Origin of the sequence: Brevundimonas sp., from assembly GCF_032055285.1 — a bacterium.
Taxonomy (GTDB): domain Bacteria; phylum Pseudomonadota; class Alphaproteobacteria; order Caulobacterales; family Caulobacteraceae; genus Brevundimonas.
Genome location: NZ_DAMBRE010000001.1, coordinates 662,225 through 717,543, shown reverse-complemented (window position 1 = coordinate 717,543; position 55,319 = coordinate 662,225). Strand labels below are relative to the sequence as shown.

Genomic DNA, 55,319 nt, shown 5'->3' with positions numbered 1-55,319 from the left:
TAGGCTGTCGGGGTGGGCGGGCAGGGTGGCCAGGGCGTGCAGCAGGCCCGCGCGGTCGCGGCGCTTCTCGCCCATGCCGACGATGCCGCCGCAGCAGGTGTTCATGCCCGCGTCTCGGACGTGTTGCAGGGTCTCCAGCCGGTCCTGATAGGAACGGGTCGTCACCACCTCGGCGTAGTACTCCGGCCCGGTGTCGAGGTTGTGGTTGTAGTAGTCGAGGCCCGCGTCCTTCAGCTGTTTCGCCTGGTCGGCGTTCAGCATGCCCAAGGTGGCGCAGGTCTCCAGACCGAGCGCCTTCACGCCCGAGATCATGGCGGCCAGCTTGGGCGTGTCGCGGTCCTTCAACTCGCGCCAGGCGGCGCCCATGCAGAAGCGGCTGGCCCCGCCCGCCTTGGCCGCCATGGCCTCGGCGATGACGGCGGTAGGCTCCATCAGCTTCTCGGCCTTCAGGCCGGTCTTGAAGCTGGCCGACTGCGAGCAGTAGCCGCAGTTCTCGGCGCAGCCGCCGGTCTTGACCGACAGCAGTTGCGACTTCTGCACCTCGCTGGGGTCGAAGGTCGCCCGGTGCACGGTGGCGGCCTCGAACACCAGCTCCATGAAGGGGCGGGCGAACAGGGCCTCGACCTCCTCCAGCGTCCAGTCGTGACGGGGGATCGAGAAATCGCGGGCGGGTCGGATCGATGCGTCGTCAGCCATGGGCGACGGCTTAGCCGTGCGCGCGGGCGCGGCCAAGCCGGAACTGACGCGTCGCTGTTCTTTGGCTCAGGGTTCGTCCTTATAGATAAGGCCGTCGCGCATGACGAAGGCGACGGTTTTCAGCGCGGTCACGTCGCTCAGCGGATCGCCCGCCACGGCGATGACGTCGGCGCGCTTGCCCGGCTCCAGCGTGCCGATTTCCTCCGCCAGGCCCAGCAGATCGGCGGCGTTGACGGTGGCGGCCTCGATGGCGGTCATCGGCGTCATGCCGTTCCTGACCATCAGCTCGAACTCGTCAGCGTTGCGGCCGTGCTTGGACACGCCCGCATCGGTGCCGAAGGCGATGCGCACCCCGGCGGGCACGGCGCGCTGCAGCGACTGGCCGGTGATCGAGATGCGCCAACGCACCTTGGCCAGGACATCCGGCGGATAGGCGTCGGGATCGGCGGCCAGACGCTCGATATAGCCGTTCACCGTGGACAGGGTCGGCACATAATAGGCGCCGGACCGTTGGAACAGGCGGATCGTCTCGTCGTCGAACATGGTGCCGTGCTCGATGGAATCCGCACCCATGCGCAGCGCCAGATCAATGCCGTCAGCGCCATGGGCGTGAACCGCGACCTTCTTGCCATAGAGGTGGGCCGTGTCGATCAGGGCCTTGGCCTCGTCCTCGAACATCTGCGCCCCGACGCCCGCGCCGACGCGGCTGTTGACCCCGCCAGTGGTGGCGATCTTGATGACGTCGACGCCGCGTCCGACCTGCAGGCGCACGGCTTCGCGACAGCTTGCCACGCCATTGCACACGTTGTCGTGGGCCATGTGGGCGCGGAAGTCGTCGTTGAAGCCGAGCCGCCCGTCCATGTGACCCGAGGTGGTCGAAATACTGGTCCCGGCGTCGAGTATGCGGGGGCCAGGCAGCCTATGCTCGGCGGTCGCGTCGCGCAGGGCCAGGGTCACCCCGCCGTCGTCACCGAGGTTTCTGACGGTGGTGAAGCCCGCCATCAGGGTTTTCCGGGCGTTGTCCGCGCATGGTAGGATTGGGCCGGCAGGCTTTCGGTCACTGATGAGACCAGCCAGGCCTGACCGGCCAGATCCGAGACCAGGTGCACATGGCTGTCGATCAGGCCGGGCAGGACGAAGCGGTCGCGCTGATCCACCACGGTCGCGCCCGGATAGGCGGAGGCGTCGACGAAGCCGTCGCGGATTTCGGCGACCTTGCCGTCGCGCACCACGATGGTCGACGGCCCGCGCGGCGCGCGGCCGGGATGATCCAGCAGACGACCGGCCTGGATGAGGGTCACGGCCCCCGGCGCCGACGCGGGCCCAGCGGGTTGGGCCGAGGCGGGCAGGGCCGCAGTCAGGGCCAGGGCGCAGACGGCGCCGGTCAGCATGGTCTTCATGGTCGAAACTCCCCCTCGATCCAGGGGGAGTTAAGCCGGGCCTTGTCCGCTACGCCAGTCCTTAAACGGACGGTCAGCCGACCGCGCGCAGGTGCGGCGCGCCGGATGCGCCGCGATCCAAGCGGAAGCGGCCGACCTGCTGGTTCAGGCTGACGGCTTCGTTGGCCAGCTGGCGGGCGGCGGCGGTGGCCTCTTCGGTCATGGCCGCGTTCTGCTGGGTGATGTCGTCCATCTCGCCCATGGTGCGGCGGACGCGGGCCAGACCCTCGGCCTGTTCCTGGGCCGAACCGGCGATGCCTCCGGCCAGGCCGTCGATGGCCACCACGCGACCGCCGATGCGCTCCAGCGCCTCGCCGGTGCGTTCGACCAGATCGACGCCGCGCGCCACCTGGGCCGAGGAGGTCGAGATCAGGGCGCGGATTTCGCCGGACGCTTCGGACGAGCGCTGCGCCAGCGCCCGGACTTCCTGGGCCACTACGGCGAAGCCGCGACCGGCGTCGCCGGCGCGCGCGGCCTCGACCCCGGCGTTCAGGGCCAGCAGGTTGGTCTGGAAGGCGATTTCGTCGATCAGGCTGGTGAAGCGAGCAATGCCGGTCGAAGATTCGGCGATGGCGTGGATGGCCGAAACCGCTTCGCCGACCACCTGGCTGCTTTCCTCGACATCGACGCGGGCGGCGGCCAGGGCTTCGGCGGTCTGGCGGGCGTTGTCGGCGGTCGAGGCCACGGCGCGGGCGATGGCGTCGGCCTCGTTGACCGTGCGTTCCAGGTTGGCGGCCTGACGCTCGGTGCGGCTGGCCAGGTCTTCGGAGGCGGTGGCCAGCTGGTTGGAGCCGGCGCTCAGGCTCTCAACACTGTCGGCCACGGCGCGAACGGCGGTGCGCAGGGCGCGGGTGGCGGCGTGGAAGTCGTTCTGCAGGCTGCGGTACTGTTCGGGGAAGACGCCCGGAATGGTGGTCGACAGGTCGTTCTCGGCCAGGTCGTGCAGGGCGGCGCCCAGGGCGCGGACCACCTCGGTCTGACGGGCCTCGGCCTCGTCATGGGCGGCCTGGACCTTGTCGCGCTGCTCCTGCAGCACGTCGAGGTAGATGGAGATGGCCAGATCCATGTCCAGCATGACGCGCTGGGTCAGTTCGGAGACCGCCTCGGCGGTGACGCGGTCGTGCTCGCGCCTGTTGGCCCAGAACTTCCGGGGGCGGGCGGCGATGGCGCGCGTCAGGTGGGCCAGGATGACGCTGTAGCCGCCGATGTACCAGCGCGGCTCCAGGCCGATGCGGGCGTGGACATGGCCGATGGTGCGCACGGACTTGGCGTAGTCCTCGTCGGCGCGGCCGTCGATGATGGCGTCCCAGTGCCGTTCCTGCGCCTTGCTGGCGGCGGCGATGTGGGCTTCTTCGCGGAAGAAGCGGCGGGTCGTCGGCTCGGCCCGCACCCGGTCGTAGAAGGCGGCCAGGGCTGCAGGGGCTTCCCGGCGCAGCAGCGGCCCCATGGCGCGATAACCGCTGGAGGCCTGTCCCAGACCCATGAAGCCCATGCGGAGGCCGATGTTTTCGCCCGCCATGATGTCGTCTCGCTACCTACGCCGGCGCAGGGGAGCGCGCCTGCTTATCCCTTTGAACCTTAGGGGTATTGCGCCTCTTAAGAGGGGGTTGCGTAGAAACACGTAGGTCTGACGGTTCGTGTCGCGGCGAATATCATATAAAGACATCCTTATGGCTTGATTGCCCCGACGCGCCGGGCGCGCTATAGCGACGCCTTGAAAATCCCCGCCGCGAGAACCCCTGCATGACCGACTACATCGTTCGCGACATTTCCCTGGCCGATTTCGGCAACAAGGAAATCGCCATCGCCGAAACCGAAATGCCGGGCCTGATGGCTCTGCGCGAAGAGTTCGGCGCCGCCAAGCCGCTGAAGGGCGCCCGCATCGCCGGCAGCCTGCACATGACCATCCAGACGGCGGTGCTGATCCAGACCCTGGAAGCCCTGGGCGCCGAAGTGCGCTGGGCATCGTGCAACATCTTCTCGACCCAGGACCACGCCGCCGCCGCCATCGCCGCCAACGGCACGCCGGTCTTCGCCACCAAGGGCGAGACCCTGGTGGAATACTGGGACTACGCCCACAAGATCTTCGAATGGGCTGACGGCGGCTATCCGAACCTGATCCTCGACGACGGCGGCGACGCCACCCTGCTGTGCGTGCTTGGCCCGAAGGCCGAGAAGGACATTTCGGTTCTGGCGAACCCGCAGAACGAGGAAGAAGAAGCCCTCTTCTCGGTCATGAAGCGTTACATCGCCGAGAAGCCCGGCTTCTACTCGGCGATCCGCGACGCCATCGGCGGCGTGTCGGAAGAGACGACCACGGGCGTGCACCGCCTGTACCAGATGGCCGAGCGCGGCGAGCTGCCTTTCCCCGCGATCAACGTCAACGACAGCGTCACCAAGTCGAAGTTCGACAACCTGTACGGCTGCCGTGAGAGCCTGGTCGACGCCATCCGTCGCGGCACCGACGTCATGCTGTCGGGCAAGGTCGCCGTGGTTTGCGGCTACGGCGACGTAGGCAAGGGCTCGGCCGCTTCGCTGCGCAACGGTGGCGCCCGCGTCATCGTCACCGAAATCGACCCGATCTGCGCCCTGCAGGCCGCCATGGAAGGCTATGAGGTCCAGACCCTGGAAGACGTCGCCGACAAGGCCGACATCTTCGTCACCACGACCGGCAACAAGGACGTCATCCGCGTCGAGCACATGCGCGCCATGCGCAACAACGCCATCGTCTGCAACATCGGCCACTTCGACTCGGAAATTCAGGTCGCCGGCCTGAAGAACTTCAAGTGGGACGAGATCAAGCCGCAGGTCCACCACGTCGAGTTCCCGGACGGCAAGAAGATCATCCTGCTGTCGGAAGGCCGTCTGGTGAACCTGGGCAACGCCACGGGCCACCCGTCCTTCGTGATGTCGGCATCCTTCACCAACCAGACCCTGGCCCAGATCGAACTGTGGACCAACGCCAAGTCCTACGAGAACTCGGTCTACACCCTGCCCAAGCACCTGGACGAGAAGGTCGCCTTCCTCCACCTGGCCAAGCTGGGCGCCAAGCTGACCCAGTTGACCAAGGAACAGGCCGACTACATCTCGGTCCCGGTCGAAGGTCCGTTCAAGCCGGAACACTACCGCTACTAAGACCTGCTGAAGGTCTGGAAACAGAAACCCCGCGTCGTCGCCGGCGCGGGGTTTTTCATTTCCTCCCCATGCCATGGGGAGGTGGATCGGCGGCGCAGCCGACGAGACGGAGGGGCCGCTTTGTTAAAGCGTAGAAGCCCCTCCACCGCTTCGCGGTCCCCCTCCCCATGCCATGGGGAGGAAAGTCGCTGGCTCAGGCCGCGTCGCGCGGGTCGTAGGCGTCGGTCTCGCGGCCCATCAGGCCGGTTTCGAAATCCATGAAGATGTCGATCAGTTCGTCGACCCCGACCGGCGGCGCCTTGGGCCCGAAACGGAAGCGCCAGAAGCTGACGATGTGCTGCACCGCGCCCAGCTGATCGCCCAGCCGCGCGAACAGGGTCGGGGCTTCCAGCAGGAAGTCGCGGAAGGCGATGGGATTGCCCTCGCGCGTCAGCCCCGCATAGGCGTCGTCGTAGTAGCGCAGGGTGCGGCTGACGTCTTCGCAGGTCTTCATGATGCGCCCGCGCAGGACGCCCCGGCCGCGGTCGATATATTCCTTCGCGGCGCGGTCGCTGGGGCCGACGGGCTTCACCGTCCCGACATCGTCGGCGACGTTGACGATGTCGGCCATCAGGCTGGCGAGGGTCCACTTGTAGTAGAGGAAGCCTTTCCAGCAGAAAACGCCCTCCTGGTACTGTTCGGGCTCCAGCCTCAGCGTGGCGCGCAGGGCCTCCAGCCGGTCGCCGGGCGCGTTGGACAGGATCTTCGACGCCATCCGTGCGGTCGATCCCACCGCGGCCACGCCGCCGCCCATGCTGAGCGTGACCAGGGGCTCGATCTCGGCCTGGACGAAGGCCAGCATCTTCTCGAGGTCGGCCTCGCTGAGCGCGAAATAGCAGGGGGCGGCGTCGACCTCGCCGCGCCGCAGCTGTTCGCGCAGCAGGAAGGGGTCCAGCGACGGCAGCTGATCCATCAGCCGCAGCGTCTTCAGGTCGGGGTGGTCGGCGGCGATGCCGAAGGCCTCCTGCATCGCGCGCTCGAAGCCGATCTGGTTGACGAAGACGAACCGGCCGCCGGTCTTCAGGTCGGTGCTGTCGATCGGCACCACCACCTTGGTCGCCACCTGGCGGCGTCCGGGGAAGGAGTCCGTCTCGTTGCGCCGCAGCCGGTGCTTGATGATCAACGAGGTGTTCAGCGCCGGGGTGCGGAACATGGGACGCTCGGCCCAGTCTTCGGTCTCGCCGTGCTCGTCATAGACCTTGAGCAGGTTCAGCACGCGCGCGGTCGAGGCGCTGCGACGCAGGTGTTCCAGATTTCGGACGGCGCGATCAGTCATGGCGGCGAGCTTGCCTGCAAAACATGACTAACGGCTTAGCTGACAAAGAAAGAGGGCCGCCTCACGAAGAGACGGCCCTGTTCAGTTGGGGAGGAAGAGGGGCCAGTTGGCGCGGAAGAAGGGGATCAGAAGGTGGTCGTCACCGACAGCCACAGACGACGCGGTTCCTGATTGTTGGCGTAGAGGTTGGTGTAGGCGATCGCGCCCGTGTTCACATTGCTGACGTAGGAGCCGTAGGAGACGAAGTCCTTGTCGAACAGGTTGTAGATCGCGCCGTTGATCGTGACGGCGTCATTGACCTTGTACGATCCACCCAGGTGGAAGACCTCATAGGCCTTGTAGTCGCCCCAGGTGGCCTTGGCGCGGCTGTTGGCGCTGTCCTCGCTGCGATAGCGCTCGCTGCGATATTCGCCGCGCAGCCACAGGTTCAGACGGTCCGTGGCGTTCCAGCGCAGGCTGCTGTTGAGGATATGCTTGGGCGTGTCCGACAGGGGCAGGCCGGCGTCGTCGCCGCTTTTGATCTCGGTGTCGGTGTAGGTGTAGTTGCCGGTCACGCTCCAGGCCTCGGCCAGGTTCCAGCGGAACGAGGCCTCGAAGCCCTGGGTCACGGCCTCGTCGATGTTGACCGTCTGCGAGAAGGTCTCGACATTCGGCCAAAAGCCGTAGTCGGCGCAGTTGGGCAGGGCCTGCTGGCCGGCGTCATACTGCGGACGCGTCAGGCCGAACGAGCAGTTGTTCAGCGGCTGACCGCTGGCGATCTTGTCGTCGAAGCTGTTGTGGAACAGCGTCAGGCTGGCGCGGAAATTATCCTGGTTGTCGTAGAAGGCCGCCAGTTCGGTCGAGGTCGAGGTTTCCGGCTGCAGGGTCGGGGTGCCGATGGTCGGACGCGTGCCCTGGCCGGTGAAGCCGGTGATGCCGGGAGCGATCTGGTCCAGACGCGGGGTCTTGAAGCCCTGGCTGACGCCGCCCTTCAGGGTCCACTGAGGCGTGGCGTTCCACACCAGATAGGCGCGCGGGCTGATGTGGTCGCCGAAGATGTTGTGCTCGTCATAGCGGGCGCCCAGGGTCAGGGCCAGGCTGTCGGTGAAGCGCCACTCGTCCTCGGCGAACAGGGCCCATTGCTGGTGCTCGTAGGGGGCGGGGGCCACGCCATCGACCATCTCGGCGTCCCAGTACTGGCCGCCGACGGTGAAGGTGTGGTTCTTCCAGCGCGAGAACAGCTTGGTGTCGAAGACGGTGTTGGTCGCCGTCAGGGTGCGCGGGTCGCCGGCCTTGCCGCCGCCGGGCACGTTGGACGGCAGGATGCGGCCCAGGGTCTCGCGCTCGTTGCGCGACAGGCTGGACTGCACCTCGCCGAAGCTCAGGCGCCAGTTGTGCGACAGCACCAGCTCTTCCTGATTGAACTCCATCTCCGGGCCGTAACCCGAGGTGCCCAGGGTGCCGAGTTGGGCCGCCGAGTTGTCGTACCACTGACGCGTGACATCATAGTCCAGCATCAGGTCGTGGTCAGCATGGGGCGTCAGGGTCAGGCGGCCGCCCAGCGACCAGATCTCGTTCTCGACCGGCGAGGGACCCCGCTTGGACACGCCGACTTCCGTGCCGGCGTCGTTGTCATAGGTCAGATCAGAGGCTTCGCGGGTCTGATAGCGGCCGCGCACGGCCATGCCGAGCAGGTCCTTGACCAGGGGGCCGGTGGCGTAGAAGTCGCCACCGTAGATATTGCCGAAGCTGGAGTCTCCCTGAACGGTGGCGTTGGCGCTGGCCGAACCCGTCCAGACGTCGCCGACCTTGCGGGTGATGATGTTGACCACGCCGCCCATGGCGTCAGAGCCATAGAGGGTCGAGACCGGGCCGCGCACGACCTCGATGCGCTCGATGGCCGACATCGGCGGGATGAAGCTGGTCGTGGTCTCGCCGAAGCCGTTCGGGGTGATGGAGCCGGCGGCGTTCTGGCGGCGGCCGTCGATCAGGATCAGGGTGTAGTCCGACGGCATCCCGCGAATGGAGATGTTCAGGCCGCCGGTCTTGCCCGCCGAGGCGCCGACATCGACGCCCTCGATATTGGCCAGGGCCTCGGCCAGGCTCTGATGGCGTTCGCTTTCCAGCTGCTGGCGCGTCAGGACGCTGATCGAGGCGGGGGCCTGGGTGATGCGTTGCTCGAAGCCCGAGGCGGTGACGACGACGTCAGCTACGGTCGTCGTCGCCTGGCGTTGTTCCTCGGTCAGTTCCTCAGCCGCGGCGGCCTGACCCATGGCGAGAACGGCCAGGGCGGAAGCGGCCATGAGGGTCGAGCGGCGAGAAACGGTGAAGAAAGACATGAACAGCCCCGGTTGATTTGCGAGCGCCTCTCAACAGCAAGGGTGGCTCCGTGACAACGGGGGTGTGCGAATAGGTCGCAATCGCGGGGCGGCTTGCAAACCGTTGCGGACGCTGGCGCGCTTCCGAAGCGGGGCCTAGAAGACGGTCATGGAAATCTTCGACATCCTGATCCTCATCGCTATTGCGGCGGTCACCATCACCCTCGGCTTCGGGGTCTATACCCTCTATCGCGGGGGCGACTTCGCGCGCTCCAACTCGAACAAGCTAATGCGCCTGCGCGTCGTGCTTCAGGCCGTGGCGGTGCTGTTGCTGATGGGCGGGATGTGGTGGAAAGCCACGCACGGCGGCTGAACTCAGGGGGCACAGGCTATGGTCACGCTGAACAAGATCTACACCCGCACCGGCGACGGCGGCCAAACCCGTCTGGCCTCGGGCGCGCCCGTGTCCAAGACCGACCTGCGGGTTGAGGCCTATGGGGCGGTGGATGAACTGAACGCCGTCATCGGCCTGGCCCGTCTGAACAGCGGCCAGAACGACCGTATCGACGCCATGCTGGGCCGCATCCAGAACGAGCTGTTCGACCTCGGCGCCGACCTGGGCACGCCGCTGGACCCGGCCCCGAAATGGGAGGCGCTGCGCATCATCGCCTCGCAGGTCGAACGGATCGAGAGCGAAATCGACTGGATGAACGAGAGCCTGAAACCGCTGGACAGCTTCATCCTGTCGGGGGGCTCGCCGCTGTCGGCGCATCTGCATCTGGCGCGCACCGTCTGCCGTCGCGCCGAGCGCGACGCTGTTCGTCTGCAGGAATCGGGCGAGCAGGTGAACCCGGACGCGGTCCGCTACCTCAACCGCCTGTCGGACCACCTGTTCGTCGCCGCACGCCGCGCCAACGCCAACGGCGCCGCCGATATCCTGTGGAAGCCCGGCGCGACGCGCTGAAGTCAGCGCGGACGCCCGTCGTCGTCACCTGCCGTCATCCTCGGGCTTGACCCGAGGATCGAGCGCAGGGCGGGTTCATGCTTGCTGATGTCGCGCAGGCGGACAATCCGATCCTCGGGTCAAGTCCGAGGATGACGGTGGAAGAGGGCGCCGGGTTTCAGAAGCCTACCGCTGAAGGGCTGCGACGCGCGCGCGTTCGGCCTCGGTCGCAGCGTCGCGGGCGCGCTTCTGGGCGCTCAACTGATCCTCGATGGCGACCAGTTCCTTGTTCTTTTCGGCCGAGGCCTCGGCGCGGGTGACGCCGATGGGGCGGCCGGTGATCTCGGCGATCGAGATCGGCTGGGCGCAGATGCGGCTTTCGATGTCGTACCACTTGCCCTGGGCCTCGCAGCGCTCGCCCGGCTCCATCCAGTAGCGCTGGAACACGAAGACGCCGGCGATCATCAGGCTGAAGATGCCGAAGAAGAGGACGCTGAGGCGGCGGATCGTCAGAAAGCGTTTCATACGGGTCTCATAGTGCAAAATTGGGCCGCGGACACGAACAGAGTTCACGTAGCGTTACGTTGACAGGCCGGTTTCCCCGGTCCAATCCCTCGGGCCATATTTCGATGACCAAGTGGATAGGCTCATGAAGGTACTCGTCCCGGTGAAACGGGTGATCGACAGCAACGTCAAGGCCCGCGTCAAGGCGGACCAGACCGGCGTCGACCTGGCCAACGTCAAGATGAGCATGAACCCCTTCGACGAGATCGCCGTCGAAGAGGCCGTGCGCCTGAAGGAAGGCAAGGAACACCATGCCGCGGGCACGGCGACGGAAATCGTCGTCGTCTCCATCGGCGTGACCCAGGCCCAGGAAACCCTGCGTACGGCCCTGGCCATGGGCGCCGACCGCGGCGTTCTGATCCAGTCGGACGTAGACCTGGAGCCGCTGGCCGTCGCCAAGCTGCTGAAGGCGGTCGTGGACGAAGAGAAGCCGGACCTGGTCCTGCTGGGCAAGCAGTCGATCGACGGCGACAACAACGCCGTGGGTCAGATGCTGGCCGCCCTGCTGGACTGGCCGCAAGCCACCTTCGCCGGCAAGCTGGCGATCGACGGCGGCAAGGCTGTGGTGACGCGTGAAGTCGATGGCGGTCTGCAGACCGTTTCGGCCGCCCTGCCGGCCGTGGTCTCGGTCGACCTGCGCCTGAACACGCCGCGCTATGCGTCGCTGCCCAACATCATGAAGGCCAAGAAGAAGGAGATCGCCATGAAGGCGGTCGCCGACTACGGCGTCGATGTCGCGGATCGCCTCAAGGTCCTGAAGGTGACGGAGCCGCCGAAGCGTTCGGCGGGCGTCAAGGTCGCCGACGCGGCCGAACTGGTTTCCAAGCTCAAAGACGCAGGGGTTCTGTAATGGCCGTTCTCGTCATCGCCGACCACGACGGTTCGGCTGTTCGCGACACCACCCACAAGACCGTGACGGCGGCTCTGGCCCTGTCGTCGGACGTGGACGTTCTGGTCCTCGGCAAGGGCGCTCAGGCCGTGGCTGACGCCGCAGCGAAAATCTCGGGCGTGCGCAAGGTCCTGCTGGCCGAGGGCGACGCCGTCGCTCACGGCCTGGCCGAGGCCGTCGAGGCCACCGTCCTGCCGCTGGCCGGGAACTACGACGCCATCCTGACCCCGGCCAACACCGACGGCAAGAACTTCGCCCCGCGTCTGGCCGCCAAGCTGGACGTCGCCCCGATCTCGGACATCGTCGAGGTCGTCTCGGCCGACACCTTCGTGCGCCCGATCTACGCCGGCAACGCTCTCGAGACCGTCCAGTCGGCCGACGCTAAGAAGGTCATCACCGTGCGCCCGACGGCCTTCGCCGCCGCCGCTGAAGGCGGTTCGGCCTCGGTCGAGACCGTCGCCGCCGGCGACGCGCCCAAGACCGCCTTCGTCTCAGAAGAAATGGTCAAGTCGGACCGCCCCGAACTGGGCGCCGCCAAGATCATCGTCTCGGGCGGCCGCGCCCTGGGTTCGGCCGAGGAGTTCCACGCCGTCATGGAGCCCCTGGCCGACAAGCTGGGCGCCGCCATCGGCGCCTCGCGCGCGGCGGTCGATGCGGGCTACGCCCCCAACGACTATCAGGTCGGTCAGACCGGCAAGGTCGTGGCCCCGGCCCTCTACATCGCCATCGGCATTTCGGGCGCCATCCAACACCTGGCCGGGATGAAGGACTCCAAGGTCATCGTCGCGATCAACAAGGACGCCGACGCCCCGATCTTCCAGATCGCCGACTACGGCCTGGTCGCCGACTACAAGACCGCCGTACCGGAACTGATGGCCGCTCTGGGCTGATTGTTCGGACAGTCACGGACTGGGAAGGGCGCGGCGCCATGAGGCCCGCGCCCTTTTCCGTTCTTGTCGAGCGGGTGACTTGATTCAATTTGATAATTAGCTAATTGTCGTATTGTGAGCCAGGTATTCAAAGCCCTTTCCGATCCCACCCGCCGTCGGGTTCTTCAGCTCCTGCGGCGGGGGCCGATGAGCGCTGGCGAGTTGAGTGACTGTTTCGAGGTCTCCAAGCCGACCATGTCCGCCCACTTCAACGTCTTGCGTGAGGCGGATCTGGTGCATGTGGAGAAGATCGGGAAGTCCGTCGTCTATCACCTGAAGCTCTCTGTCCTGGAGGACGCCCTGCTGGGCTTCGTCCATTCCTTTGGCCTCGACGCAGAGGCCCCAGACCGGGAGATCAAGCGATGAAGAAGGAACTGGTGGGTAGCCTCGCCTGGGGGGGCGGCATCCTGATCCTCGCCATTCTGGCCAGCCTGGCGCGCGCACAGGGCCTGATTGATCACGAGACGACCACACGGATCGTGCTCGGGGCGACCGGCTTGATGATCGTCGCCTTTGGCAACCGGATACCGAAGACCTTCGTTCCTTCAGAGGCCGCCAGAAAGGCCAAACGGGTCGCAGGATGGTCCATGGTCCTCAGCGGCATCATCTATGCTGCGGCCTTTGTCTTCGCGCCCATGCAGGCGGCGATCTGGCTCGGCTGCGGCGCAGTGGCGACGGGGATCGCCGTCACCTTCATCTATTGCGCCCGCCAGCGTGACCGCCGACCTGCTAGCTGCGGATGACCGCCCGCCTCGCCATCAAGCTGACGCCCCGCGCCGCCGCCGACCGCATCGACGGCTGGGACGTGGACCCCGACGGCCGCCCGGTGCTCAAGGTCCGCGTGCGCGCCCAGCCTGTGGAGGGCGAGGCCAACGCCGCCCTGACTGCCTTTCTGGCCAAGGTCCTGGGCGTGCCGAAACGGGCGGTGACCCTGGCGCGCGGCGGTCAGTCGCGCCTGAAGATGATCGAGGTCGAGGGGCTGACCGAGACCGAGGTTCGCGACCGCTTGTCCGGCCTCTGACATTCCCCCTTTACGGCGAGGCTGAAGCCCCTTTGTATACGGTCCCATTGTCTGCCTGCCGCATGCGGGCGCGAGGGGGTCTCGCCCATGTTGCTTAACCGTCTGCGGGGCCCGAGCCTCGCTGTCCTCACCTGCGCGCTCGGCGCCCTCAGCCTGTCGGCCTGCGCCACGACTGGCGACGCCAAGCCCAAGACCGAGACGGCCTCGGCCGCTCCGGCGTCCAAGGACCGCACCATGGCCCCGGGCCTGGACGGCTGGGCCAACACCGACCCCTATCCCTCGACCTATCGCGGCCTGCCGCGCGAGAACCTGGCCCTGGTCGGCGCCACGGTCCTGACCGGCACGGGCCAGAAGATCGACGGCGGCGTGGTCATCGTCACCGACGGCCGCATCGCCGCCGTCGGCGGGGCCAACACCCCGGTCCCGGCGGGCCACAAGGTGGTGGATGCGCGCGGCCGCTACGTCACGCCCGGCGTCATCGACATCCACAGCCACCTCGGCGTCTATCCCTCGCCCGGCGTTCAGGGCATGAGCGACGGCAACGAGGCCACCAATCCGAACACGGCCCAGGTCTGGGCCGAGCACTCGATCTGGCCCCAGGATCCCGGCTTCAACACCGCCCGCGCCGGCGGCGTGACCACGCTCCAGATCCTGCCCGGCTCGGCCAACCTGTTCGGCGGCCGCGGCGTGACGGTGCGCAACGTGCCGTCGGTCACCATGCAGGGCATGAAGTTCCCGGGCGCCCCCTACGGCCTGAAGATGGCCTGCGGCGAGAACCCCAGCCGCGTCTATGGCGGCCGCAACACCTCGCCGGCCACCGGCATGGGCAATGTCGCCGGCTATCGCGCCGCCTTCATCGCCGCGCGCGACTACAAGGACAAGTGGGACAAGTGGCGCGAGACCGGTCAGGGCACGCCCCCGACCCGCAACCTGCAGCTGGAGACCCTGGCCGGCGTTCTGGACGGCTCGATCCTGGTCCAGAACCACTGCTACCGCGCCGATGAGATGGCGGTCATGCTCGATGTAGCCAAGGAGTTCGGCTACAAGGTCACCACCTTCCACCACGCCGTCGAGGCCTACAAGATCGCGCCCCTGCTAGCCCGTGAAGGCGTCTGCGCCGCCATGTGGACCGGTTGGTGGGGCTTCAAGATGGAGGCCCTGGACGGCATCGAGGAAAACGCCGCCCTGACCGACGCGCCGCAAGGCTCGTGCGCCGTCATCCACTCCGACGACGCCGAACTGACCCAGCGCCTCAACCAGGAAGTCGCCGCCGCCCTGTCGGCGGGCCGTCGCGCCGGGATGAACATCTCGGAAGAGCACGCCATCAGCTGGATCACCCTGAACGCCGCCAAGTCCATCGGCATCGACAAGGAGACCGGTTCGCTGGAACCCGGCAAGCGCGCCGACGTGGTGATCTGGAGCGCCGATCCCTTCTCGATCTACGCTCGCGCCGATCAGGTCTTCATCGACGGCGGTCTAGCCTTCGACCGGTCCAACCCCGCCTTCCAGCCCGTATCCGATTTCGAACTGGGTCAGCCCGGCTTCGGCCAGTCCGCCGCCGGCGTCGCCCAGGGAGCTCGCTGAACCATGCGCATCCAAACCCTTCTCGCGGGCGCTGTCGCGGCCCTCGCTCTCGCCGGTCCCGCAGCAGCCCAGGACGTCGCCATCACCGGCGGTCGCATCCTGACCGGCGCCTCGGTGATCGAGAACGGCACGGTCGTCGTGCGCAACGGCCGCGTCGTCTCGGTCGGAACCGGCGCGGCCCCGGCCGGGCTGCGCACCATCGACGCGCGCGGCAAGATCGTGACGCCGGGCTTCGTCGCCGTGGATTCCGGCCTCGGCGGTTCGGAAGTCGGCTCGGTGCGCGGCTCCAACGACCTGTCGAACAACGCCAACACCCTGAGCGCGGCCTTTGACCTGTCCTACGGCCTGGACCCCTGGTCCTTCACCCTGCCGGTCGCCCGCCTCGGCGGCGTCACCCGCGCCGTGGTCACGCCCCAGCACGCGGGTTCGGGCGGCGGCCACAGCCATGACGACAGCGACTTCGCCGGGGCCGGTCACGGCGGCTATCAGTCGCCGGGCCTGTTCGCAGGGCAAGCGGCGGTCATCAAGCTGGGCGGCGCCGACATCCTGGTGAAGCCGCGTGTGGCCATGGTCGCCCCCTTCGGCGAGGCGGGCAAGGGCGTGGCCGGAGGCGCGCGCGGGGCCGAGTTCGTCCTGTTCAAGGAGACCCTGGCCGAGGTCCGCCTCTACGCCCGCAACAAGGCCGCCTATGATCGCGCCGCCCTGCGCGACCTGTCGCTGTCGCGCGCCGACCTCGAGGCCCTGATCCCGGTGGCCAACGGCTCCATGCCGCTGATCGTCAGCGTCAACCGCGCCTCTGACATCCAGCAGGTCCTGCGTCTGGCTAGAGAGGAAGGCGTCAAGGTCATTCTCGACGGCGCCGCCGAGGGCTGGTTGGTCGCTGGTGAGATCGCGGCGGCCAAGGTCCCGGTCCTGCTGCATCCGATCACCAACCTGCCCGGCAATTTCGAGATGCGGGCGGCGCGGATGCAGAACGCGGCGGCGCTGAACGCGGCGGGCGTGGTCATCGCCATCAAGGGCAATGAGGGCTCGACCCACCGCGCCCGCGACATCCGCTACAACGCCGGCAACGCCGTCTCGCACGGCCTGCCCTTCGCGGCGGCCATCCAGGCGATCACGGTCAACCCGGCCCGCATCTTCGGTTTCGACGGCCAGTTCGGCGAGCTGAAGCCGGGCGCGGCGGGCGACGTCGTGGTCTGGTCCGGCGATCCGCTGGAGCCGCTGAGCCAGCCCTCGGCCGTCTTCATCGACGGCGTGGAGCAGCCGCTTCAGGCCCGCAACCTCTTGCTGCGCGATCGCTACCGCAGCGGCGGCGAAGGGGCCATGCCGGTGGCCTATCCGCAGTAGGGCATAGTTTTCCTCCCCACTCTGTGGGGAGGGGGACCGCGAAGCGGTGGAGGGGCTTCTCGCCAAGCTCGACCGAGCCCCTCCGTCTCGTTGGCTGCGCCGGCGATCCACCTCCCCACAAAGTGGGGAGGAGAAAGCGCTCTCTTCTCGCCGCTAGCGCGACACGTCATAAGACGTCCATGCCCAGCACCCTCTACATCGACGCCGACGCCTGCCCCGTGAAGGAGGAGGTCTATCGCGTCGCCCGCCGCTATGGGCTCAAGGTCTTCGTCGTGTCGAACGCCTGGATCAACGTCCCCCGCGAGGCCCTGATCGAACAGGTGGTGGTCGACGCCGGCCCCGACGTGGCCGACGACTGGATCGCCGAGCGGGCGACCACGGGCGACATCGTCGTCACCGCGGACATTCCCCTCGCCGACCGCTGCCTGAAATCCGGCGCCCAGGCGCTGAAGTCCAACGGCCAACCCTTCACCCCCGACTCCATCGGTTCGGCCCTGGCCGGGCGGATGGTGGGCGAGCATCTGCGCTCGATAGGCGTGGCCACCAGCGGCCCTCCGCCCTTTTCGGCCGCCGACCGCTCGCGCTTCCTTCAGGCCCTGGACACGGCGGTCGTCCGTGCACGGAAGATGGCGCCATGAACCGGATTCCCGAGGATGAGCTGGAGTTCCGCTTCTTCCGTTCCGGCGGACCGGGCGGGCAGAACGTCAACAAGGTCGCGACCGCCCTGCAGATGCGGTTCGACGTCAAGAATTCGCCTAGCCTGACCGAGCCGGTCAAGGCGCGGCTGATGAAGCTTGCGGGCAGTCGCCTGACCCTGGACGGGATCATCCAGATCACCGCCGTCCGCTTCCGCACCCAGGAACGCAACCGCGCCGACGCCATCGCGCGGCTGGAGGAGATGGTGGCCGAGGCCTCGATCAAGCCGGTCTATCGCGTGCCGACCCGCCCGACGCGGGCATCCAAGGAGCGACGACTTCAGGCCAAATCCACCCGCTCGACCATCAAGAGCGGACGGGGCAAGCCGTCGCTGGACTGAGGTCAGTCGCCCTGAGCGGGACGATAGAGGAGGGCCGCAATCCGGTCTTCGTCGTCAAAGGCGATGACCCAGTCGGTGGCCTGTTTCTCGAAGACGACGCGGAACAGGTCGGCGCCGTCCTGCTGGCCGCGATGTTCAATCGCCTGGATCGCGCCCAGGGCCCGCACGCGCGGCGCGAACTCAGCGGCGCGGCCGCGGATCTGTTCGGCAAGGCCGGGACTGAACACTGAATAATCGATCTCGTCGGACTGCAGGGAGCCGATGACGGCGCGCAGGGCTTCTTGCGCCCTGACAATATCCGGGGCCTGTTTGGACAAGGGCAGGGGCGGGCCGGTTCGCGTCTGGACCTCGGCGGGCACGGCGTCCGGCTCGCCAAAGCTGTTGGGCAGGGTGGCCGCCGCCGTCTGCGCCGTCACAGGCAGGGCCAGCAGACTCGCGCCCATCACGGCGGCGACGAGGATCGGGGTCTTCATAGGCGGCAGGCTCCGAAGAAACGTCAGGAGACGATCATCGGCCAGAGTGTCAGGACCAAGGCGGCGACCGAGGCACAGACGGCGACGGTGACGGCGGCGACCACCCAGGGCCGGGTTCCGGCCTTCTCGATCACCAACGTCTGAGATTGCGGCGGGTTCTGCGCCAGATGCGACAGAGCCTTCAGCGTGGCGAGCGCCTCCTCGATCGTCTCCTTGATCTGGGCCTGCGGACCCAGTTCGCGCTTGATCCAGCGCTCGACCACGGGCTTGGCGGCCTCCCACAGGTCGTGGTCGGGGTTGAGGCGGCGGGCGACGCCCTCGACCGAAACCATGGTCTTTTGCAGCAGCACCAGTTCGGGTCGCATATGCATGTCGAACAGGGCGGTGATTTCGAACAGCTGGCCCAGAAGCCGGCCCATCGACACCTGGCTGGCCTGACGGCCGATGACCGGCTCGCCGACCGCACGCAGGGCCTGGGCGAAGGTGTCGACCGAGTGGTGCGGCGGCACGTAGCCAGCCTCGAAATGGACGCGGCTGATGCGGTCGTAGTCGCGGCTGATGAAGCCCCACAGGATCTCGGCCAGGTAGCGCCGCTCGGCCGGACCCAGGCGACCGACGATGCCGAAGTCGATGGCGGTGACCTGGGCCGGAGCATCTGCGAACAGATTGCCCTCGTGCAGGTCGGCGTGGAAGACGCCGTGGTCCAGGGCCTGGACCAGGAAGCCGCGCACCACCTTGTCGGCTAGGGCGTCCTTGTCGAGGCCGGGCAGGGTCTCCAGAGCCGGGTCGGTCATCGGCAGGCCGTCGGCCCATTCCAGCGTCAGCACCCGCTTGCCGACCCCGTCCCAGACGATGGCGGGGGCCGACATATAGCCGTCCTTGGCCATGACCTCGGCCAGCTCGGAGGCGGCGGCGGCTTCCAGCCGCATGTCCAGCTCCAGCGACAGGGCGCGGGCGATGATCTCGACGAAGGCCTGGGGCTCCAGCCGCCGGGCGGGTTCGACGAACTTCTGCACCAGCTTGGCGCCCAGACGCATGGAATCCAGACCGCGCGCCACGCGGCGTTCGACGCCGGGGCGCAGCACCTTGACCGCCACCTTGCGGCCGTCGGCCAGATATGCGGGATGGGCCTGGGCCAGAGAGGCGGCGGCGACAGGGGCGCCCAGATCGCGGAACAGGCTCTCGACCGGGCGGCCCAGCGAGCGCTCGATCTCGGCGCGGGCCTCGTCCAGCGGGAAGGGCGGCAGCTTGTCCTTCAGCCGACCCAGATCCTGAGCGAACTGGATGCCGAAGATGTCGGCGCGGGTGGCCAGCACCTGACCCAGCTTGATGGCCACGGGGCCGAGGTGCTCGAAGGCTTGCCCCACGCGCTGACCGGGACGACCGGCGCGATGCTTGCGGCTGGCCGTCATCTGCACCAGCCGCGCGAAGGGGCGGGTCCAGGCGGGCAGAAGCGGATTGACCTCGCGCGGGATCAGGGCGTCATGGCGCGCCAGCACCCAGCCCCAGCCGATCAGGCGGAGCGTCGCGCCCAGCGGATCGCGGACCGGTTCCGGCGTCGGCGGGGGCGGCGGGGTCTTGACGGACAGCCGGCTCAGATCGCCCACCCGTGGTGGATGGCCGCGATCCCGCCCGACAGGTTGGTGACGCTGACGCGGCTGAAACCGGCGTCCTCGATCATGCGCTTGAAGGTCGACTGGTCGGGGAAGCGACGGATGCTCTCGACCAGATACTGATAGCTGTCGCGGTCCTTGGCGACCCATTCGCCGATGCGCGGAATGGCGTGGAAGGACCAGGCGTCATAGGCCTTGCGCAGGGCGCCGGTCGTGGGGTGCGAGAACTCCAGGCAGATGAAACGGCCGCCCGGCTTCAACGCCCGGCGCGCCTCCTTCAACGCCCCCGCCACGTCCGAGACGTTGCGGATGCCGAAGCTGATCGAATAGGCGTCCAGGCAGGCGTCGGGGAAGGGCAGGTTCATGGCGTCGCCGACGCCCCAGGCCATCTCGGGCTCGCCGCCCTTGGCCACGCCGTTCAGGATCATCTCGGCGTTGTAGTCCATGACGATGACGGTGGCGTCCTCGCCCCCGCGACGCTGCTGGGCCGCGCGCGCCATCCTGGAATAGCGCCGCGCCATGTCGCCCGTGCCGCCGGCCATGTCGAGAATGACCTCGCCCGGACGCGCGTTCAGCTTGGCCGCCGTGGCGTCCTTCCAGAGGCGGTGCACGCCTGCGCTCATCAGGTCGTTCATCAGGTCGTAGTTGGACGCGACGGAGTTGAAGACCCCGCGCACCATCTGAACCTTTTCCTTCGCGTCCACGTCGCGGAAGCCAAAGGAGGAGGTCTTGCCGGAGGAGGGGGAGGGATCGGCCTGGGTCATGACAGGGGGTGTAACGCCTCATGTGCGCGGCGTCATCCGGGGAAGCGTCGCAGACACGGCTTGTCGCCTCCTCGGGGCCGCGATACGCCTGAACAAAATCAAGGAGACGCCCATGACCGCCCTCGACGTCAACGCCGTGCTTCAGGGCCTGCCCGACTGGCGCCGCGCCGACGACCCGCGCCCGGCCATCGCCCGCTCGCTGCGCTTCAAGGATTTCAACGCTGCCTTCGGCTTCATGACCCGCGTCGCCCTGCTGGCGGACAAGGCGGACCACCACCCCGAATGGTCGAACGTCTACAACCGGGTCGAGGTGTTGCTGACCACCCACGACGCGGGCGGGGTGACCGAGCGGGACGTCGCCATGGCCCGCTTCATCGACGAGGCCGTCAAAGGTCAGGTCGAATGAGCGGCCGGGTTGCCGACAAGGCCGCCCTCATCACCGGGGCGGCGGGTGGGCTGGGCCAGGCCATGGCGCGGATGCTGGTCAAGGAAGGCGCCAGGGTCGCCGTCTCCGACCGCGACCTGAATGGCGCCAAGGCTCTGGCCGACAGCATCAACGCCGAGCATCCCGGTTCGGCCTTCGCCTATGAGCATGACGTGACGCGCGAGGACGACTGGGGCCGCGTGGTCGCCGCCGCCGCCGAGGACATGGGCGGCCTGTCCATACTGGTGAACAACGCGGGCATCGGCGGCAGCTTGCTGTGGGCCGAGCAGGACACGCTGGAGAACTGGCGGCTGGTTCAGGCGGTCAACCTGGAATCCGTCATGCTGGGCTGCAAGCACGCCATGCCGCACCTGCGGGCCTCAGGCGCGGGCTCCATCGTCAACATCTCGTCTATCGCGGGGCTGGCGGCGGCGCCGGGCATGGGGGCCTACAACGCCACCAAGGCGGCGGTCTGGCTCTACACCAAGACGGTGGCGCTGGAGGCGGCCAAGGCGGGCTGGAACGTGCGCGCCAACTCGGTCCATCCGGTCTTCATCAAGACGCCGATCCTCGACCCCTTCGTCGCCATGGCCGGCGGCGACGAGACGACGGCGCACGAAAAACTGGCGCGCGGCATCCCCTTGAAGCGCATCGGCGAGCCGGACGACGTGGCGTATTGCGTCCTCTACCTGGCCTCGGACGAGTCCAAGTTCGTGACGGGGGCTGAGTTCAAGATCGACGGGGGGATGACGGCGCAGTGACCTAAACCCCGCTCATCCCCGCGGAGGCGGGGACCCAGCAAGAGCTTCACGCGCTGAGGCTTGAATAGGTTTCGTGGCTATCGGCGACCGAAACGCTTGTAGCCAAAGCACTGGGTCCCCGCCTCCGCGGGGATGAGCGGATCAGTATGGCCCCAACGAAAAACGCCCCGGCCTTTCGACCGGGGCGTTGTCATCTTCAGGCCTGACCGTCGCGGATGCGCTTCAGGTCCGGCGCCAGGGCCTCGTCGGTCAGGATGGCGATGGCCTCCTCGACGGTGACGATGGTCTGGGCCTGGCTGCCCAGGCGGCGGATGGCGACCTTGCCTTCCTCGGCCTCCTTGCGGCCGACGACGGCGATGGCGGGCACCTTGCCGACCGAGTGTTCGCGGATCTTGTAGTTGATCTTCTCGTTGCGCAGATCGATCTCGGTGCGCAGGCCCGCGGCGCGGAACTTGGCGACGACTTCTTCGGCATAGCCGTCGGCGTCCGAGGTGATGGTGGCCACCACGGCCTGGGTCGGCGCCAGCCACAGGGGGAAGGCCCCGGCGTAGTTCTCGATCATGATGCCGATGAAGCGCTCGAACGAGCCCAGGATCGCGCGGTGCAGCATGACCGGGCGGTGCTTCTGGCCGTCCTCGGCGATGTAGGTCGCGTCCAGACGGTCCGGCAGGACATAGTCCAGCTGGATCGTGCCGCAGGTCCATTCGCGGCCGATGGCGTCCTTGACGATGAAGTCCAGCTTGGGCGCGTAGAAGGCGCCGTCGCCCTCGGCGATGACCGGTTCGACCCCCGCGGCGCGGGCCGCCTCGGCCATCTGGGCCTCGGCCTTGTCCCAGAACTCATCCGATCCGGCGCGGACGTCGGGACGGGTGGCCAGGTTGATGTAGGCCGTCTCCATGCCGAGGTCGGCGTGGACGCTCTTGGCCAGCTTGATGAACTCGGCCGTCTCATCGACGATCTGGTCCTCGCGGCAGAAGATGTGGGCGTCGTCCTGGGTGAAGCCGCGCACGCGCATCAGGCCGTGCAGCGAACCCGACGGCTCATAGCGGTGGCAGGCGCCGAACTCGGCCATGCGCAGCGGCAGTTCACGATAGGAGCGCTGGCCCTGATCGAAGATCTGCACGTGGCCGGGGCAGTTCATCGGCTTGAGCGAAAGGGTCTCGCCCTCCACCGTCTCGCAGACGAACATGTTGGGACGGTACTTCTCCCAGTGGCCCGAGGCTTCCCAGAACTTGCGATCCAGAACCTGCGGCGTCTTGACCTCGACATAGCCGGCGGCGTCCAGACGGCGGCGCATATAGGCCTCCAGCACGCGCCACAGGACCCAGCCCTTGGGGTGCCAGAAGACCATGCCGCGGCCCTCTTCCTGCATGTGGAAGAGTTCCATGGCGCGGCCCAGCTTGCGGTGGTCGCGCTTCTCGGCTTCCTCGATGCGCAGCAGATAGGCGTCCAGGTCGGCCTGGGTCGCCCAGGCCGTGCCGTAGATGCGCTGCAGCTGGGCGCGACTGGAATCCCCGCGCCAGTAGGCGCCGGCCAGCTTGGTCAGCTTGAAGGCCTTGCCAACGAATTTCGTCGTCGGGAAGTGTGGTCCCCGGCACAGGTCGGCCCATTCGCCCTGCTTGTAGACGGTGATGGTTTCCGTGCCCGGCAGGTCGCGGATCAGTTCGGCCTTGTAGGTCTCTCCGATCTTTTCAAAGTGGGCGATGGCCTCGTCGCGGTCCCAGACCTGGCGTTCCAGCGGGGCGCCCCGGTCGATGATCTCGCCCATCTTCTTTTCGATCTTGGCGAAGTCGTCGGTCGAGAAGGGCTCGTCGCGGGCGAAGTCGTAATAGAAGCCGTCCTCGATGGCCGGGCCGATCGTGACCTGGGTGCCGGGGAAGAGCTCCTGCACCGCCTGGGCCAGGACGTGGGCGGCGTCGTGACGGATGGTCTCCAGCGCCTCGGGATCGTCGCGCATCAGAAGGCGGAAGTCGCCGTCGCCCTCGATGACGCGGTCCAGGTCGCGCTGCTCGCCGTTCCAGACGACCAGGGCCGCCTTCTTGGCCAGCGAGGGCGAGATGGCGGCGGCCACGTCGCGGCCCGTCGAGCCGGCCGGATACTGACGCACGGCGCCGTCGGGGAATTTCAGTTCGATCATGACGGTCGTTCTTTTTCGGTCTTGGCGGGCGGCACGGGATCATAGCCCGAACCGCCGAAGGGATGGCATTTACAGAGACGGCGCACGGTGAGCCATCCCCCCCGAACCGGACCGTGCTGGATCAGGGCGTCGCGCCCATAGTCCGAACAGGTCGGCAGAAACCGGCACGACTGGCCGAAGAAGGGGGACAGCGTGACCTTGTAGCCCCGATGGGCCGCGCGGACGCTGCGTTCGTAGAGAGACATCTGTCCCTTCGCCGGGGGCTCTGTTTCGGGTTCGCGCCGCTTATCCCTCTTCATCGCAGGGGGATCAACCGGACGAAGCCTTCAGGCCGCGCCGGCGAGGCGAGTTCGCGTATCGCTGTGGTGTTTCGCCAACGCCTGATTGACGGCGTCGAGCGTGGCTTCCAGCGCCACCATGGTCGAGGCGTAGCGCGCCGGATAGTCGGCGACCTGTTTGAGAACCCGCAGCCCTTCGAAGCGGCCCGCGGGGCCTTCGCCGCCGGATTTCAGCATGGCCAGCATGGCGTCGCGGGCTTCCGCGATCTCCGACGCCGAGGCGCCGAGGATGCTCTCGCCGACCACGCCCGCCGCCGCCTGACCCAGGGCGCAGGCCTTCACCGTCTGGGCGAAGTCGCTGATGCGGCCCTCGTGGTCCAGCGTCACGTCGACGATGGCCTTGGACCCGCACAGCTTGGCGACGCGCTCGGCGCTGCCTTGCGGCTCAGCCAGCCGCCCGCTGTGCGGCAGGTTGGCAGCCAGCGACAGGATACGCGCGCTGTAGAGGTCGTCGATCATGGGCGGAAGATAGGGCTTTCGGACCAGAGAGAGAAGAGCACAACGCCTCTCCCTCCCCTTCATGGGGAGGGTGGTCGCGAAGCGACCGGGTGGGGAGGGCGTGGCGAAATGGGACGCAGGGGCTGTCTTGCCTTGCCGCCCCCACCCGACTTCGGCCTGACGGCCTCAGCCACCCTCCCCCAAGTGGGAGGGAGAGGTGTGCGCTTGTCTTTATCCGCCCTGAACCGAGGACCAGGTGCGGGCCGATCCGGCAGCTTCAGGCGCCGCGACGGGCGCGGCGGCAGACGCCGCCGTCGCCCGCTCCGCCAGCCAGCGCAGGTTGGCGTCAGCCACTTCGGGCGGCAGGTCGCGGCGCAGGATCTGTTCAGCCTCGGCGGTCTTGCCCTGCAGGCCTAGCGACAGAGCCAGGTTTTGACGCACCTTCAGGGTGGCCGTCGGCTGGGCGGCGGCGCGGCGTAGCAGGATTTCAGCCGAGGGCGCGTCGCCTTCGCCCATGCGGGCGATGGCGGCGTTGGTCAGGACGTCGGGATTATCGGGCGACAGGCGCAGGGCCTCGGTCCAGGCCGATTTGGCGTCGTCGGGGCGGCGCACCTGCTGATAAGCCACGCCCAGCAGCGACAGGGGGCGCCAGTCGCGCGGGGCGGCGGCGCGGGCCTGTTCCAGCGCCGCGATGCCGTAGAAGGCCTGACCCCGCGCGATATGGGCGCGGCCAACCTCCAGCATGGCGTCCAGATTGGCGGGCTGGACGGTGAGGACGCCCTGTGCGGTCTCGGCGGCCTGATCGAACTGGCCCAGTTCGCGCAAGGCCTGCGCCATCTTGACCCCGGCGACCGGGTCCATCGGATTGATCTGCTGCTCCTGGGCCCAGAAGACCGAGCGGTTGAGGGCGTCGGCGCGGTCATAGCTGGCGCGCGTCGCCGCGTCGGCGGGCTGACGGGCGACCGCTGCGGGCGGGGGCGTTTGCGCCGTGGCGGCGCCCGACAGGCCCATAAGTGCCAGCGTCATGGTTGCGGCGGCGGCGGCGGTGCGCGACATGGAGAGGGTCCGGACGGTTTCCTGCGGCCCCAGCGTCGCCCCTCCGGGTCAAGGTTTGGTTAATCGGCCTTTAAGGGCTGGAAAGGCTCGTCCCATGTCCGTGGTTCACTCCGACCTGCTGATCGTCGCTTCCGACACCGCGCGCCCGGTGCGCGTGGTCATTCAGGGGCAGGCTCTGACCGGCAAGGCGGCCGTCTGGGCCGAGGCGAATAGCTTCACCGGCAAGGCGGGCCAGCTGCTGATAGTCCCCGGCGACGACGGCGCCGCGTCTGAGGCCCTGTTCGGCGCGGGCGAGGTCTTCGAGCCGATGAGTGCGCGGTCGCTGCCGACGCGCCTGCCCGCCGGCGACTGGCGCCTCGACGGCGTGGACGGCGAGGCGGCGTCCCAGGCCGCTTTGGCCTTCGCCCTCGGCGGCTATCTATTCGACCGCTACAAGGCCCGGCCCGAACGCGGCCGCGCTCGCCTGGTCGCCCCGGCGGGTCTCGACCTGACCGAGACGCTGAACATCGCCGCCGCCGCCGCCCTGGCCCGCGAGATGGTCGACACCCCCGCCGCCGACATGGGGCCGCTGCAGATCGAGACCATCGCGCGCGAGATCGCCCAATCGGCGGGCGCAAGCCTGACCGTCACCACCGGCGACGCCCTGCTGGAGGAAAACTATCCCGCCGTCCACGCCGTCGGCCGCGCCGCCGCCCCGCACCGCGCCCCGCGCGTGCTGGAGATCGGCTGGAAGCTGGATCAGACCGACCTGCCGCTGGTGGCCCTGGTCGGCAAGGGGGTGGTGTTCGACACCGGCGGTCTGGACCTCAAACCCGCCGCCGGGATGCGCAATATGAAGAAGGACATGGGCGGCTCGGCCCATGCTCTGGCGCTCGGCCGTCTGATCATGCAGGCCGACCTGCCCGTGCGTCTGGTGGTGCTGGTCGCCGCCGTCGAGAACGCGGTCTCCGCCGACGCCTTCCGCCCCGGCGACATTCTGAGCAGCCGCAAGGGTCTGACCATCGAGATCGGCAACACCGACGCCGAAGGCCGCCTGATCCTGGCCGACGTCCTGACCCGGGCGGGCGAACACAATCCCGACCTGACCTTGGACTTCGCCACTCTGACGGGAGCGGCGCGCATGGCGCTGGGCCCCGAGCTGCCGCCCCTCTACACCGACGACGAGGCCCTGGCCGAGGGCGTCCTCAGCGCGGGGCGGGCGGTCGGCGATCCCCTGTGGCGCATGCCCTTGTGGGCCGGCTATCGCGCCTCGCTGGACAGCGAGATCGCTGATGTCCGCAATGATTCCGCCGCCTGGGCCCAGGCCGGGTCGGTGACGGCGGCGCTCTTCCTGCAGAAATTCGCGCCGACGACCGGTTCGTGGGCCCATATGGACATCTTCGCCTGGAACCCGCGCGCCCAGCCGGGGCGCCCGGAAGGCGGCGAAGCCCAGGCCCTGCGCGCCTGCTACCGCTACCTGCGCGACCGATTCTCCAAATAGCAAAGGCTGTTAACGCCCGATTTGGCTTCGGCGTTTACATATGACGGTTCACCCGCGTGAACCGACGCCGAGGCCCTGTTTGTCCGACCTTCTGGCCCTTCTCCCGCCCGGCCCGCCTCTGATCCTTCGGGACGGAGAGCGGATCGTGCTGGCCGAACAGGCGCTGGAAGGCTTGATGCCGGCCGAGGCCTATGTGCGGCCCGAGGCCATGCATTGCCGTGTCCCCGTTGCGGACATCCTGTCGGACGCGGATCAGCGTATCGACCAGTTGCTGCACGGCGAGGCCTTCGACATCCTGCACCATCAGGGTGACCGCGCCTGGGGCCGCGCGCGCCGCGACGGCGTCGTCGGCTGGATCGCGCTGGACGTCTTGTCGCCCGGCGCGCCCCTGGCCACGCGCCGCGTTTCCTCCGTTTCCGCCGCCCTGCCGCTGAACGCCCTGGTCGGCGAGGCCGCTGACGGCGTCAGCGAGGCCGATCTTCAACCCGTCGGCGACTTCGAGCGCGAGCCGGTGGCCGTGGCCGAGCGCCTGCTGGGCCGTCCGCACGCCCTGGGCGCCCGTTCCTCGTTCGAGACCGATTGCTCGGGCCTGGTGCAGCAGGCGCTTCTGGCCTGCGGCCTGCCCGGCCCGCGTCGTTCCGACGCCCAGGCCGACCTCGGTCGTCCCATCGCGCGTGCAGAGGCCCAGCGCGGAGATCTGGTCGTCTGGATGGCCCCGAACCGCGACCACGACTGGACCGGCCACTCGGCCATCATGGTCGACGCCGATCAGGTCATCCACGCGACCGGCGTGCGCGGCGGCGTGGTCGTCGAAGCTCTGGCCGAGGTCGAGGCCCGCCTGGCCGGCGAAGGTTTCGCTACGGCCGTCTTCCGCCGGATCTAAGTCTCAATAGATATCCCGCTCATCCCCGCCTCCGCGGGGATGAGCGGACATGAGGGGGCCAAACGCAGAAAAGGCGGCCCGAAGACCGCCTTTCCCAATCATTCGACTGTTGTCGCCCTTAGGCGGCGGGCATCGCAGGAGTCGCCGCCGGAGCGGCTGGAGCCGCGCCTTCCGCCGCCGGAGCCGCAGCGCCTTCGGCCGGAGCGGCCGCCGCGTCAGCCGCCGGAGCCGCCGCTGCCGCGCCCGGTTGGCGGGCCGGGTCCGAGGCCGGGATGGCGAAGCCGCCCGAGCCCTGGGTGCGCAGCCAGGCGATCAGGTTGATGCGGGTCTTTTCGTCGCGGATGCCGGCGAAGGACATCTTGGTGCCCGGGACATAGCGGCCCGGGGCGGTCAGGAAGTGGTCGATCTCGTCATAGCCCCAGGTCGGGGCCTCGGCCTTGTGCTTGGACATGGCGTCCGAATAGGCGAAGCCGGCGCGGTGCATGACCGGGCCGCCGAGGACGCCGTTCAGGTTGGGGCCGATGCCGTCGGCGCCGCCCGCGTTGGCGGTGTGGCAGGCCTGGCAGCGCGCGAAGGCGGCTTCACCGGCGGCCAGGTCGGCGGTCGGCAGGACCGTGCCCCAGTCGATCGGCAGGGCGGCGGGCTCGGCGCCCGCGGATTCTTCCGGCGCGTCCACAAAGTAGCCCATCTTTTCAGGCTGCTTGGTGTGATACACCATGCCCGAAACCTGCTGGACCACCAGGATCACAAAGGCGGTGCCCAGGCACGCGCCCATAATCTTGTTCCACTTCAGATCGCCGCTCATGCGCGTCGTCGCTTCCCGTCTCTAATGAGCCCCCCAACCGCGAAGCGGCCTCAGGCATATTCTTGCGTCGGCGTCTCTGACACGCTAGCGCGACCTTCGCAACCGGCCCGGGCGCTTCCGGGCGCCTCAGGACGTCGTCAAGTCGATGAATCCGCTGATAATGATACCCGCTCGCATGGCGGCGACCCGTTTGCCGAACAAGCCCCTGGCCGACATCGGCGGCAAGCCCATGATCGTGCGGGCCTGGGAACAGGCGGCCCTGTCTGGTTTCCGCGTGGCCGTGGCGGCGGGCGATCCCGAGATTGTCGAGGTCGTCGAGGCGGCGGGCGGCCTGGCGGTCCTGACCGATCCTGACCTGCCCAGCGGTTCGGACCGCATCCGCGCGGCGGTCGAGGCGGTCGATCCCGACGGTGCGCACGATCTGGTCATCAATATCCAGGGCGACATGCCCTTCGCCTCGCCCGACCTGGCCCGCGCCTGCGCCGATCTTCTGGCGCGCGAATCAGCCTGCGACATCGCCACTCTGGTGGCGACCGAGGCCGAGGCTTCGGACCGGAGCAATCCCGATGTGGTCAAGGCGGTCCTGGCCTTGCCGGAAGGCGAGGCCAGCGGTCGCGCCCTCTACTTCACCCGCTCGACGCTTTTCGGCGACGGGCCGATCTGGCGTCACGTCGGCATCTACGGCTATCGCCGCGAGGCCCTGATGCGATTCTGCGCCGCCCCGCCGTCGCCGCTGGAGAAACGCGAAAAGCTGGAGCAGCTGCGCGCCCTGGAAATGGGCCTGCAGATCTGGGCCTCGGTGATCGACGAGGCGCCCCTTTCGGTGGACAATCCGGCGGACCTGGAAGCGGCGAGAAAGCTGGCCTGACGCCTTCTCCTCCCCATGCAATGGGGAGGTGGATCGGCGGCGTAGCCGACGAGACGGAGGGGCCGCTTGATGCAGCGCGTGACCAAGCCCCTCCACCGCTTCGCGCTCCCCCTCCCCACGCGTGGGGAGGAAAGGCAGGTTGCGACTACGCCGCCTCGTTCGCCCAGGTCTCCAGCAGCCGCCGCGCGATGGCGAAGGGCGGCGGCGCGTGGATCGACCCGTGCGTCCCGGCCAGCACCGCCCGCGCCTCGCCTCGCGTCAGCCAGGCCACGGCCTCTAGCTCGGTCTGGTCCGGCGCGGCGTTGTCGTGGGTGACCTCGGCGATCAGGCCGATCATAAGCTGGGCCGGGAAGGGCCAGGGCTGGCTGGAGTGATAGGCGACGGCCGAGACGGTCAGCCCCGCCTCCTCCATCACCTCGCGGGCGCAGGCCTCTTCGATGGATTCGCCGGGTTCCATGAAGCCGGCCAGGGCCGACATCCGGCCCTCGGGCCAGGCGGCCTGACGTCCCAGCAGGCAGCGCGGTTCTGATCCGCCCTTATGGACCGGCAGCATGATGACGACGGGATCGACGCGCGGGAAATGCTCGACCCCGCAGGCCGGGCAGATCCGTCGCCAGCCGCCCGAGGCCTGATCCGTCGCCTTGCCGCAGGCGGCGCAGAAGCCGTGACGGCGGCGCCAGTCGAACAGGCTCTTGGCCGTCCCGGCGATGGCCACGTCGGCTTCCGGCAGGGCGGCGGCCGCCGCGCGCATCTCGATAAACTGGCCCAGCCCGCCGGCGGGGCCGGTGGTGGGATCGATGGAGCTTTCGAACTCCACCGCGAAGACCGGCGCCCCCTTCCACAGGCCCAGGAAGACGTCGCGGTCCGGAACCAGGTCGCGGCCGTGGCCCAGCGCCAGCCAGACCAGCCGCTGTCCGCCCTCATGATTCTCGACCAGAGGCCGTCCCTCCCACAGCACCATGGCCAGGGCCTCGGGGTTGGCCTCCTGCTCGCCCAGCCAGGCGGCGTCGTTGCGAAGGTCGCCCGAACGGTCGAGCGGATTGCCGGAGAAGACGTGGGTGTGGGGCATGATGTTTCCATACCCCCGACAAGACGACGCGGGGAGGGGTCTTGATTCCCGCGCCTTCAGCCGTCATATCCCTCCTCGGAGATCGCGGGCGAAGGCTTCGCCAATCTGGTCAGGGCCGGAAGGCAGCAGCCACAACGAATTCACCTTCGGGTCGCGGTCTCTACCTCCTTTCCCTGTTAAGAGCGCTATCGTCGATCACGCGGTGATCGACTGCTTGAGCGCGTTTTTAGCGCCGTGACACTGTTTTGCGATTGAGGCGACGGCGTCGCGCAAGCTTCACGGAACCGGAATCGCTCTGGCTCGCTGAAAGGACTTCACCTTTCAGGAGCAGACGAATGAGCGTTCTCGGGTCCATCCTCGGCGGCATCTTCAAGAAGAAGAAGGAAGAGGCGGCCCCCGCCGCCCCGGCGGCGCCCGCGCCGACCGCAGCCCCCGCCGCGCCTCAGACTGCGCCCGCGGCCCCTATGGCGGCGGCCCCGGCGCCCGAGGTCGATGTCGCCGGCATTCTCGACTTCATGAACGACCAGCGGGCGCAGAAGCTGAACTGGCGCACCTCCATCGTCGACCTGATGAAGCTGGTCGGGCTGGAATCCTCGCTGGCCGAGCGCAAGGAACTGGCCGACGAGCTGGGCTACACCGGCGACAAGTCCGACAGCGCCAGCATGAACATCTGGCTGCACAAGCAGGTGATCCAGAAGATCAAGGACAACGGCGGCCGTCTGCCCACCGATCTGTAAAACACCCCCTTTGCCGTCATCCTCGGGCGCCCGCAGGGCGACCCGGGGACCCAGGCGTGGGCATTTGCTCGGGCGATGACCAGTCGGGAGCCGCCGTCTCGGTTCCCGGATTCCGCCGCTTCGCGTCGGCCCCGAGAATGACGGTGCATATTGGCCAAGCGGAGGATGCGCTGGCGGCTTACTCGCGGTAAGACAGCCGCATGAGCGACGTCGATCCGAGTCTTGATGGCCCTCCGTGGGAGGAGGACGTTCCCGAGCGGGACGAGAACACCGACGACATGTTCGGCGCGCCCGCGGCTGCGCCTGAACCCGTCGCCGCGCGGGTCGCCGCGTCGATGCCTGCTCCGACCAGGGCCGAGCCCTTCGCCGACGAGCCCGCCGACGACGGCGCCTATCAGGTTCTGGCGCGTAAATACCGCCCGCGCGCCTTCGAGGATCTGATCGGTCAGGAAGCCATGGTCAGGACCCTGACCAACGCCTTCGCCACGGGCCGCATCGCCCACGCCTTCATGCTGACCGGGGTGCGGGGCGTCGGCAAGACGACGACCGCTCGCCTGCTGGCCCGCGCCCTGAACAACGAAACCGACGTCATCGACAAGCCGTCGCTGGCCCTGTCGGCGCACGGGCGTCACGACGCCGCCATCATGGCCGGCCAGCACATGGACGTCATGGAGATGGACGCCGCCTCGCATACCGGCGTCAACGACATCCGCGACATCCTGGAAAGCGTCCGCTACGCGCCCGTCGAGGCCCGCTACAAGGTCTATGTGCTGGACGAGGTCCACATGCTGTCGACGCAGGCGTTCAACGCCCTGCTGAAGACGCTGGAGGAGCCGCCGCCCCACGCCAAATTCATCTTCGCCACCACCGAGATCCGCAAGGTCCCGGTGACCATCCTGTCGCGCTGCCAGCGCTTTGACCTGCGCCGCGTCGAGCCCGAGGTTCTGGTCGGCCACCTGGGCCGCATCGCCGACCGCGAAGGCATGAAGATCGAGCAGGAGGCTCTGGCGCTGATTTCCCGCGCGGCCGAGGGCTCGGTGCGCGACGGCCTCAGCCTGCTGGATCAGGCCCTGGTCCAGGCCGAGAGCGGCGCGACGGTGCAGACCGCCACTGTGCGCGACATGCTGGGTCTGGCTGACCGCACCCAGACCATCGCCCTGTTCGAATCCATCATGGCCGGACGCACCGCCGAGGCGCTGGAAAACTTCCGCACCCTCTACGGCTACGGCGCCGATCCGGTGCAGGTGACCAACGACCTGCTGGAGCATTGCCATGCGGCCTCGGTCGCCAAGATGCTGGGCCCCAACGCCACCCGCCTGCCCAATGATCAGGCGCAGAAGCTGACAGCCCTGGGCGCGGCCATCTCGGCCGGGACTCTGTCGCGCACCTGGCAGATGCTGCTGAAGGCTCTGGACGAGGTGCGGCGCGCGCCCAATCCGGCGGACGCCGTGGAAATGGCCATCGTCCGTCTGGCCTACGCCGCCGACCTGCCGGGTCCGGAAGAGGCGCTGAAGGCCATCCAGTCGGGCGGGACCCTGCCGGGCGGCGGCGGCGCGGGCGGTCCTCGTGGCGGCGGCGGCGGAGGCGGCGGCGCCTCGGCCATGTTGGCGGCGCGGCCCGTGGCCCAGCCGGCTTTTCCCGATCCCCAGACCTTCGAGGCCGTGGTCGCCCTGATCGGCGACAAGCGTGAGATCACGCTGCAGATGGACGTCGAGCGGTATGTGAAGCCGGTGTCGTTCAAGCCCGGCGCCATCGTCTATGAACCGGCGGCGGGTTCGCCCGTCGATCTGGCGCGGCGCCTGGCCTCGCGGCTCAAGGAATGGACCGGCCGCACCTGGCTGATCGCCGCCAACGGCCAGGGCGGCGGCGAGACCCTGATCGAGATCGAGAAAAAGGCCCGCTCCGCTCGCCGTGCGGCGGTCGAGGCGGACCCCTTCGTGGTGTCCATCATGCAGGCCTTCCCCGGCGCCGAGATCAAGGAGATCAAGACCCTGGCGCCCGCGGTCGAAATGCCCGCCATCCCCGAGGACGACGAAGAAGACTAGGCGTCATCCCGGAAGCCCGAAGGGCTATCCGGGACCGCCCAAGGCGTCGCGCTTCTTGCGGTCCCGGATCGGCGCTGCGCGCCGTCCGGGATGACGGGTGCGGCTTTACAGGATCTGTGCGGCTTCCTCGAAGTCGAGTCGCGGCGAGCGCGGGAACAGGTTCTCGTCCGTGCCGTAGCCCAGGTTCATGATGAAGTTCGGCTCGACATTGCTGTCAGGGAAGAACTCGGCCTTCACGCCGGCGGCGTCGAAGCCCGACATGGGGCCGACGTCCAGACCCAGGGCGCGCGCGGCGATGGTCAGGTAGCCGCCCTGCAGGGAGGCGTTGCGGAAGGCGGCTTCACGACGACCGGCCTCGTCCAGGAACCAGTCGCGGGCGCCCGGCGCATGCGGGAACAGCCTGGGCAGGGTGTCGTGGAAGTCGATGTCCTGGGCGATGATCAGGTTGACCGGCGCGGCCAGGGTCTTGGCGCGGTTGCCCTCGGCCATGTGGACCGACAGGCGCGCCTTGGCCTCGGGCGAGGTGACGAAGACGAAGCGGGCCGGGGTCATGTTGACCGCCGTCGGGCCGAACTTGGTCAGGTCGTAGAGCTTGCGGATGATGTCTTCGGACACAGGGCGGTCGCTCCAGCCGTTGCGCGTGCGCGCCTCGGTGAACAGCTGAGCCAGAACGGCGTCGGAAACCGGAAGGTCGCGGGCGGAAAGGGCGTCGAAGGCCATGGGAAAAGCTCCTGAACAGGATTGGTAACTTCAGTTGTGGCGAATATGGCCTGCGCCGCGTCGGCGTCAAGAGGATTGGCTACAAAATCTGTTGCTGATGTAGATCAATGTTCGACCACAGGGTCTGGAGCCCGGCTGCGGATCGCCCTATCTAGGGGGCATGAAAGACCTCAACGCCCTGATGCAACAGGCCCAGGCCATGCAGCAAAAGCTGCAGGACGCCCAGGCCAGGATGGCCGAAACCACCGCCGAGGGCACCTCGGGCGGCGGCCTTGTCTCCATCGCCCTGAAGGGCCCCGGCGAGATCACCGCCGTAAAGATCGACGACAGCCTGATGACCCCCGGCGAGGGCGAGATCCTGGCCGACCTGATCGTCGCCGCCCACGCCGACGCCAAGCGCAAGCTGGACGAGGTAAACAGCGCCCTGATGCGCGAGGCCGCAGGCCCCATGGCCGGGATGAACATCCCGGGAATGCCGAACCTCTTCTGATGGCCGCCTCCGCCGGGCCGGAAATCGAACGGCTCATCAGCCTGCTGGCCAAGCTGCCGGGCATGGGCCCGCGCTCGGCCCGGCGCGCGGCCCTGGCCCTGTTGAAGCGGCGCGAGCAACTGCTGGTGCCGCTGGCCGCGTCCCTGGCCGAGACGGCCGACAAGGTCGTCAACTGCTCGGTCTGCGGCTCGCCCGACACGCGCGACCCCTGCTCGGTCTGCTCGGACCAGAGCCGCGACAACGCCCTGATCTGCGTGGTCGAGGAGGCCGGCGCCCTGTGGGCCATGGAGCGCTCGGGCGCCTTTCGCGGCAAGTATCACGTCCTGGGCGGGCTTCTGTCCGCGCTGGACGGCGTCGGCCCCGAACAGCTGCGTATCGCCGAACTGATCGGCAGAGCGAAAGGCGGCGAGGCGCGAGAGGTTGTTCTGGCCCTGCCCGCCACCGTCGACGGCCAGACCACGGCCCACTATCTGGCCGAGCGCCTGTCGGCGGCGGGCGTCGAGGTCACCAGCCTGGCGCGCGGCGTCCCCGTCGGCGGCGAACTGGACTGGCTGGACGACGGCACCATCGTTCAGGCCTTGCGGGCGCGACGGCCAGCGTAACTTTTCCCTCTCCCGGCGGGAGAGGGCTTGAGCCTCGGAGAGCCGAAGGCGATCCGCCAGGCGAAAGGGTGAGCGCCCGCCCCGTCAGTCGGCGCAAGCCGTCTCGCGGCGGCCTTCGACCGACTTCACCCGCCAGCCCTCACCCTTTCGCGCAAGAATGATCGCTGACGCTCTCGTGCGCTCAAGCCCTCTCCCATCGGGAGAGGGTAACTTCCAACCGCCCGCGACTCCGGCTAGGAACGGAGCATGAACACGCTCGAACTCATCCTGCTGGTCGTCGCCGTGGCTGCTGTCGCCGGCTTCTTCTGGGCCTTCATGGGCTGGCAGAAGGCGAAAGGCGCGCTGGACGCCGCCGACGCCCGGCTGGAGCTGATGGAGGAGAGCCGCGACTCCATGGCCGAGTTCCTCAAGGCCCAGGCCTCGCAGTCGGCCGAGGCCGTGGCGAGCAAGCTGGTGGCCCGCGCCACCGAGACCTTCCAGGCCCAGGATCGCGTCGCTCGCGAGCGGATGGAGGCCCAGCTCAAGCCCGTGTCCGAAACCCTGGCCAAGTTCCAGGAGCACGTCGCCGCCCTGGAGAAGACCCGCGCCGAGGACACCGGCGGCCTGAAGGAGCAACTGGCCGCCCTGATGACCGCCTCGACCGCCACCCGTGACGAGGCGCGCCGCCTGACCGAGGCCCTGAAGGGCAATACCGGCCGTCGCGGCCGCTGGGGCGAGCAGACCTGCCGCAATGTGCTGGAAGCCGCCGGCATGGCCGGACGCTTCGACTTCGAGGAGCAGAACTCCTCGGCCAATGACGAAGGCCGCCAGCAGCGTCCGGACTTCATCGTCAAACTGCCGGGCGGCGGCATGTTCGTCATCGACGCCAAGGTCTCCCTGGCCTTCGCCGACGAGGCCGACGGCGACGATGAAGCCCAGGCCCAGGCCATGTCCCTACGCACCGCCGCCAGCATGAAGACCCACGTCCGCCAGCTGTCGTCCAAGGCCTATCAGGATCAGTTCAAGCCCAGCCCCGACTTCGTCGCCATGTTCGTGCCCGGCGACGCCTTCCTGGCCGCCGCCCTCGATCACGAGCCCGACCTGATGACCCAGGCCATGGCCTCGCGCGTGGTCATCGTCACGCCCACCACCCTGTTCGCCCTGTGCAAGGCGGTCGCCTATGGCTGGCGCGCCGAGGAGCAGGCGCGCAACGCCGAGGACGTCGCGAAGCTGGGCAAGGAGCTCTACAAGCGCCTGTCGGTCATGGGCGGCCACGCCGCCTCGGTCGGCAAGGCGCTGGACGCGGCGGTGGGGCGCTACAACCAGTTCGTCGGCTCGCTGGAGAGCCAGGTCATGGTCTCGGCGCGCCGCTTCGAGGATCTCAAGGTCGACCACGAGGGCAAGGACCTGCCTGAACTGCCGCCCGTCGAACAGTCGCCCCGCGCCCTCAGCCGCCCGGAGCTGCTGAACGCCCCGGCGGAGTAGGCGCCTCCGACAACCTTGCTTGACGACGCGGAGCGACGGTGTAAAACGTCCTTGTCAACAGGGGAGGGTCGTCGTGGCCGGCAAGCGTAAACTCTATATTCAGTCGGCGATCGCCCTGGGCCTGTTCCTGGCCGCCACATTCGTCACCGGGGGCGTCATCGGCTACCTGAGCGAGGGGGACAAGGACCTGCTGGCCAGCCCGGTCGCTCTGGCCGTGGTCGTCGCCTTCGCCGCCGTCTCCATGCTGATCGCCATGTGGATCAGCCTGAAGTGGATGAGCTCCATCGATGAGGCGGCGCAGGAGGCCCACAAGTGGTCCTGGTTCTGGGGCGGCTCCAGCGGCATGGCCGTCGGCGGCGTCTTCGTCATCCTGGCCGCCATGCCTCAGGCGGCGGCCCTCAAGATACCCGCCTGGTACGCGGACCGCACCGATCCGGCCGCCTATGCCGCCACCGGCGCCTTCGCCATGCTGACCCTGATGCTGATCGGCTACGCCATCGCCTGGGGCTGGTGGTGGTGGGCGCGGCGTTGAGGGCGGCGGCATGAACAACCGTCTCAAGGTCTTGCGGGCCGAGCGCGACTGGAGCCAGGCCCACCTGGCGACCGAACTCGGCGTCTCGCGCCAGACCGTCAATGCGCTGGAGACGGGGCGCTACGACCCCTCCCTGCCGCTGGCCTTCAAGATCGCGCGCCTGTTTCAGTTGCCGATCGAATCCATCTTCTCGGACGAGGAATAGTTCCGCCATGCCTATCGCCCGACTGTCTGACGGCATGCGATCAGCCCTGACGGTCGGGGCGGCGCTGTCCGCCCTGCTGCTGGCGCCTTCGGCGATGGCGCAGGCCTCGTCCGCCGCCCCGGCCGCCGTCGTCGCCGCGCCCGCCGGTTCGGGTCCGGGCCTGTGGGTGGTCAAGGACGAGGATTCCACCCTCTACCTGTTCGGCACGGTCCACGTGCTGAAGCCCGACACGCCCTGGGGCACGGCGCGGGTCGATCAAGCCTTCGCCAGCGCCGACGAATACTGGTTCGAGATCGCCGACCTGAGCGACCAGTCGGGCGTCATGCCGATCATTCAGGCCAAGGGGATCTCGCCCGACCGCCCCCTGTCCAGCCTGCTGACGGCGGATGAGATGGCCGACCTCGACGCGGCCGCCCGCACCGTCGGCGCGACCGCCGCGCGGTTGGACCCCCTGCGCCCCTGGCTGGCCAGCCTGCAACTGGCCCTCGCCTCGATCCAGAAGGCCGGATACGTGGCGGCCAACGGCGGGGATCAGATCCTGCACGCCCGCGCCGCCGCCACCGGCAAGCCGATCAAGGGCTTCGAGACCGCGCCCCAGCAGATTGGTTTCGTCGCCGACATGTCCGAGGAGGCCCAACTGGCCATGCTGCGCTCGGGCCTCAAGGAGTTCGATCAGGCCGACGCCATGCTCGGCCGCATGGTGACCGCCTGGTCCACCGGCGATGTCGAGGAACTGGACACCCTGATCGGACAGGAGATGAAGGCGGAATCGCCCGAGATGTACGCCGTCATGCTGACAAACCGGAACGCGAACTGGGTCGACCAGATCCAGACCCTTCTGGCGGGTTCGGGTACGGCCTTCATCTCGGTCGGCGCCGGTCACCTGGCGGGCGCCGACAGCCTGCAGGTCATGCTGGAACAGCGTGGCATCCGGGTCGAACGGCTCCGCGACTGACCGGGGGCGCGGCGCTCGTTTTTCCCCAGCCCGGCCCCGCGCCGGGCTTTTTCTTTTCAACCCCGCCCTCTATGGTCCCGCCAAGCGCGGTCGTAGTTCAGAGGTAGAACGTCAGCTTCCCAAGCTGAATGTCGCGGGTTCGATTCCCGCCGGCCGCTCCAGTCTCGATAGTCTCACCGCGTCACCTGCCCGTTTGGATGCGCCAAGCCGGGTATTGCTCCTTCAGCAGCATGGCGGGCCAGGCGCCGACGTAGGTGTAGCCCATGCGTCGTTCGCGCTCGATGGAGGCCAGATCCGCATGGGCGACGGAATCGCGGCCCATGAAGATCGGCGCATTGGTCTGCAGATCATAGAAGCGCGCCCACAGGGGATCGGCGCCGGGAGCTGGCGCCAGCCGCCGATCCGGCTGGCCCTCGGCATTGGTATAGGTCTCCAGCCGCGTGTCGCGGATCGCAGATCGCTCAAACCAGACGCGGGCGCCCTCGATCGCGGCGACGACTTCAGCCGAGGGAGCATCGATGGACATCAGGAAACGGACGATGCCGACGCTTTCGCTGCCGGATAGGGAGGGCGGCTCGAACTTGCGCGCCCAGGCGGGGGCGAGGGTGACGGCGTCATGCTGGGCGCACCAGGCGGTCAGGCGGCCGTCCTGGCGCACCTGGCTTCTCACAATGGCGTCGACGCCGCGCGCTACGGCCTCTGCGGCCTGGGCGCGCTGGGCGAGATCAACGAAGGCATAGGGTTCACGGCCGGCGGCCACGTCCTGCAACAGGTTGAGCACGCGAACCATGGCGTCGTCGTTGAAGGTGACGTGGTCGTGATAGCCGCCCCGCAACGGGAAATACTGGGGCCAGCCGCCGTTCGGATACTGGGCGGCCAGGACGTAGTTCAAACCCCGTTGGAAGGCGACGACATAGGCGGGCTCGCCGGTGGCCGTGATCATCCGGGCCAGGAAGGCCAGGGGCAGGGTGGTGGCCTGGTTGTCGAAGGTGTTGGCCAGACCGGGGTCGGCGTCGGGGCGGGCGGGGAGGTTCAGCGGCGTGTTCTTGGGCCAGCCGCCTTCGCGCGACTGATGGGTCAGGACATTGTCGGCCAGACGGCGCGCGGCGGGGCTGGCGTACCAGTCCGCGGGTCGGGTCAGGGCGGCGGCGTTCCAGGCGACCGGTGCGTCCGCCGCCAGCGCGGGCGGGGCGGCGGTGCAGGTCAGGGCCAGGATGGCAGCGGCGACGAACCAGGGACGAGCGATCAAGGCGACGACTCCTTGGGCGGCTTTCAGCCCGGATCGCGGGCAAAAGGAAGCGCCGTGTCTCCACGGCGCTTCAAGGGCGACAGCTCATCCGGGAGGAGGCTCTGTCGATCGGAAATCAGAAGGTGAAGCGGGCGCCGACGAAGTACTGGCGACCGGTGCTGGCGTAGTTCTGAACGACGGGATCGTTCTGATAGGCCCAGCGGCTGTCCGTCTGATTGGTCAGGTTCAGCGCCTCCACCGTGATGGTCACGTTGTCGGTCAGCTTGTAGGTGGCTGAGGCGTCGACGTTCAGGGTCTCGTCGCTACCGATGAAGTCGTTGATCAGCGGCGAGTCGCAGTTGCCCGGATCGCACCCGCCCGAAGCCAGGGGATAGGTGGTCTGATAGGCGGCGCGATAGGCCGCCGAGACGCGGGCGCTGAACTTCGGGTCCTCGTAGAAGATCGTGGCGTTGAAGGATTCCGGCGAAGCGCCGAGGAAGGGCGCGGTGCCGGTCAGGCCGCGCGCCGGGTCCAGGATGTACTCCATCTCGGAGTTGATCTTGGTGTAGTTCAGCTGGACGCCCGTATATTCCAGCAGGCCCGGCAGGAAGGTGAAGTTCTGCTGATAGGCGATCTCGAAGCCGTCCAGGGTGCCGCCGGGCGCGTCGTTGTACTGGCGGATCTGGAAGGGGCGGTCCTCGTCCAGATAGGCGCGGCGGCTGGCCGAGCCTTCATCGACCAGTCCGTCCCAGGTGGCGCGCAGATTGGCGATGGCCGCTTCGTCGAACAGTTCGCTGAGCCTGGCTTCGCGCAGGACCACCTGCGGGAAGCTTTCGATCTCCTTCCAGAAGTAGGCGAAGGACAGCAGGGAGTCGCGGGCGAAGTACCATTCGACGTTGAAGTCGAGGTTGGTGGCGCGGAAGGGCTTCAGCTTGGTGTTGCCCAGGGTGATGGCGGCGTTGCTGCCGTCGAACTCGGCGGGCGCCGTGCCGATGCCGACGGGGACGTTGAAGGCCGTGACCCCGGGATGCAGGGCCGTCATCTGGGGACGGGCCATGACCTTGGCGGCGGCGAAGCGGACAATCAGCTTGTCTGTCGGCTCCCAGGCCAGGTTCAGCGAGGGCAGCCAGTCTTCATACTCGTTGGCGTTCTCGACCGGACGGCCGCTGGGGGAACGACCGCGCGCGTCGACCTCGGTCTTGGCGTAGCGCAGGCCGGTGTTGCCGCGCAGGTCGCCCATGAAGATCGGGAAGCGGAAGTCGACCTGGCCGTAGAGGCCGCTGGACTTCTCATCGACCCAGAAGGTGTTGACGCCGCCGTTGCGCAGGTCCGACAGGCGCCAGTCGCCCCATTCGTTGATGCAGTTGCAGTCAAAGCCGAAGCGGTTCTGGAAGGCCGTCAGATTGGGCACGAAGAACTGGCTCGGCATGCCGTCGGGCACGTTCAGGCCCTGACCCCAGCTGACGATCTGACCCATCTGGCCGACGGTGGTGGCCTCTGCCAGGCCCGAGCGAACGCCCTCCAGCAGGCTGGGGTTCATGGTGTCGCCGATCAGGCGCTCATAGCGGGTGTAGAAGAAGTCGAACTCGCGCATGCCGCCGCCGAAGCGGAAGGTGATGTCGTCGTTATAGTCCCAGGCGAAGTCGACCTTGGCGGTGCGATAGCCGTTCTCGGTGACCGTCTTGTAGTGACGCAGGGCCGAGTAGCCCTTGACGAAGTCCCAGTTGGTCGGATCGGCGACGTCGAAGCCGAAGTCCATGAACGGCATGTCGCCGCCGCCGCGCTCGTCGTAGATGAAGTAGTCGTTGCCGGCGACGCCCTGACCGGAGTCCAGGCGGATGAAGTCGGCCAGCAGGCCGGTGTTCTCATTGGTGGACTTGGAGTCGCCGATCAGCGCCGACATGCGGAAGCGGTCGGTGAACTCGTGTTCCAGGTTGATGGAGTTCTGGCGGAACTCGGTGGTGTATCCGCCCTGATCGACAGCGGAGCGCATGTCGACATTGGCCAGCTTCAGATAGGCGGCGTTGTCGCCGTTCTCGCTGAGGGCGGCGTCCAGAACGCGGACCGACGGCCGGCCGATGAAGGCGCCGCGCATGGCCATGTAGTTGGCGTGCGGCACATAGCCGACCGAGCCGGGCTGGTTGTAGTAGTCGTAGACCTCGAGGTTGTTCGGGTTGAAGCTGCCGGTCCCGGCCAGCAGGTTGTTGACGTTGGCGCCCGGCGCGGTCGTGAAGATCGGGGTGCTGCCATAGAGGCTCTGACCGCAGTCGATGGCGTCGCGGAACTCATTGGCTTCCTGCGTGGTGCAGGTGGCGTAGATGCCGCGCCGGTTGCGATAGCTGTTGTTGGAGGCGCTGGTCGTCGGCAGGGTCTGATAGCTCAGCGACGTCAGGGTGCGGTTGCCGTTGGTGTTGTTCCGGTTCAGGCCGACCGCACCGATCTGGTAGTTGGTCGAGACCTGGGTCATCTCCGAATAGAGGTTGTCGAAGCTGATGGTGGTGCGGTCCGTCGGCCGCCACTGGCCCGACAGGGTCAGACCCAGGCGCTCCTGCTCGACCTCGCGGTGGTTCAGGGTGGACAGGGCCGGGATGCGGACCAGCGAGCCCCTGGTGTTGCCGCCGTTCAGCAGGGCGTAGGCGGCGGGGTTCGAGCCGATCAGGTAGGACAGGGCTTCGGGGTTGGTCACGCGCGGCAGGGCCGTGGCGGGATTGGTGCCGGTCGGCAGAGCAAAGCCCTGATGGTCGCCGGCAGAGCCCGTGCCCACATTGTTGAAGGTCGCGCCGCGATACAGGTAGTCGCTGGAGCCGACGCCGCGCGTGTAGCTGTCGATCGACTGGTCGCGCTTGTTGTAGGCGACCGAGCCCAGCAGGCCGAAGTCGCCGATCTTGCTGCTCCAGCGGTCGGAGGCGAGCAGGGCGACGCGCGGATTATGGGTCTCGCCGTTCTCGTAATAGGCGTCCTGCAGGGTCATCGCCAGGCGGCGGTCGCTGAAGTTGAAGGGGCGGCCCGAGATCAGGTCGACCGTGGCGCCCAGCGAGCCTTCGTCCGTCATGGCGTCGGCTGATTTCTGCACCTTCAACGAGTTGAACAACTCGGAGGCGAAGGTGTTGAAGGCGAAGCCGCGGTCGCGCCGCAGGGCGCCGTCGGCGTTGCTCGCGCCCGAGGTCGACAGGGTTTCAAGGCCGTTCAGGCGCACGCGGGTGAAGTCGCCGCCCAGACCGCGCACCGAGATGCTGTTGCCCTCGCCGTTCTCGCGGTCAATCGACACCCCGGGAATGCGCTGCAGGGATTCCGCCAGGTTGGCGTCGGGGAAGTCGGCGATGTCCTCGGCGTTGATGACGTCGACGATGGTGTTCGAGCGCCGCTTCTCGTTCAGGGCGCTGGCCAAGGAGGCGCGCAGACCGGTGACCACGACCTCGTCCACGGTGGTGGTCTGGTCGTTTGATTGCTCCTGCGCGACGGCGGGAGCGGCGGCCAGCATGGCGGCCAGACAGAGCGCGATCGGCGATGCTGCCGCACGCAACTGTAGCGTCGAGTTGTTCGTCATGGGGTCCCTCCTCCTCGATCGCAGGACCTCTTGGCGGGTTCCGTCGATCATCCAGCCGCCGGGCGATCACCCGGCTTCGTCAAAAAGTATTATAATATTTTTAGGCCAACAAGCGTTTTCTGATACCGGTGTCATGTCATTGATGATCATGTGTGAATCGCAAGCGCAAGGGGGAGAGGGCGTGTTTGTGAAGAATCGCAGAACAATGTTCGCGTGGATGGCGACGGCGGCGACGGCGGGGCTGATCGCGCCGCGCTCCCTTGCTCAGGCGGGGGACGATTCCGGGCAGGTGATCCCGACGCCCGCGCGCAATCCTTATCCGTATGAGGGCGTCAGCGGGCCGGGTGTGGCGGCGACCCCGGCCGAGGCGCGCGGCGGCTGGATGTCGGGCCTGGTCGGGGTGCGTTATCGCGGGGCGCGGCCGATGGCCTATCCGACCCTCCCGTGGGGCGAGGCCGCGACCGGTTCGGCGGTGGACAAGGGGCTGTTGCCGTCGATCCATCCCCTGATGGAGCTGCATCTGCGCGACACCCAGATCTGCGTCGGCGGCGACGGCGCCTACTACATGACCGGCTCGACAGGCGACAACATCTGGGCCTTCAACGACGGCATCGAGCTGTGGCGATCCACCGATCTGGTCGACTGGACCTACCTCGGTCTGGTCTGGAGCCTGGACCGCGAAGGCGGCTGGGCCAGGGACTGGCGGATGCGCCGCGGTGTGCCATTTCGCGCCATCTGGGCGCCGGAGGTCCACTATGTCGCCGGCAACTACTTCCTCTGCTTCAGCGTCAGCCGGGCGGGCTTGGGCATCCTGCGCAGCACGACGGGCAAGCCGGAGGGGCCGTATGAATACGCCTTCTCGCCCGAGGCCCATCTGCGTCGCGGCATCGACGCCACCCTGTTCCAGGACGACGACGGGGCCGTCTATCTGACCTATGGCTCGGGCGACGAGATCGTGCGGCTGAAGGACGACCTGTCCGGCTATGCCGAGGACTGGATACGCACCACCTTCGCCGACACCCAGTGCATCGTGGCGCGCGACCGCGCCCGCTGCCTGAAGGGCGAGAACACCCTGGGCTACGAGGGCGCGACCCTCTTCAAGAAGGACGGCCTCTATTATCTGGGCGCGGTCGGCAATGTGGAGGGGCGGTATTCCTTTGTCTTCGCCGTGTCCGAGAACCTGCACGGCCCCTATCGGATGAAGCACGAGGCCGCGCCCTGCGCCGGGGGCGGCAATGTCTTCAAGGACCGTGAGGGGCGCTGGTGGTCCACCTTCTTCGGCAACGACGAACAGAGCCACTTCCGCGAGAAGCCGGGTCTGATCCGTGTCGACTTCGACGGCGATGGGCGGATCGTCGTTGCTGAGGATCAGCCCTTCGCCAGACCCCTGCCGCCGCTGGAGGCCCTGTCATGATTGATCGCCGCCGACTGATGCTGACCGTCGCTGCGGTCGGGGCTCTGCCCGTACCCGCTTTTGGGAGTGCGACCGCCTTTCCCGGCGCCCTGGGCTGGGCCGCTTCGACGCCGGGCGGGCGGGGCGGACGGATCATCCGGGTCACCACCCTGGCGGGCGAGGGGGCAGGCTCGCTGCGCGCCGCGCTGGAGGCCGAGGGGCCGCGCATCGTGGTGTTCGAGGTCGGCGGGGTCATCGACCTGAAACGCCGCGATATCCGGGTGGCGAACCCCTTCCTGACCATAGCCGGTCAGACCGCCCCCGAGCCGGGGATCACCCTGATCCGGGGCGGGATCAGCCTGCGCACCCATGACGTCATCGTGCGGCACTTGCGCATTCGGCCCGGCGCGGACGGGGCGGCGGCGAAAAGCGGCTGGGAGGTGGACGGCCTGACCACCTCGGGCGCGCATGACGTGATCGTGGACCAATGCTCGCTCAGCTGGGCGACAGACGAGAACCTGTCGGCGTCCGGCCCGCGCTTCGACGGCGGGGCTGCGGCGGAACAGTGGCGAGAGCATACCTCGCGCCGCATCACCTTCAGCCGCAACATCGTGTCCGAAGGCCTGTCGAACGCCAGCCACGCCAAGGGCGAGCATTCCAAGGGCACCCTGATCCACGACAACGCCACCCAGGTGCTGATCGTCGGCAACCTGTACGCTCACGATTACGAGCGGAACCAGCTGTTCAAGGGCGGCGTCCACGCCGTCAGCGCCAACAACCTGATCTACAACCCCGGCAACCGCTGCATGCACTATGCCCTGAACGCCTCGGAGTGGGGCGCACATCCGTGGGAGGTCGGCCAGCTGTCGATCGTCGGCAACGTGACGCGCGGCGGGCCGTCGACACGCGCCGACCTACCCTTCCTGATCGTGGAGGGGCAGGGGGATCTGGACCTCTACGCCCACGATAATCCGGCCCGTCATGCTGACGGACGAGCGATGCAGGAGATCGGGATCATCTCCGACCGCGAGCCGCAGATCAGGCGGCTGGGCGCCTCGCCACACTGGCCTGCCGGGTTCCGGGCGCGGCCTTCGGATCAGGTCGAGGCCTGGGTCTTAGCCGAGGCCGGGGCGCGGCCCTGGGCGCGCGACGCCGTGGACCGGCGCATTCTGGAGGAGGTGCGGAGCGGGACCGGCCGCATCATCGACGACGAGCGCGAGGTCGGCGGCTATCCGGTCATGGTCGAGACGCGTCGCCCCTTCGTCGAGGTCGACTGGGACCTGGCGAGCCTGACCCGCAAGGACGGCGCGCCAAGCTGAAAAAGGGCGGAGCGCCTCGGCTCCGCCCCTCTTGTGGCTTACAGGCGCATCACAGGGCGCGGAACTTGAAGTTCTTGAACCGCGCCTCGCCTTCGCCGGCGGCGTAGATGCCGGGGCGCAGCATCATGAAGCCGCCGCGGACGTTCTGGTTGTAGCCGGACACCTCCATGCCGCGGTCGAAACGCTTCCAGTTCACCTCGTCGGCCGAGGTGTCGAAATAGACGTTCTGATAGGCGTTGGTCAGGCGCATGAACATGCGACGACCGTGCGGATTGGCGGGGCGTCCGCGCTCGATGCCGTACTGGTGGGTGACATAGCGCGTCGGATCGAAGCCCAGCCCGGCGTACAGGGCGCGGTCATAGAACAGGATCAGACCGGCCACCGCGCCGGGGTCGATCTCGATCTCGCACTCGATCTGATAGGCCTGTTCGCCCTGGACGAAGGTCAGCGGCGAGCAATCGACCGGCGCCTTGCCCTTGGCCTTCATGTGCAGGACGCCGTTCTCGCGGCGCAGGCGATCCTTCTCGTTCGGCTGCGGGTCGTAGAAGCTCCACTGGGTGCCGAACTTGTCGGTGGTGAAGTCGTCCGACAGGGCCATGCCGTGCGGCACGGCCTGACCGCCGCGCGGCATGGCGATAGGCTTGGACAGGTCGCCGCCCTTGGCGCGGAACCAGCCGTCGTCGGTCCACTCGATCGGGTCCAGCAGGGTCTGGCGGCCCAGGCTCCAGTAGGCGTTTTCATAGCCATGATAGACCATCCACCAGTCGCCGTCGGTGGGGCCTTCGACCAGGGTGGCGTGACCGCGCGACCACCATTTCTCGGCGCCCGAGCGAGTGCGCACGATCGGGTTGTGGGGGCATTCCTCCCACGGGCCGTGAATCGACTTGGAGCGGGCGGCGATGACCATGTGGCCGGTCGGCGGACCCGCCGTACCGCCGATGGCGGTGATCATGTAGAAGTAGTCGCCGTGCTTCAGCAGCTTGGGCCCTTCCTGGGCGTGGCCTTCCACGATCCAGTCCTCGGGATAGCGCCAGGCGTCATAGACCTGTTCCAGCGGGCCGTCGGTGGCCAGGCCGTCGTCGGTCAGCCGCACCCGGTCGCCGCCGTTCAGGAACAGGTAGCGCTTGCCGTCCTCGCCGACGATGTGGCCGGGGTCGATGTTGGCCGGGATCTTCAGATCGATCGGCTCGCTCCACGGCCCCTCGATCTTGTCCGCCCAGATGACGTAGTTGGAGCGGTAGTTGGGGAAGCGCGCCGGGATGTAGCAGTAGAAGCGACCTTCGTGCTTGATCAGTTCGGGCGCCCAGACCGAGCCGATATTGGTGGTCAGGGCCGCCGTGATCGGCCGCCAGTTCACCAGGTCGCGCGAGTGCCAGATGTGGATGCCCGGCACCGACTCGAACGACGAGAAGGTCATGTAGTAGTCGTCGCCGTCCTTGAGGATCGACGGGTCCGGGTGGTCGCCCGACATGATGGGGTTGAGGAAGGTGCCGTCGCCGAGGTCGGCCATGCGCTGGCCTTCGATCCCCTTGCGCCACTTCATCCCGGCCCATTCGCGGCCCAGGGGCGCGGCTTCTTCGTTGGTCTGGGCGAAGACGGCGCCGACCGGCAAGGCCGATGCGGCGACGCCGCCCAACAGGCCGCTCAGGGCGGCGCGGCGATTGATGGGTCTCATGGGCGTGTCCTCTTTTCTTTATGCGTGACGCGAACCGAACGGGGGTCAAGGTGCGAAGGGAAGGCGGCGAAGGTGACGAGAAGGCGCGGTTTCAAGAAGGCCTCGCACCGCGCACATGGGCGATGAGCCGGGCCATGTTGTTGATGTAGGCGCCGGTCGAAATCCCCATCGGCCCGCTGGTCTCGGTGAAGGGCGAGGTGTCCCAGGCGTCGCCGACCTGACCGCGATCGACGAAGCCGGGCGGCGCCTCGGCCGGGCCGTCGCCGCGATAGGCATGGCTGGTCGTGCGCAGTTCCACCGGCCAATACCCCTCTGCATTCAGCCCCTCGACCAGCAATGTAACCGGTGTCATTCCCGGGCGCGAGGCCGTGACATTGAGGTCGGAGCCGCCTTGCGGGCGCGTGATGACATAGTCGGGCAGCAGGCTGGGGCCGCGCCCCATCAGGGCGGAATGGCGCACGGCCTCGTCCGGCGTCAGGGCGGCGACCTGCTCGACGTGGCGGCGCAGGCGGGCCAGGTCGATATGTTTCTCGCCGCGCTGACCGGTCATGTCGTAGTCGACATAATATTCGCCGTTCTGGGCGTTGGAGCCGCGCCGATGCACGGCCATGAAGCGGTTTGTCCCAGGCTCTACAAAGCGGAAATGGTTGCGGCCCTCGTGATGGGCGGCGGCGGGGGCCTCGATCCGCGCCAGCCAGTCCAGCGCCTCGTCCAGACGGGCCAGGAAGCTGCGGTCGCCGGTCAGACGATAGAAGTCCAGCATCCGCTCGACGGCGATGGCGGTGACGTGGGGCGAGACGGCGGCGGGCTCATAGGTCCTGCCCCAGGCGGGCTTGAAGTCGGGCGTGTATTGCAGCGCCCAGCCCGGCGTCGGCGCGGGCTGCTGCAGGTCGCGGTAGCAGGCCATGGCGCGGCGGATCGGTTGCTCCACATCCGGGCGGTTCCATTGCTGCAGGATCAGCAGGAGGAAGTCGATGTTCTCGTCCATCACCTCGTCATTGAGGGTGATCAGGCCGGTGTAGTCGGGGTGGCCGTGGTTGTTGAACGCGCCCGCGCGGGGCCATCTCTGGGGCCAGCCGCCGCTCGGCAATTGGCTGTCCAGGACGAAGGCGATGGTCCGGTCCACGGCGGCGCGGAGGCGCGGCAGATCCGTGGTCAGGGCCAGCCGCAGCAGGAAGCGCCCGCACCCGACCGTCGCGTGATCATCGAAGGTGGCGTTGCCGTAGTAGTGCTGGAATTCCTCCAGCCGCCAGCCGTTCCTGCCGATGGTTTCGTACCAGCGGCGCAGCGAGGCCTCGCCGTCGAAGTCGATGACATAGTTCCAGCCGCCGCTGGGATGCTGGCCCTTGATCAGGGCGTCGCCCGCCGCGACGGCGGCGTTCAGATATTGGGCCTCGCCGGTGGCGCGCCAGGCGTCGAGAAAGATCTGGCCCATCTCCGGCGTGCCGGGCGCCTGGGTCCAGATCATGCTGGGCCAGGCCTCCATCTCGCCCCAGCGGCGCGAGAAATCGGGCAGGTAGGACCAGACATAGCCGCCGTTGGCCGCCGCCTTGTCGGTCATGAAACGGGTGGCCCGGCGCATGGCGTCCCGCGCCGCCTCGACCTCCTTCGCCGCAGCAGCAGGGGCGGCGGTCAGCAGGGGCGTCGCCGCGGCGGCGGCCAGACAGGCGCGTCGGGTCAGCATCCCTGAAAACTCTCCTTCCCCCGGTCCTGCCGCTCTGGCGTCGGCGCGGGTCGCCTGAGCGACCGCTGGACTCGTCAATCAATATAATAATACTTTTTAGATCGTGCCTAGGGGGAGGAAGACATGGTCCGGTTCTGGATCGCGGGGCTGATCGTCGCAGCATCGGTCGCTGGGGCGTCGCGCGCCCAGACGCAGCCGGACTTCGTCGCTCTGACGCCGACCATCGACTTCTCGCATGCGGGCTATCGCGGCGGGGGCGTGACCGCGCCGGTGATGTCGGCCCTGATCCGCGTCGAGCCGGGAGAGGGCGACGACACCGACCGCATCCTGGCCGCTCTTGATCGCGCGGCGCAGGCCAAGCCGGACGCCGAGGGGCGACGCGGCGCGGTGCTGCTGGCTCCGGGCGAGTATCAGGTCGAGGGCCAGATCCGGCTCGAGGTCGGCGGGGTGGTCCTGCGCGGCGCGGGCCCGCAGGCGACGACCATTGTGGCGACCGGCGTGGATCGGCGACCCCTGATCGCGGTCGGCGCGCGCGGGGCTGCGCCCGACGCTCCGGCCGGCGTCGATGTTCGGGTCATGGGCGAGGCGCCGGTCGGGGCCTTGCGCCTGACTTTGGAGGCGACCGAGGGCCTGGGCGTCGGCGACGCGGTGACCATCCGCCGTCCCAGCACCGCCGAATGGATCGCCGCCCTCGGCATGGACGCCTTCGTCGGCTGGCGCCCCGAAACCCGACTGAACTGGAAGCCAGGCTCGCGCGACGTGGTGTGGGAGCGCCGCGTCGTCGCGGTGGAGGGGCGGACGATCCTTCTGGACGCGCCTCTGACCATGGCGCTGGCGACCGGCGACGGCGCCACGGTGCGGCGCGGTCCCTCGGTGTCGCGCATCCGCGAGGTCGGGGTAGAGAACCTGACCCTCATCTCGCGTCACGACCCGGCGCGGCCCGCTGACGAGGACCACAGCTGGACCGGGATCGCCGTCGATCGGGCCGAGGACGTCTGGCTGCGGAACCTCGCCTTTGAAGGCTTCGTCGGTTCGGCCATCGATCTGGGGCCGGATGGCCGCCGGGTCACGGCGCAGGATCTGGACGCCCGCCGCCCGGTGTCCGAGATCGGCGGTCTGCGCCGCCGCACCTTCTACACGGCGGGCCAGCAGACCCTGTTCCAGCGCTGCGCCAGCAACGACGGGATCCATGATTTCTCGGTCGGCCATGCCGCCGCCGGACCCAACGTCTTCCTCGACTGCACAGCGACGGACGCGCGCGGCGACAGCGGGACGCAGGAAAGCTGGGCCACCGGCGCCCTGTTCGACGGGGTCAAGGTGCGCGGCGGCGGCCTGACCCTGACCCATCGCGGACGGGACGGGCAGGGCGTCGGCTGGTCAGCCGCCAACTCGGTTCTGTGGAACTGCGAGGCGACGGTCGTCGAGGTGCGCAATCCGCCGGGCGCCGCCAATGTCGCCGTCGGCTGTCGCGGCGAGCGTTCCGGCGACGGGGTGCTGGAAGACGCGCGCGTCATGCCCGGCCGCGACTTCCACCGCGCTCAGCCGCAGGAGCCCGCCAGCCTTTATCGGATGCAACTGGAGCGGCGACTGGGCGCGCGCGGGCTGGCGGCGCTGGACCCCGCCGCCTATCCGGTCGAGGCGAGCGCTCCGCGTTTGACCGAGGCCGAGGTCGCGGCCTGGCGAACGGCGACGGCGCGGCCCGTCGCCAGTCACCCGCTGACGGTCGCGGACGGGCGTTTCGTCATCGACGGCCAGCCCGCCTGGCGTCGCCGCATCGGCTTCGCCTTCTTCCAGGCCCAGATGATCCCGGCGCTGGCCGAGGCGTCCGGCCCCTTCATCACCCGCTTCGCGCCGGGGCTGGAGGGGCGGGGTCTGACCGATGATCTGGACGCCTTCGCCGCCGGGCTGAAGACCGGCGACGTGGTGCAGCACAACTACGGCCTCTGGTACGACCGCCGCCGCGTCGACCACGACTTCTACGGCTCGCCGGATCAGCGTGACGGCGAGGTCTGGGGACCGTTCATGGAACTGCCCTGGGCGCGCAGCGGGCAGGGGCGGGCCTGGGACGGCCTCAGCAAGTTCGACCTGGAACGCTTCAATCCCTGGTTCTTCGACCGCATCGCCCGCTTCGCCGATCTGGCCGAGCAAGAGGGCGTGGTCCTGTATCACAAGCTCTATCTGCAGCACTGGCTGCTGGAGAGCCGGTCCCACTACGTCGACTTCCCCTGGCGGCCGGTCAACGCCCTGCAGGCGACGGGGATGCCCAACGAGGTCCCGGCGGCCGAGATCTTCTGGGACGTGTCCGACCCGGTGCGGCGCGACCTGCATCGCCGCTATATCCGCCATACGCTGGAGACGCTGAAGGGGCGGCCCAATGTCGTGGTCGGGCTGGATCCCGAATACACCGGCCCTCTGTCCTTCGTGCGGTTCTGGCTGGACGAGATCGCCGCCTGGGAGGCCGAGAGCGGCGCCGATGTGCGCGTGGCGCTGGAGGTCCCCAAGGACCAGATGGACGCCATTCTGGATGATCCGGCACGGTCGCGGCTCGTGGATGCGGTGGGCTTCCACCACTGGGTCTATCGCCCCGACGGCTCGCTGTTCGCGGTGCGCGGCGGGCTGGACAAGGCCTCCAGAGAACAGGTGGACGCTATCGCCCGGCCGCAGGATCTGGCCGACGGATCGGACGCGGGCGAGGTGCGGCGGGCCCTGTGGCGCTCGACCCCGGCCATGCGCTACCGGGCCTATCGTGAATACCGTGATCGTCGCGCCGATCTGGTGGTGCTCAATGAAGACGATGTCTTCCCCGGGTTGAGCCGCGCCGTCGAGGCGGCTGTCGGGGCCGAGGCGCGAGGCTCGCTGCGACCTGACGCGAGCCTGATGACGCCGACGGGCGCAGCCTGGGCGTCGTCGGCACCGGACGGAACCGTTCTGATCTACAGCCTCGACGGGGCGGCCGTGGCGCTGAACCGCCCTGTGGCCGGACGGGCGGTGAGGTGGATCGCCGAAGGGATGGTGGTCGAGGCTGTCGCGCAGGTGGAGGAAGCTCAACTGGCGCCGCCGCCGGCTCTGGCGGGACGACCGCTGGCCCTGTGGATCGCGCCGCTGCCTTGACGGCGGCCACGCTTGCCGCGACCAGTGGCGTCATGGCCGCAGAAGACCGCAATCCCACCATCGACGACATCGCCCGCCGCGCGGGGGTGTCGGCCATGACGGTGTCGCGCGTCATCAACGGCGGGGCGCGGGTCAGCGCGGCGACGCGCGAGCGGGTCCAGGCGGTGATCGACGCGGCGGGCTATGTGCCCGATCCTGCGGCGCGGATTCTGGCGCGGGCCGGAGCGGGGCGCATCGGCCTGCTCTACGCCAACCCCAGCAACGCCTATCTGGCCGAGGTCCTATCCGGGGCCTTGGCCGGGGCGCGGGCGGCGGGCCTGTTGCTGATGATCGAGCCGTCGCAGGCAGGCGATCCGGCGCAGGAGGCCGAGGCGGTGCGACGACTGGCGGCGGGCGGGGCCCAGGGCCTGATCGTGCCGCCGCCGCTAGGCGAATCCGCCGCGACGCTGGACGCCGTGCGGGCGGCGGGCCTCAAGGCGGTGTTGCTGGCCGCGCCGCCTGCCGAGGGCATGTCGGGCACCCTGCGGGTGGACGACGTCAGCGCCGCCGCCGAGATGACGCGAAGGCTGATCGACCTCGGCCATCGCCGCATCGGTCTGATCGAGGGCCGCGCCGATCAGAGCGCCAGCGCCGACCGGCGCCGGGGCGCGCAGGCCGCGGTCGACGCCGCGCGGGGAACCGAACTGCTGATCGAGGTCGGCGATTTCACCTACCGCTCGGGCTTTGAGGCAGGGCGGCGGCTGCTGGCGGCGCATCCGCGCCCGACCGCCCTGTTCGCCGGCAACGACGACATGGCCGCCGGCGCCCTTGCGGCTGTCCATGCGGCGGGGCTGCAGACGCCCGGAGACGTTTCGGTGGCCGGCTTTGACGACACCTATCTGGCCGCCAGCGTGTGGCCCGCCCTGACCACCATCCGCCAGCCGGTCGCCGAGATGGCCCGCCGCGCGGCCCTGCGTCTGGCGGGCAAGGAGGATCTCGATACGGAATTCGTCGAACATCGACTGATTGAAAGGGAAAGCACCGCGCCACCCCGTTGACACCGATTTCCAAGTAGAGAATGTTAGCGCTAACGCGACGGCAGATCGTGTGGGAGACGCGCCTTGGATATGACCGACATTCTGCCGCGCGACTGGCGCGCGGCTGTCCTGCTGGGCCGGATCGAGACCGCCGACGGGCCGACGCCCGTGCTGCTGCGGGACGGTCGGCTGATCGACATTTCCGCCTTCGCGCCTACCACGGCGATGGCTCTGGCGCGGCCCGATCTGGCCGCTGCCGAGGGGCGTGATCTGGGCGCGGTCGAGGATATGAAAATTGCGACGGCCTGGGGCGACGAGGGCCTGGCCCTGCTGTCGCCGCTGGACCTGCAATGCATCAAGGCCTCGGGCGTGACCTTCGCCGTCTCGGCGCTGGAGCGGGTGATCGAGGAGCGGGCGCGCGGCGACGCCGCCGCCGCCAACGCCATCCGGCAGGGCCTGCTGGACCGCATCGGCGGCGAGCTGAAGGACCTGAAGCCGGGCTCGGTTCAGGCTGAGGCGGTCAAGGCGCAACTGATCGCCGACGGCCTGTGGTCGCAGTATCTGGAGGTCGCCATCGGTCCCTATGCCGAGATCTTCACCAAGGCGCCGGTCCTGGCCTCGGTCGGCGCGGGCGCGTCGGTCGGGGTGCGGGCCGATTCCGACTGGAACAACCCCGAACCCGAGGTGGTGATCGTTTGCGATCCGGCGGGGCGCCCGGTCGGCGCGAGCCTGGGCAACGACGTCAACCTGCGCGACATCGAGGGCCGTTCGGCGCTTCTGTTGGGCAAGGCCAAGGACAACAACGCCTCGGCGGCGGTCGGCCCCTTCATTCGCCTGTTCGACGCGGGCTTCAGCATGGACGACGTGCGCGCCGCCACGGTGCGGCTGGAGGTCGAGGGGGCGGACGGCTTCGTCATGACGGGCGAAAGCTCGATGCGCCTGATCAGCCGCGATCCCGAGGACCTGGCGGCCCAGACCCTGAGCGCCCACCAATACCCGGACGGCTTCGCCCTCTATCTCGGCACCATGTTCGCCCCGGTCGAGGATCGCGGTGCGGCGGGCAAGGGCTTTACGCACAAGATCGGCGATCGGGTGCGGGTCTCGTCCGAGCGGCTCGGGGTGCTGGAGAACATCGTCGCGACCTGCGATCAAGCGCCGCCCTGGAGCCTGGGCGTCGGCGGCCTGATGCGCAATCTGGCCGGGCGCGGCCTGCTGGGCGGCGCGGCGTGAGCGGCGCCGTCTATCCTTCGCTGAAGGGCCGTCTGGTCGTCGTCACTGGCGGCGGCTCGGGCATAGGCGCGGGCCTGGTCGAGGCCTTCGCCCTTCAGGGCGCGCGGGTGGTCTTCTTCGACATCGCCGAGGCGGACTCCAGGGCGCTGGAGGCGTCGCTGGCCGATTTGAACCCCGCGCCGGTATTTGAAGTCTGCGACCTGACCCGGATCGAGGCCCTGCAGGCGGCCCTGGCCGGGATCATCGCCCGGCACGGCCCCATCGACGTCCTGATCAACAACGCCGCCAGCGACGACCGCCACGCCCTGGCCGAGGTCACGCCCGCCTATTGGGACGAGCGGATCGCGGTGAACCTGCGCCATCTCTATTTCGCGGCCCAGTCGGCAGCGCCGGCCATGCGCGCGCAGGGGCGGGGGGTGATCCTGAACCTGGGGTCGATCAGCTGGCATCTGGGCCTGCCCGACCTGTCGATCTACGAAACCGCCAAGGCGGGCATCGAGGGCATGACGCGGGCGCTGGCGCGTGAACTGGGCGCGGACGGAGTACGGGTGGCCTGCATCGTTCCGGGCAATGTCAAAACCCCGCGTCAGATGAAATGGTACACACCCGAAGGCGAGGCCGAGATCGTCGCCGCCCAGTGCCTGAAGGGCCGTATCGAGCCGCGCGACGTGGCGGCCCTGGCTCTGTTCCTGGCCTCTGACGACGCCCGCTACATCACCGGGCATGAGTATTTCGTGGACGCGGGCTGGCGCTGACGCAAATCTGATTCATCACCGCCCGCGATCAATGACGGGCGGTCAACAACACGGACCTGGGGAGGGACGAGAATGGCGGGACCGACGGGGGCTTCTGGCCCGGATATCGCGGGGAATGACCGGGTCAACATGGCCTTCATCGCCCTGATCGTGGCGGTGGCCACCATCGGCGGCTTCATGTTCGGCTATGATTCCGGGGTCATCAACGGCACCCAGGACGGGCTGGAGGCGGCCTTCAATCTGTCGGCCCTGGGCACCGGCTTCAACGTCGGCGCCATCCTGCTGGGCTGCGCCTTCGGCGCCTTCG

The 55,319-nt window shown here is 68.3% G+C and carries 53 protein-coding genes, 1 tRNA gene and 1 other RNA gene (2 of these 55 running past the window's edge); 34 read left to right on the top strand and 21 right to left on the bottom strand.

The genetic code is table 11. From position 1 onward, the window contains the following. From bioB to RTY13_RS03590, 4 genes are all read right to left on the bottom strand, one after another. On the bottom strand, positions 1–696 hold the 5' portion of the coding sequence (gene bioB / locus RTY13_RS03605; RefSeq protein WP_312781190.1) for a biotin synthase BioB. 321 nt of this gene lie to the left of the window's left edge; 696 of the gene's 1,017 nt are visible here — the first part of the coding sequence; the start codon lies at positions 694–696; the stop codon falls past the left edge of the window. Between the two features lie 66 nt (positions 697–762). Beyond that, positions 763–1,698 carry an amidohydrolase family protein gene (locus tag RTY13_RS03600; RefSeq protein ID WP_312781189.1) on the bottom strand — a complete coding sequence of 312 codons (936 nt, stop codon included), beginning with the start codon at positions 1,696–1,698 and terminating at the stop codon, positions 763–765. Continuing rightward, on the bottom strand, positions 1,698–2,096 hold the full coding sequence (locus tag RTY13_RS03595; RefSeq protein WP_312781188.1) for a hypothetical protein: 399 nt from the start codon (positions 2,094–2,096) through the stop codon (positions 1,698–1,700). Before RTY13_RS03595 ends, RTY13_RS03600 begins: the two co-directional genes overlap by 1 nt. Positions 2,097–2,169: 73 nt before the next feature. Further along, positions 2,170–3,654, bottom strand: a complete 1,485-nt coding sequence (locus tag RTY13_RS03590; protein ID WP_312781186.1) for a globin-coupled sensor protein — start codon at positions 3,652–3,654, stop codon at positions 2,170–2,172. Between the two features lie 224 nt (positions 3,655–3,878). On the opposite strand from RTY13_RS03590, the gene ahcY reads away from it, so the two are divergent. Continuing rightward, positions 3,879–5,270, top strand: coding sequence for an adenosylhomocysteinase (gene ahcY / locus RTY13_RS03585; RefSeq protein WP_312781185.1), 1,392 nt, complete (start codon positions 3,879–3,881; stop codon positions 5,268–5,270). Positions 5,271–5,463: 193 nt separating this feature from the next. On the opposite strand, the gene RTY13_RS03580 is transcribed toward ahcY, so the two are convergent. Both RTY13_RS03580 and RTY13_RS03575 read right to left on the bottom strand, forming a co-directional pair. Further along, positions 5,464–6,585 carry a hypothetical protein gene (locus RTY13_RS03580; protein WP_312781184.1) on the bottom strand — a complete coding sequence of 374 codons (1,122 nt, stop codon included), beginning with the start codon at positions 6,583–6,585 and terminating at the stop codon, positions 5,464–5,466. Positions 6,586–6,710: 125 nt separating this feature from the next. Further along, on the bottom strand, positions 6,711–8,903 hold the full coding sequence (locus tag RTY13_RS03575; RefSeq protein WP_312781183.1) for a TonB-dependent receptor domain-containing protein: 2,193 nt from the start codon (positions 8,901–8,903) through the stop codon (positions 6,711–6,713). Positions 8,904–9,051: 148 nt separating this feature from the next. Here RTY13_RS03575 and RTY13_RS03570 point away from each other — a divergent pair, with 148 nt between their 5' ends. Together RTY13_RS03570 and RTY13_RS03565 are read left to right on the top strand one after the other, a co-directional pair. Then, positions 9,052–9,255: a twin transmembrane helix small protein gene (locus tag RTY13_RS03570; protein ID WP_312781181.1), complete on the top strand. Its 204-nt coding sequence runs from the start codon at positions 9,052–9,054 to the stop codon at positions 9,253–9,255. 18 nt (positions 9,256–9,273) lie between these two features. Then, complete coding sequence (locus RTY13_RS03565; protein ID WP_312781179.1) at positions 9,274–9,846, top strand: cob(I)yrinic acid a,c-diamide adenosyltransferase; 573 nt, start codon at positions 9,274–9,276, stop codon at positions 9,844–9,846. Between the two features lie 165 nt (positions 9,847–10,011). Here RTY13_RS03565 and RTY13_RS03560 read toward each other — a convergent pair whose 3' ends face one another. Next, the gene (locus tag RTY13_RS03560) at positions 10,012–10,350 is read right to left on the bottom strand and encodes a hypothetical protein (RefSeq protein ID WP_312781178.1); all 339 of its coding nucleotides are present in this window, start codon (positions 10,348–10,350) and stop codon (positions 10,012–10,014) included. Positions 10,351–10,474: 124 nt separating this feature from the next. On the opposite strand from RTY13_RS03560, the gene RTY13_RS03555 reads away from it, so the two are divergent. The 9 genes from RTY13_RS03555 (at position 10,475) to arfB (ending at position 17,195) form a co-directional block, all read left to right on the top strand. After that, positions 10,475–11,239: an electron transfer flavoprotein subunit beta/FixA family protein gene (locus tag RTY13_RS03555; RefSeq protein WP_312781177.1), complete on the top strand. Its 765-nt coding sequence runs from the start codon at positions 10,475–10,477 to the stop codon at positions 11,237–11,239. Next, a complete protein-coding gene (locus RTY13_RS03550) occupies positions 11,239–12,168 on the top strand; it encodes an electron transfer flavoprotein subunit alpha/FixB family protein (protein WP_312781176.1) in 930 nt (309 codons plus the stop codon). Before RTY13_RS03555 ends, RTY13_RS03550 begins: the two co-directional genes overlap by 1 nt. A 114-nt stretch (positions 12,169–12,282) precedes the next feature. After that, positions 12,283–12,573 (top strand): autorepressor SdpR family transcription factor, encoded by a 291-nt coding sequence (locus RTY13_RS03545; RefSeq protein WP_312781175.1) that lies wholly within the window; start codon positions 12,283–12,285, stop codon positions 12,571–12,573. Then, a complete protein-coding gene (locus tag RTY13_RS03540) occupies positions 12,570–12,950 on the top strand; it encodes an ammonium transporter (protein ID WP_312781174.1) in 381 nt (126 codons plus the stop codon). The genes RTY13_RS03545 and RTY13_RS03540 overlap by 4 nt, the downstream gene beginning before the upstream one ends. Further along, positions 12,947–13,228 (top strand): DUF167 domain-containing protein, encoded by a 282-nt coding sequence (locus RTY13_RS03535; protein ID WP_312781173.1) that lies wholly within the window; start codon positions 12,947–12,949, stop codon positions 13,226–13,228. The genes RTY13_RS03540 and RTY13_RS03535 overlap by 4 nt, the downstream gene beginning before the upstream one ends. Before the next feature lie 87 nt (positions 13,229–13,315). Further along, positions 13,316–14,812: an amidohydrolase gene (locus RTY13_RS03530; RefSeq protein WP_312781172.1), complete on the top strand. Its 1,497-nt coding sequence runs from the start codon at positions 13,316–13,318 to the stop codon at positions 14,810–14,812. A gap of 3 nt (positions 14,813–14,815) precedes the next feature. Beyond that, positions 14,816–16,159: an amidohydrolase family protein gene (locus RTY13_RS03525; RefSeq protein WP_312781171.1), complete on the top strand. Its 1,344-nt coding sequence runs from the start codon at positions 14,816–14,818 to the stop codon at positions 16,157–16,159. 179 nt (positions 16,160–16,338) lie between these two features. Then, positions 16,339–16,797, top strand: coding sequence for a YaiI/YqxD family protein (locus tag RTY13_RS03520; RefSeq protein ID WP_312781170.1), 459 nt, complete (start codon positions 16,339–16,341; stop codon positions 16,795–16,797). Beyond that, positions 16,794–17,195, top strand: coding sequence for an alternative ribosome rescue aminoacyl-tRNA hydrolase ArfB (gene arfB, locus RTY13_RS03515; protein ID WP_312781169.1), 402 nt, complete (start codon positions 16,794–16,796; stop codon positions 17,193–17,195). The genes RTY13_RS03520 and arfB overlap by 4 nt, the downstream gene beginning before the upstream one ends. A gap of 2 nt (positions 17,196–17,197) precedes the next feature. On the opposite strand, the gene RTY13_RS03510 is transcribed toward arfB, so the two are convergent. The 3 genes from RTY13_RS03510 to RTY13_RS03500 are packed head-to-tail and all read right to left on the bottom strand — an operon-like array spanning position 17,198 to position 20,045. Further along, positions 17,198–17,668 (bottom strand): hypothetical protein, encoded by a 471-nt coding sequence (locus RTY13_RS03510; RefSeq protein WP_312781168.1) that lies wholly within the window; start codon positions 17,666–17,668, stop codon positions 17,198–17,200. Between the two features lie 23 nt (positions 17,669–17,691). After that, positions 17,692–19,275: a 2-polyprenylphenol 6-hydroxylase gene (gene ubiB / locus RTY13_RS03505; protein ID WP_312781166.1), complete on the bottom strand. Its 1,584-nt coding sequence runs from the start codon at positions 19,273–19,275 to the stop codon at positions 17,692–17,694. Continuing rightward, a complete protein-coding gene (locus RTY13_RS03500) occupies positions 19,263–20,045 on the bottom strand; it encodes a class I SAM-dependent methyltransferase (protein WP_312781165.1) in 783 nt (260 codons plus the stop codon). The genes ubiB and RTY13_RS03500 overlap by 13 nt, the downstream gene beginning before the upstream one ends. 112 nt (positions 20,046–20,157) lie before the next feature. Here RTY13_RS03500 and RTY13_RS03495 point away from each other — a divergent pair, with 112 nt between their 5' ends. Next, positions 20,158–20,451 (top strand): 4a-hydroxytetrahydrobiopterin dehydratase, encoded by a 294-nt coding sequence (locus RTY13_RS03495; RefSeq protein ID WP_312781164.1) that lies wholly within the window; start codon positions 20,158–20,160, stop codon positions 20,449–20,451. Beyond that, entirely contained in the window at positions 20,448–21,230 is a 783-nt protein-coding gene (locus RTY13_RS03490) for an SDR family oxidoreductase (protein WP_312781162.1), read from the top strand. The genes RTY13_RS03495 and RTY13_RS03490 overlap by 4 nt, the downstream gene beginning before the upstream one ends. 196 nt (positions 21,231–21,426) lie before the next feature. Here the strand turns inward: RTY13_RS03490 and thrS are convergent, their stop codons facing one another. The 4 genes from thrS to RTY13_RS03470 form a co-directional block, all read right to left on the bottom strand. Continuing rightward, complete coding sequence (thrS, locus tag RTY13_RS03485) at positions 21,427–23,367, bottom strand: threonine--tRNA ligase (RefSeq protein WP_312781160.1); 1,941 nt, start codon at positions 23,365–23,367, stop codon at positions 21,427–21,429. Further along, positions 23,364–23,612 carry a membrane protein insertion efficiency factor YidD gene (yidD, locus tag RTY13_RS03480; RefSeq protein ID WP_312781158.1) on the bottom strand — a complete coding sequence of 83 codons (249 nt, stop codon included), beginning with the start codon at positions 23,610–23,612 and terminating at the stop codon, positions 23,364–23,366. The genes thrS and yidD overlap by 4 nt, the downstream gene beginning before the upstream one ends. Before the next feature lie 81 nt (positions 23,613–23,693). Further along, a complete protein-coding gene (locus RTY13_RS03475) occupies positions 23,694–24,164 on the bottom strand; it encodes an iron-sulfur cluster assembly scaffold protein (protein ID WP_312781156.1) in 471 nt (156 codons plus the stop codon). Positions 24,165–24,374: 210 nt separating this feature from the next. Next, positions 24,375–25,199, bottom strand: a complete 825-nt coding sequence (locus tag RTY13_RS03470) for a tetratricopeptide repeat protein (protein ID WP_312781154.1) — start codon at positions 25,197–25,199, stop codon at positions 24,375–24,377. A gap of 94 nt (positions 25,200–25,293) precedes the next feature. Between RTY13_RS03470 and RTY13_RS03465 the strand changes: the two genes are divergently transcribed. Next, complete coding sequence (locus tag RTY13_RS03465) at positions 25,294–26,679, top strand: leucyl aminopeptidase family protein (protein WP_312781152.1); 1,386 nt, start codon at positions 25,294–25,296, stop codon at positions 26,677–26,679. Between the two features lie 79 nt (positions 26,680–26,758). Then, entirely contained in the window at positions 26,759–27,562 is an 804-nt protein-coding gene (locus RTY13_RS03460) for a C40 family peptidase (protein ID WP_312781150.1), read from the top strand. Between the two features lie 118 nt (positions 27,563–27,680). Here RTY13_RS03460 and RTY13_RS03455 read toward each other — a convergent pair whose 3' ends face one another. Then, complete coding sequence (locus RTY13_RS03455) at positions 27,681–28,367, bottom strand: cytochrome c family protein (RefSeq protein WP_312781149.1); 687 nt, start codon at positions 28,365–28,367, stop codon at positions 27,681–27,683. A 145-nt stretch (positions 28,368–28,512) separates the two neighbouring features. On the opposite strand from RTY13_RS03455, the gene RTY13_RS03450 reads away from it, so the two are divergent. Next, positions 28,513–29,235: a 3-deoxy-manno-octulosonate cytidylyltransferase gene (locus RTY13_RS03450; protein WP_312781148.1), complete on the top strand. Its 723-nt coding sequence runs from the start codon at positions 28,513–28,515 to the stop codon at positions 29,233–29,235. Positions 29,236–29,380: 145 nt separating this feature from the next. On the opposite strand, the gene nudC is transcribed toward RTY13_RS03450, so the two are convergent. After that, positions 29,381–30,304, bottom strand: a complete 924-nt coding sequence (nudC, locus tag RTY13_RS03445; RefSeq protein WP_312781147.1) for an NAD(+) diphosphatase — start codon at positions 30,302–30,304, stop codon at positions 29,381–29,383. A gap of 73 nt (positions 30,305–30,377) precedes the next feature. Between nudC and ffs the strand changes: the two genes are divergently transcribed. The 3 genes from ffs to RTY13_RS03430 all read left to right on the top strand — a co-directional run bounded on the left by ffs (position 30,378) and on the right by RTY13_RS03430 (position 33,086). Continuing rightward, positions 30,378–30,473, top strand: an RNA gene (gene ffs / locus RTY13_RS03440) — signal recognition particle sRNA small type. A gap of 166 nt (positions 30,474–30,639) precedes the next feature. Then, complete coding sequence (locus RTY13_RS03435; RefSeq protein WP_312781146.1) at positions 30,640–31,041, top strand: DUF3597 domain-containing protein; 402 nt, start codon at positions 30,640–30,642, stop codon at positions 31,039–31,041. A gap of 200 nt (positions 31,042–31,241) precedes the next feature. After that, complete coding sequence (locus RTY13_RS03430; protein WP_312781145.1) at positions 31,242–33,086, top strand: DNA polymerase III subunit gamma/tau; 1,845 nt, start codon at positions 31,242–31,244, stop codon at positions 33,084–33,086. 105 nt (positions 33,087–33,191) lie between these two features. On the opposite strand, the gene RTY13_RS03425 is transcribed toward RTY13_RS03430, so the two are convergent. Continuing rightward, positions 33,192–33,806, bottom strand: coding sequence for a malonic semialdehyde reductase (locus RTY13_RS03425; RefSeq protein ID WP_312781144.1), 615 nt, complete (start codon positions 33,804–33,806; stop codon positions 33,192–33,194). A 160-nt stretch (positions 33,807–33,966) separates the two neighbouring features. Between RTY13_RS03425 and RTY13_RS03420 the strand changes: the two genes are divergently transcribed. The 7 genes from RTY13_RS03420 to RTY13_RS03390 all read left to right on the top strand — a co-directional run bounded on the left by RTY13_RS03420 (position 33,967) and on the right by RTY13_RS03390 (position 38,215). Next, positions 33,967–34,296 (top strand): YbaB/EbfC family nucleoid-associated protein, encoded by a 330-nt coding sequence (locus RTY13_RS03420; RefSeq protein WP_312781142.1) that lies wholly within the window; start codon positions 33,967–33,969, stop codon positions 34,294–34,296. Continuing rightward, positions 34,296–34,898, top strand: a complete 603-nt coding sequence (recR, locus tag RTY13_RS03415) for a recombination mediator RecR (protein WP_296172525.1) — start codon at positions 34,296–34,298, stop codon at positions 34,896–34,898. Before RTY13_RS03420 ends, recR begins: the two co-directional genes overlap by 1 nt. A gap of 246 nt (positions 34,899–35,144) precedes the next feature. Then, a complete protein-coding gene (locus RTY13_RS03410) occupies positions 35,145–36,362 on the top strand; it encodes a DNA recombination protein RmuC (protein WP_312781138.1) in 1,218 nt (405 codons plus the stop codon). Positions 36,363–36,435: 73 nt separating this feature from the next. After that, on the top strand, positions 36,436–36,894 hold the full coding sequence (locus RTY13_RS03405) for a hypothetical protein (RefSeq protein WP_312781136.1): 459 nt from the start codon (positions 36,436–36,438) through the stop codon (positions 36,892–36,894). Between the two features lie 10 nt (positions 36,895–36,904). After that, positions 36,905–37,099, top strand: a complete 195-nt coding sequence (locus RTY13_RS03400; RefSeq protein ID WP_105562535.1) for a helix-turn-helix transcriptional regulator — start codon at positions 36,905–36,907, stop codon at positions 37,097–37,099. Positions 37,100–37,106: 7 nt separating this feature from the next. Next, on the top strand, positions 37,107–38,054 hold the full coding sequence (locus tag RTY13_RS03395; protein WP_312781134.1) for a TraB/GumN family protein: 948 nt from the start codon (positions 37,107–37,109) through the stop codon (positions 38,052–38,054). A gap of 86 nt (positions 38,055–38,140) precedes the next feature. Further along, a tRNA-Gly gene (locus tag RTY13_RS03390) sits at positions 38,141–38,215 on the top strand. 20 nt (positions 38,216–38,235) lie between these two features. Here RTY13_RS03390 and pelA read toward each other — a convergent pair. Beyond that, on the bottom strand, positions 38,236–39,303 hold the full coding sequence (pelA, locus tag RTY13_RS03385) for a pectate lyase (protein WP_312781132.1): 1,068 nt from the start codon (positions 39,301–39,303) through the stop codon (positions 38,236–38,238). A 115-nt stretch (positions 39,304–39,418) separates the two neighbouring features. After that, a complete protein-coding gene (locus RTY13_RS03380) occupies positions 39,419–42,829 on the bottom strand; it encodes a TonB-dependent receptor (protein WP_312781131.1) in 3,411 nt (1,136 codons plus the stop codon). 205 nt (positions 42,830–43,034) lie between these two features. On the opposite strand from RTY13_RS03380, the gene RTY13_RS03375 reads away from it, so the two are divergent. Together RTY13_RS03375 and RTY13_RS03370 are read left to right on the top strand one after the other, a co-directional pair. Beyond that, positions 43,035–44,243, top strand: a complete 1,209-nt coding sequence (locus RTY13_RS03375) for a family 43 glycosylhydrolase (RefSeq protein WP_312781130.1) — start codon at positions 43,035–43,037, stop codon at positions 44,241–44,243. Next, positions 44,240–45,541, top strand: a complete 1,302-nt coding sequence (locus RTY13_RS03370; RefSeq protein ID WP_312781129.1) for a pectate lyase — start codon at positions 44,240–44,242, stop codon at positions 45,539–45,541. Before RTY13_RS03375 ends, RTY13_RS03370 begins: the two co-directional genes overlap by 4 nt. Positions 45,542–45,590: 49 nt before the next feature. On the opposite strand, the gene RTY13_RS03365 is transcribed toward RTY13_RS03370, so the two are convergent. Together RTY13_RS03365 and RTY13_RS03360 are read right to left on the bottom strand one after the other, a co-directional pair. Further along, positions 45,591–47,216, bottom strand: coding sequence for a family 43 glycosylhydrolase (locus RTY13_RS03365; RefSeq protein ID WP_312781127.1), 1,626 nt, complete (start codon positions 47,214–47,216; stop codon positions 45,591–45,593). A gap of 91 nt (positions 47,217–47,307) precedes the next feature. Continuing rightward, complete coding sequence (locus RTY13_RS03360) at positions 47,308–48,900, bottom strand: pectate lyase (RefSeq protein WP_312781125.1); 1,593 nt, start codon at positions 48,898–48,900, stop codon at positions 47,308–47,310. 123 nt (positions 48,901–49,023) lie between these two features. On the opposite strand from RTY13_RS03360, the gene RTY13_RS03355 reads away from it, so the two are divergent. The 5 genes from RTY13_RS03355 to RTY13_RS03335 form a co-directional block, all read left to right on the top strand. Continuing rightward, positions 49,024–52,011, top strand: a complete 2,988-nt coding sequence (locus RTY13_RS03355) for a DUF6298 domain-containing protein (RefSeq protein WP_312781123.1) — start codon at positions 49,024–49,026, stop codon at positions 52,009–52,011. Positions 52,012–52,043: 32 nt separating this feature from the next. After that, a complete protein-coding gene (locus tag RTY13_RS03350) occupies positions 52,044–53,048 on the top strand; it encodes a LacI family DNA-binding transcriptional regulator (RefSeq protein ID WP_312781121.1) in 1,005 nt (334 codons plus the stop codon). Positions 53,049–53,117: 69 nt separating this feature from the next. Continuing rightward, entirely contained in the window at positions 53,118–54,257 is a 1,140-nt protein-coding gene (locus tag RTY13_RS03345) for a fumarylacetoacetate hydrolase family protein (protein WP_409450273.1), read from the top strand. Beyond that, entirely contained in the window at positions 54,254–55,012 is a 759-nt protein-coding gene (locus tag RTY13_RS03340) for an SDR family oxidoreductase (protein ID WP_312781118.1), read from the top strand. Before RTY13_RS03345 ends, RTY13_RS03340 begins: the two co-directional genes overlap by 4 nt. A 72-nt stretch (positions 55,013–55,084) precedes the next feature. After that, on the top strand, positions 55,085–55,319 hold the beginning of the coding sequence (locus tag RTY13_RS03335) for a sugar porter family MFS transporter (protein ID WP_312781116.1). Its footprint extends 1,196 nt past the window's final position; only the first 235 of its 1,431 coding nucleotides appear in the window; the start codon lies at positions 55,085–55,087; its stop codon lies off the right edge, out of view.

What these genes read in the sequence shown, in the direction of transcription:
- RTY13_RS03495 (WP_312781164.1), top strand. Translation starts at nt 20,158, where the DNA reads ATGACCGCCCTCGACGTCAACGCCGTGCTTCAGGGCCTGCCCGACTGG.
- recR (WP_296172525.1), top strand. Translation starts at nt 34,296, where the DNA reads ATGGCCGCCTCCGCCGGGCCGGAAATCGAACGGCTCATCAGCCTGCTG.
- RTY13_RS03375 (WP_312781130.1), top strand. Translation starts at nt 43,035, where the DNA reads ATGTTCGCGTGGATGGCGACGGCGGCGACGGCGGGGCTGATCGCGCCG.
- RTY13_RS03410 (WP_312781138.1), top strand. Translation starts at nt 35,145, where the DNA reads ATGAACACGCTCGAACTCATCCTGCTGGTCGTCGCCGTGGCTGCTGTC.
- RTY13_RS03370 (WP_312781129.1), top strand. Translation starts at nt 44,240, where the DNA reads ATGATTGATCGCCGCCGACTGATGCTGACCGTCGCTGCGGTCGGGGCT.
- RTY13_RS03455 (WP_312781149.1), bottom strand. Translation starts at nt 28,367, where the DNA reads ATGAGCGGCGATCTGAAGTGGAACAAGATTATGGGCGCGTGCCTGGGC.
- RTY13_RS03470 (WP_312781154.1), bottom strand. Translation starts at nt 25,199, where the DNA reads ATGTCGCGCACCGCCGCCGCCGCCGCAACCATGACGCTGGCACTTATG.
- RTY13_RS03555 (WP_312781177.1), top strand. Translation starts at nt 10,475, where the DNA reads ATGAAGGTACTCGTCCCGGTGAAACGGGTGATCGACAGCAACGTCAAG.
- RTY13_RS03425 (WP_312781144.1), bottom strand. Translation starts at nt 33,806, where the DNA reads ATGGCCTTCGACGCCCTTTCCGCCCGCGACCTTCCGGTTTCCGACGCC.
- arfB (WP_312781169.1), top strand. Translation starts at nt 16,794, where the DNA reads ATGAACCGGATTCCCGAGGATGAGCTGGAGTTCCGCTTCTTCCGTTCC.
- RTY13_RS03475 (WP_312781156.1), bottom strand. Translation starts at nt 24,164, where the DNA reads ATGATCGACGACCTCTACAGCGCGCGTATCCTGTCGCTGGCTGCCAAC.
- RTY13_RS03550 (WP_312781176.1), top strand. Translation starts at nt 11,239, where the DNA reads ATGGCCGTTCTCGTCATCGCCGACCACGACGGTTCGGCTGTTCGCGAC.
- nudC (WP_312781147.1), bottom strand. Translation starts at nt 30,304, where the DNA reads ATGCCCCACACCCACGTCTTCTCCGGCAATCCGCTCGACCGTTCGGGC.
- RTY13_RS03435 (WP_312781146.1), top strand. Translation starts at nt 30,640, where the DNA reads ATGAGCGTTCTCGGGTCCATCCTCGGCGGCATCTTCAAGAAGAAGAAG.
- RTY13_RS03345 (WP_409450273.1), top strand. Translation starts at nt 53,118, where the DNA reads ATGACCGACATTCTGCCGCGCGACTGGCGCGCGGCTGTCCTGCTGGGC.
- RTY13_RS03400 (WP_105562535.1), top strand. Translation starts at nt 36,905, where the DNA reads ATGAACAACCGTCTCAAGGTCTTGCGGGCCGAGCGCGACTGGAGCCAG.
- RTY13_RS03535 (WP_312781173.1), top strand. Translation starts at nt 12,947, where the DNA reads ATGACCGCCCGCCTCGCCATCAAGCTGACGCCCCGCGCCGCCGCCGAC.
- RTY13_RS03510 (WP_312781168.1), bottom strand. Translation starts at nt 17,668, where the DNA reads ATGAAGACCCCGATCCTCGTCGCCGCCGTGATGGGCGCGAGTCTGCTG.
- RTY13_RS03570 (WP_312781181.1), top strand. Translation starts at nt 9,052, where the DNA reads ATGGAAATCTTCGACATCCTGATCCTCATCGCTATTGCGGCGGTCACC.
- RTY13_RS03450 (WP_312781148.1), top strand. Translation starts at nt 28,513, where the DNA reads ATGAATCCGCTGATAATGATACCCGCTCGCATGGCGGCGACCCGTTTG.
- RTY13_RS03500 (WP_312781165.1), bottom strand. Translation starts at nt 20,045, where the DNA reads ATGACCCAGGCCGATCCCTCCCCCTCCTCCGGCAAGACCTCCTCCTTT.
- RTY13_RS03430 (WP_312781145.1), top strand. Translation starts at nt 31,242, where the DNA reads ATGAGCGACGTCGATCCGAGTCTTGATGGCCCTCCGTGGGAGGAGGAC.
- RTY13_RS03355 (WP_312781123.1), top strand. Translation starts at nt 49,024, where the DNA reads ATGGTCCGGTTCTGGATCGCGGGGCTGATCGTCGCAGCATCGGTCGCT.
- RTY13_RS03350 (WP_312781121.1), top strand. Translation starts at nt 52,044, where the DNA reads ATGGCCGCAGAAGACCGCAATCCCACCATCGACGACATCGCCCGCCGC.
- RTY13_RS03590 (WP_312781186.1), bottom strand. Translation starts at nt 3,654, where the DNA reads ATGGCGGGCGAAAACATCGGCCTCCGCATGGGCTTCATGGGTCTGGGA.
- RTY13_RS03380 (WP_312781131.1), bottom strand. Translation starts at nt 42,829, where the DNA reads ATGACGAACAACTCGACGCTACAGTTGCGTGCGGCAGCATCGCCGATC.
- RTY13_RS03530 (WP_312781172.1), top strand. Translation starts at nt 13,316, where the DNA reads ATGTTGCTTAACCGTCTGCGGGGCCCGAGCCTCGCTGTCCTCACCTGC.
- thrS (WP_312781160.1), bottom strand. Translation starts at nt 23,367, where the DNA reads ATGATCGAACTGAAATTCCCCGACGGCGCCGTGCGTCAGTATCCGGCC.
- ahcY (WP_312781185.1), top strand. Translation starts at nt 3,879, where the DNA reads ATGACCGACTACATCGTTCGCGACATTTCCCTGGCCGATTTCGGCAAC.
- RTY13_RS03395 (WP_312781134.1), top strand. Translation starts at nt 37,107, where the DNA reads ATGCCTATCGCCCGACTGTCTGACGGCATGCGATCAGCCCTGACGGTC.
- RTY13_RS03360 (WP_312781125.1), bottom strand. Translation starts at nt 48,900, where the DNA reads ATGCTGACCCGACGCGCCTGTCTGGCCGCCGCCGCGGCGACGCCCCTG.
- RTY13_RS03465 (WP_312781152.1), top strand. Translation starts at nt 25,294, where the DNA reads ATGTCCGTGGTTCACTCCGACCTGCTGATCGTCGCTTCCGACACCGCG.
- RTY13_RS03520 (WP_312781170.1), top strand. Translation starts at nt 16,339, where the DNA reads ATGCCCAGCACCCTCTACATCGACGCCGACGCCTGCCCCGTGAAGGAG.
- yidD (WP_312781158.1), bottom strand. Translation starts at nt 23,612, where the DNA reads ATGTCTCTCTACGAACGCAGCGTCCGCGCGGCCCATCGGGGCTACAAG.
- RTY13_RS03560 (WP_312781178.1), bottom strand. Translation starts at nt 10,350, where the DNA reads ATGAAACGCTTTCTGACGATCCGCCGCCTCAGCGTCCTCTTCTTCGGC.
- RTY13_RS03575 (WP_312781183.1), bottom strand. Translation starts at nt 8,903, where the DNA reads ATGTCTTTCTTCACCGTTTCTCGCCGCTCGACCCTCATGGCCGCTTCC.
- RTY13_RS03600 (WP_312781189.1), bottom strand. Translation starts at nt 1,698, where the DNA reads ATGGCGGGCTTCACCACCGTCAGAAACCTCGGTGACGACGGCGGGGTG.
- RTY13_RS03420 (WP_312781142.1), top strand. Translation starts at nt 33,967, where the DNA reads ATGAAAGACCTCAACGCCCTGATGCAACAGGCCCAGGCCATGCAGCAA.
- RTY13_RS03365 (WP_312781127.1), bottom strand. Translation starts at nt 47,216, where the DNA reads ATGAGACCCATCAATCGCCGCGCCGCCCTGAGCGGCCTGTTGGGCGGC.
- RTY13_RS03490 (WP_312781162.1), top strand. Translation starts at nt 20,448, where the DNA reads ATGAGCGGCCGGGTTGCCGACAAGGCCGCCCTCATCACCGGGGCGGCG.
- RTY13_RS03595 (WP_312781188.1), bottom strand. Translation starts at nt 2,096, where the DNA reads ATGAAGACCATGCTGACCGGCGCCGTCTGCGCCCTGGCCCTGACTGCG.
- RTY13_RS03525 (WP_312781171.1), top strand. Translation starts at nt 14,816, where the DNA reads ATGCGCATCCAAACCCTTCTCGCGGGCGCTGTCGCGGCCCTCGCTCTC.
- RTY13_RS03565 (WP_312781179.1), top strand. Translation starts at nt 9,274, where the DNA reads ATGGTCACGCTGAACAAGATCTACACCCGCACCGGCGACGGCGGCCAA.
- RTY13_RS03540 (WP_312781174.1), top strand. Translation starts at nt 12,570, where the DNA reads ATGAAGAAGGAACTGGTGGGTAGCCTCGCCTGGGGGGGCGGCATCCTG.
- RTY13_RS03580 (WP_312781184.1), bottom strand. Translation starts at nt 6,585, where the DNA reads ATGACTGATCGCGCCGTCCGAAATCTGGAACACCTGCGTCGCAGCGCC.